This is a genomic window from Rhizobium sp. F40D2 (assembly GCF_051810745.2).
Lineage (GTDB): Bacteria > Pseudomonadota > Alphaproteobacteria > Rhizobiales > Rhizobiaceae > Rhizobium.
Map to the genome: position 1 here is coordinate 734,660 of NZ_JBPWQX020000004.1, position 57,671 is coordinate 792,330.

Annotated in this window: 46 protein-coding genes and 1 pseudogene (2 of these 47 running past the window's edge); 28 read left to right on the top strand and 19 right to left on the bottom strand. The window is 61.7% G+C overall.

The window, feature by feature from the left end:
• The 4 genes in view from ACS4RS_RS32185 to ACS4RS_RS32200 are tightly spaced (at most 15 nt apart) and all read right to left on the bottom strand, a layout consistent with a single transcriptional unit that may run on beyond the window.
• A protein-coding gene (locus ACS4RS_RS32185; RefSeq protein ID WP_439012255.1) for a sn-glycerol-3-phosphate ABC transporter ATP-binding protein UgpC crosses the window boundary here: on the bottom strand, positions 1–917 show its 5' portion. It extends 193 nt beyond the left edge of the window; 917 of the gene's 1,110 nt are visible here — the first part of the coding sequence; its start codon is at positions 915–917; its stop codon lies beyond the left edge, outside the window.
• A 15-nt stretch (positions 918–932) separates the two neighbouring features.
• Complete coding sequence (locus ACS4RS_RS32190; protein ID WP_439012256.1) at positions 933–2,105, bottom strand: glycoside hydrolase family 88 protein; 1,173 nt, start codon at positions 2,103–2,105, stop codon at positions 933–935.
• A gap of 3 nt (positions 2,106–2,108) precedes the next feature.
• The gene (locus ACS4RS_RS32195) at positions 2,109–2,945 is read right to left on the bottom strand and encodes an ABC transporter permease subunit (RefSeq protein WP_439012257.1); all 837 of its coding nucleotides are present in this window, start codon (positions 2,943–2,945) and stop codon (positions 2,109–2,111) included.
• A complete protein-coding gene (locus ACS4RS_RS32200; protein ID WP_439012258.1) occupies positions 2,942–3,922 on the bottom strand; it encodes an ABC transporter permease subunit in 981 nt (326 codons plus the stop codon). Before ACS4RS_RS32200 ends, ACS4RS_RS32195 begins: the two co-directional genes overlap by 4 nt.
• Positions 3,923–4,143: 221 nt before the next feature.
• On the opposite strand from ACS4RS_RS32200, the gene ACS4RS_RS32205 reads away from it, so the two are divergent.
• The 4 genes from ACS4RS_RS32205 to ACS4RS_RS32220 are packed head-to-tail and all read left to right on the top strand — an operon-like array spanning position 4,144 to position 8,912.
• Positions 4,144–5,937 (top strand): heparinase II/III domain-containing protein, encoded by a 1,794-nt coding sequence (locus ACS4RS_RS32205; RefSeq protein WP_439012259.1) that lies wholly within the window; start codon positions 4,144–4,146, stop codon positions 5,935–5,937.
• Between the two features lie 17 nt (positions 5,938–5,954).
• Positions 5,955–6,800 carry a carbohydrate-binding protein gene (locus ACS4RS_RS32210; RefSeq protein WP_439012260.1) on the top strand — a complete coding sequence of 282 codons (846 nt, stop codon included), beginning with the start codon at positions 5,955–5,957 and terminating at the stop codon, positions 6,798–6,800.
• Positions 6,801–6,853: 53 nt separating this feature from the next.
• Positions 6,854–7,522 (top strand): response regulator, encoded by a 669-nt coding sequence (locus ACS4RS_RS32215; protein ID WP_003591180.1) that lies wholly within the window; start codon positions 6,854–6,856, stop codon positions 7,520–7,522.
• Positions 7,512–8,912 (top strand): sensor histidine kinase N-terminal domain-containing protein, encoded by a 1,401-nt coding sequence (locus tag ACS4RS_RS32220; RefSeq protein WP_439012261.1) that lies wholly within the window; start codon positions 7,512–7,514, stop codon positions 8,910–8,912. Before ACS4RS_RS32215 ends, ACS4RS_RS32220 begins: the two co-directional genes overlap by 11 nt.
• A gap of 82 nt (positions 8,913–8,994) precedes the next feature.
• Here ACS4RS_RS32220 and ACS4RS_RS32225 read toward each other — a convergent pair whose 3' ends face one another.
• The 5 genes from ACS4RS_RS32225 to ACS4RS_RS32245 all read right to left on the bottom strand — a co-directional run bounded on the left by ACS4RS_RS32225 (position 8,995) and on the right by ACS4RS_RS32245 (position 14,165).
• A complete protein-coding gene (locus ACS4RS_RS32225; RefSeq protein ID WP_439012262.1) occupies positions 8,995–9,876 on the bottom strand; it encodes an ABC transporter permease subunit in 882 nt (293 codons plus the stop codon).
• A 12-nt stretch (positions 9,877–9,888) separates the two neighbouring features.
• Positions 9,889–10,707, bottom strand: coding sequence for an ABC transporter ATP-binding protein (locus tag ACS4RS_RS32230; RefSeq protein ID WP_116408530.1), 819 nt, complete (start codon positions 10,705–10,707; stop codon positions 9,889–9,891).
• A 95-nt stretch (positions 10,708–10,802) separates the two neighbouring features.
• Positions 10,803–11,816 carry an ABC transporter substrate-binding protein gene (locus ACS4RS_RS32235; protein WP_439012263.1) on the bottom strand — a complete coding sequence of 338 codons (1,014 nt, stop codon included), beginning with the start codon at positions 11,814–11,816 and terminating at the stop codon, positions 10,803–10,805.
• Between the two features lie 290 nt (positions 11,817–12,106).
• Positions 12,107–12,835 (bottom strand): GntR family transcriptional regulator, encoded by a 729-nt coding sequence (locus ACS4RS_RS32240; RefSeq protein ID WP_439012595.1) that lies wholly within the window; start codon positions 12,833–12,835, stop codon positions 12,107–12,109.
• Positions 12,836–13,157: 322 nt separating this feature from the next.
• Entirely contained in the window at positions 13,158–14,165 is a 1,008-nt protein-coding gene (locus ACS4RS_RS32245) for a substrate-binding domain-containing protein (protein WP_439012264.1), read from the bottom strand.
• Positions 14,166–14,369: 204 nt separating this feature from the next.
• Here ACS4RS_RS32245 and ACS4RS_RS32250 point away from each other — a divergent pair, with 204 nt between their 5' ends.
• From ACS4RS_RS32250 to ACS4RS_RS32275, 6 genes are all read left to right on the top strand, one after another.
• Entirely contained in the window at positions 14,370–15,692 is a 1,323-nt protein-coding gene (locus ACS4RS_RS32250; RefSeq protein ID WP_449314112.1) for an alpha-L-fucosidase, read from the top strand.
• Positions 15,693–15,741: 49 nt separating this feature from the next.
• Complete coding sequence (locus ACS4RS_RS32255; RefSeq protein WP_449314113.1) at positions 15,742–16,962, top strand: ABC transporter substrate-binding protein; 1,221 nt, start codon at positions 15,742–15,744, stop codon at positions 16,960–16,962.
• A 91-nt stretch (positions 16,963–17,053) separates the two neighbouring features.
• The gene (locus ACS4RS_RS32260) at positions 17,054–17,980 is read left to right on the top strand and encodes an ABC transporter permease subunit (protein ID WP_439012266.1); all 927 of its coding nucleotides are present in this window, start codon (positions 17,054–17,056) and stop codon (positions 17,978–17,980) included.
• Positions 17,970–18,854, top strand: a complete 885-nt coding sequence (locus ACS4RS_RS32265) for an ABC transporter permease subunit (RefSeq protein WP_439012267.1) — start codon at positions 17,970–17,972, stop codon at positions 18,852–18,854. The genes ACS4RS_RS32260 and ACS4RS_RS32265 overlap by 11 nt, the downstream gene beginning before the upstream one ends.
• A 200-nt stretch (positions 18,855–19,054) precedes the next feature.
• Positions 19,055–19,984, top strand: a complete 930-nt coding sequence (locus tag ACS4RS_RS32270) for a substrate-binding domain-containing protein (protein ID WP_439012268.1) — start codon at positions 19,055–19,057, stop codon at positions 19,982–19,984.
• Between the two features lie 16 nt (positions 19,985–20,000).
• Positions 20,001–22,145: a methyl-accepting chemotaxis protein gene (locus ACS4RS_RS32275; RefSeq protein ID WP_439012269.1), complete on the top strand. Its 2,145-nt coding sequence runs from the start codon at positions 20,001–20,003 to the stop codon at positions 22,143–22,145.
• A 60-nt stretch (positions 22,146–22,205) separates the two neighbouring features.
• On the opposite strand, the gene ACS4RS_RS32280 is transcribed toward ACS4RS_RS32275, so the two are convergent.
• From ACS4RS_RS32280 to ACS4RS_RS32290, 3 genes are all read right to left on the bottom strand, one after another.
• Positions 22,206–23,468, bottom strand: a complete 1,263-nt coding sequence (locus ACS4RS_RS32280) for a DUF3422 domain-containing protein (RefSeq protein ID WP_439012270.1) — start codon at positions 23,466–23,468, stop codon at positions 22,206–22,208.
• Between the two features lie 170 nt (positions 23,469–23,638).
• Positions 23,639–23,782, bottom strand: coding sequence for a hypothetical protein (locus ACS4RS_RS32285; RefSeq protein ID WP_439012271.1), 144 nt, complete (start codon positions 23,780–23,782; stop codon positions 23,639–23,641).
• A gap of 464 nt (positions 23,783–24,246) precedes the next feature.
• Positions 24,247–25,533 carry an extracellular solute-binding protein gene (locus tag ACS4RS_RS32290; protein WP_439012272.1) on the bottom strand — a complete coding sequence of 429 codons (1,287 nt, stop codon included), beginning with the start codon at positions 25,531–25,533 and terminating at the stop codon, positions 24,247–24,249.
• 191 nt (positions 25,534–25,724) lie between these two features.
• On the opposite strand from ACS4RS_RS32290, the gene ACS4RS_RS32295 reads away from it, so the two are divergent.
• Genes ACS4RS_RS32295 through ACS4RS_RS32320 form a run of 6 tightly spaced genes read left to right on the top strand, consistent with a single transcriptional unit; the run spans position 25,725 to position 33,865 of the window.
• Positions 25,725–28,247: a hypothetical protein gene (locus ACS4RS_RS32295; RefSeq protein WP_439012273.1), complete on the top strand. Its 2,523-nt coding sequence runs from the start codon at positions 25,725–25,727 to the stop codon at positions 28,245–28,247.
• A gap of 16 nt (positions 28,248–28,263) precedes the next feature.
• Positions 28,264–29,358 carry a beta-galactosidase BglB gene (gene bglB, locus ACS4RS_RS32300; RefSeq protein ID WP_439012274.1) on the top strand — a complete coding sequence of 365 codons (1,095 nt, stop codon included), beginning with the start codon at positions 28,264–28,266 and terminating at the stop codon, positions 29,356–29,358.
• Complete coding sequence (gene pglB / locus ACS4RS_RS32305; protein ID WP_449314114.1) at positions 29,355–30,719, top strand: polygalacturonase PglB; 1,365 nt, start codon at positions 29,355–29,357, stop codon at positions 30,717–30,719. Before bglB ends, pglB begins: the two co-directional genes overlap by 4 nt.
• Positions 30,707–31,813: a sn-glycerol-3-phosphate ABC transporter ATP-binding protein UgpC gene (locus tag ACS4RS_RS32310; protein ID WP_439012275.1), complete on the top strand. Its 1,107-nt coding sequence runs from the start codon at positions 30,707–30,709 to the stop codon at positions 31,811–31,813. The genes pglB and ACS4RS_RS32310 overlap by 13 nt, the downstream gene beginning before the upstream one ends.
• A gap of 2 nt (positions 31,814–31,815) precedes the next feature.
• Complete coding sequence (locus ACS4RS_RS32315) at positions 31,816–32,805, top strand: ABC transporter permease subunit (protein WP_439012276.1); 990 nt, start codon at positions 31,816–31,818, stop codon at positions 32,803–32,805.
• Between the two features lie 13 nt (positions 32,806–32,818).
• Positions 32,819–33,865, top strand: a complete 1,047-nt coding sequence (locus tag ACS4RS_RS32320; protein WP_439012596.1) for an ABC transporter permease subunit — start codon at positions 32,819–32,821, stop codon at positions 33,863–33,865.
• Between the two features lie 216 nt (positions 33,866–34,081).
• Here ACS4RS_RS32320 and ACS4RS_RS32325 read toward each other — a convergent pair whose 3' ends face one another.
• Positions 34,082–35,233, bottom strand: coding sequence for an ROK family protein (locus tag ACS4RS_RS32325; RefSeq protein ID WP_439012277.1), 1,152 nt, complete (start codon positions 35,231–35,233; stop codon positions 34,082–34,084).
• 266 nt (positions 35,234–35,499) lie between these two features.
• Between ACS4RS_RS32325 and ACS4RS_RS32330 the strand changes: the two genes are divergently transcribed.
• Entirely contained in the window at positions 35,500–36,519 is a 1,020-nt protein-coding gene (locus tag ACS4RS_RS32330; RefSeq protein ID WP_439012278.1) for a helix-turn-helix domain-containing protein, read from the top strand.
• Between the two features lie 46 nt (positions 36,520–36,565).
• On the opposite strand, the gene ACS4RS_RS32335 is transcribed toward ACS4RS_RS32330, so the two are convergent.
• Together ACS4RS_RS32335 and ACS4RS_RS32340 are read right to left on the bottom strand one after the other, a co-directional pair.
• Positions 36,566–37,603, bottom strand: a complete 1,038-nt coding sequence (locus ACS4RS_RS32335) for a LacI family DNA-binding transcriptional regulator (protein WP_449314115.1) — start codon at positions 37,601–37,603, stop codon at positions 36,566–36,568.
• 178 nt (positions 37,604–37,781) lie between these two features.
• Positions 37,782–38,414, bottom strand: a complete 633-nt coding sequence (locus ACS4RS_RS32340) for a TetR family transcriptional regulator (RefSeq protein ID WP_439012280.1) — start codon at positions 38,412–38,414, stop codon at positions 37,782–37,784.
• 111 nt (positions 38,415–38,525) lie between these two features.
• Between ACS4RS_RS32340 and ACS4RS_RS32345 the strand changes: the two genes are divergently transcribed.
• The 5 genes from ACS4RS_RS32345 (at position 38,526) to ACS4RS_RS32365 (ending at position 46,563) form a co-directional block, all read left to right on the top strand.
• Positions 38,526–39,599 carry an efflux RND transporter periplasmic adaptor subunit gene (locus ACS4RS_RS32345; RefSeq protein WP_439012281.1) on the top strand — a complete coding sequence of 358 codons (1,074 nt, stop codon included), beginning with the start codon at positions 38,526–38,528 and terminating at the stop codon, positions 39,597–39,599.
• Positions 39,596–40,684, top strand: coding sequence for an efflux RND transporter periplasmic adaptor subunit (locus ACS4RS_RS32350; protein ID WP_439012282.1), 1,089 nt, complete (start codon positions 39,596–39,598; stop codon positions 40,682–40,684). The genes ACS4RS_RS32345 and ACS4RS_RS32350 overlap by 4 nt, the downstream gene beginning before the upstream one ends.
• Entirely contained in the window at positions 40,681–43,752 is a 3,072-nt protein-coding gene (locus ACS4RS_RS32355; protein WP_439012283.1) for an efflux RND transporter permease subunit, read from the top strand. Before ACS4RS_RS32350 ends, ACS4RS_RS32355 begins: the two co-directional genes overlap by 4 nt.
• Positions 43,753–43,824: 72 nt before the next feature.
• Positions 43,825–44,967, top strand: coding sequence for an alpha/beta fold hydrolase (locus tag ACS4RS_RS32360; protein ID WP_439012284.1), 1,143 nt, complete (start codon positions 43,825–43,827; stop codon positions 44,965–44,967).
• Positions 44,968–45,111: 144 nt separating this feature from the next.
• On the top strand, positions 45,112–46,563 hold the full coding sequence (locus tag ACS4RS_RS32365) for an NCS1 family nucleobase:cation symporter-1 (RefSeq protein ID WP_439012285.1): 1,452 nt from the start codon (positions 45,112–45,114) through the stop codon (positions 46,561–46,563).
• 114 nt (positions 46,564–46,677) lie between these two features.
• Here the strand turns inward: ACS4RS_RS32365 and ACS4RS_RS32370 are convergent, their stop codons facing one another.
• Positions 46,678–48,561 carry a methyl-accepting chemotaxis protein gene (locus ACS4RS_RS32370; protein WP_439012286.1) on the bottom strand — a complete coding sequence of 628 codons (1,884 nt, stop codon included), beginning with the start codon at positions 48,559–48,561 and terminating at the stop codon, positions 46,678–46,680.
• A gap of 290 nt (positions 48,562–48,851) precedes the next feature.
• Here ACS4RS_RS32370 and ACS4RS_RS32375 point away from each other — a divergent pair.
• The 4 genes and pseudogenes from ACS4RS_RS32375 to ACS4RS_RS32390 all read left to right on the top strand — a co-directional run bounded on the left by ACS4RS_RS32375 (position 48,852) and on the right by ACS4RS_RS32390 (position 51,558).
• Positions 48,852–49,435 (top strand): annotated as a pseudogene (locus tag ACS4RS_RS32375) (DUF4272 domain-containing protein).
• 98 nt (positions 49,436–49,533) lie between these two features.
• Positions 49,534–49,818 carry a type II toxin -antitoxin system TacA 1-like antitoxin gene (locus ACS4RS_RS32380; protein WP_439012287.1) on the top strand — a complete coding sequence of 95 codons (285 nt, stop codon included), beginning with the start codon at positions 49,534–49,536 and terminating at the stop codon, positions 49,816–49,818.
• Positions 49,819–49,821: 3 nt separating this feature from the next.
• A complete protein-coding gene (locus ACS4RS_RS32385) occupies positions 49,822–50,331 on the top strand; it encodes a GNAT family N-acetyltransferase (protein WP_449314116.1) in 510 nt (169 codons plus the stop codon).
• 183 nt (positions 50,332–50,514) lie between these two features.
• On the top strand, positions 50,515–51,558 hold the full coding sequence (locus ACS4RS_RS32390) for a magnesium and cobalt transport protein CorA (RefSeq protein WP_439012288.1): 1,044 nt from the start codon (positions 50,515–50,517) through the stop codon (positions 51,556–51,558).
• Here the strand turns inward: ACS4RS_RS32390 and ACS4RS_RS32395 are convergent, their stop codons facing one another.
• The 3 genes from ACS4RS_RS32395 to ACS4RS_RS32405 all read right to left on the bottom strand — a co-directional run bounded on the left by ACS4RS_RS32395 (position 51,559) and on the right by ACS4RS_RS32405 (position 53,665).
• Complete coding sequence (locus ACS4RS_RS32395) at positions 51,559–52,356, bottom strand: phosphotransferase (protein ID WP_439012289.1); 798 nt, start codon at positions 52,354–52,356, stop codon at positions 51,559–51,561.
• A complete protein-coding gene (locus ACS4RS_RS32400; protein ID WP_439012290.1) occupies positions 52,357–53,238 on the bottom strand; it encodes an MBL fold metallo-hydrolase in 882 nt (293 codons plus the stop codon).
• A gap of 64 nt (positions 53,239–53,302) precedes the next feature.
• Positions 53,303–53,665, bottom strand: coding sequence for a hypothetical protein (locus ACS4RS_RS32405; RefSeq protein WP_439012598.1), 363 nt, complete (start codon positions 53,663–53,665; stop codon positions 53,303–53,305).
• Between the two features lie 242 nt (positions 53,666–53,907).
• Here ACS4RS_RS32405 and ACS4RS_RS32410 point away from each other — a divergent pair, with 242 nt between their 5' ends.
• The gene (locus tag ACS4RS_RS32410; protein ID WP_449314117.1) at positions 53,908–57,132 is read left to right on the top strand and encodes an alpha-1,4-glucan--maltose-1-phosphate maltosyltransferase; all 3,225 of its coding nucleotides are present in this window, start codon (positions 53,908–53,910) and stop codon (positions 57,130–57,132) included.
• Positions 57,133–57,671 carry the 5' end (the start) of a maltose alpha-D-glucosyltransferase gene (gene treS / locus ACS4RS_RS32415; RefSeq protein WP_439012292.1) on the top strand. 2,743 nt of this gene lie beyond the right edge of the window, so only the first 539 of its 3,282 coding nucleotides appear in the window; its start codon is at positions 57,133–57,135; its stop codon lies beyond the right edge, outside the window.

Consider the following 57,671-nt stretch of genomic DNA (forward strand, 5'->3'; position numbering starts at 1 on the left):
AGGGGTGCCAGGTTCTCGGCCGGGATGTCGGCCGGCGGCAGTTCGTGGAAATTCTCCGGACGAATGCCGAGCACCAGTTCGCGGCCCTCATAGGGCGCGATCTTGCTCTTGTCGAAATGATCGGGCAGCGGCAATTCCCGGCCGTCGAAGACGGCGACATAGCCATCGCCACGGCGCTGAATGGTCGAGGGCAGCATGTTCATCTGCGGCGCGCCGATGAAGCCGGCAACGAACATGTTGACGGGGCGGTCATAGAGATTCTGCGGCGTGTCGACCTGCTGGATGTGGCCGTCCTTCATGACGACGATCCGGTCGGCCATGGTCATGGCCTCCACCTGGTCGTGGGTGACGTAGATGAAGGTGGCGTTGAGGCGCTTGTGCAGCTTGGTGATTTCGGAGCGCATCGTGCCGCGCAGCTTGGCGTCGAGGTTGGAAAGCGGCTCGTCGAGGAGGAAAACGGCCGGATTGCGCACCATGGCGCGGCCGAGCGCCACGCGCTGGCGCTGACCGCCCGAAAGCGCCTTCGGCTTGCGGTTCAGGAGATGGGTGATGTCGAGAATCTTGGCGGCGTCCTGCACCTGGGCATCGATGAAGTCGCGCGACACCTTTCTGAGCTGCAACCCGAAGGCCATGTTCTTGTAGACGGTCATATGCGGATAGAGCGCATAGTTCTGGAAAACCATGGCGATATCCCGGTCCTTGGAGGGGACGTCGTTCATGACGTCGCCGCCGATCTTGAGTTCGCCGCCGGAGATCTCCTCGAGACCGGCGATCATCCTGAGCGTCGTCGACTTCCCGCAACCGGAGGGGCCGACCAGGATGATGAATTCCTTGTCGGCGATCTCAAGATCGATATCGTGGACGACGGTGAGCGCGCCGTAGGATTTGTTCAGCTCTTTAAGCGAAATGCTGGCCATCGGGTTCTCCTGAGGTCACCAATAGGAAGACCAGCGACGCGAAAGGCGCGTCAAAGCTTCCATGTAATAATAGTCTCCCCAGGAGACGCACTCATCGACGCCCTCGCCGCGGCAGGTGTTGAAGGGCGATTTCTTCGAATAGGTGGCGTGCAGCACCAGGCCGTTGGAAACGGTGGGATCCTTGACCGCATAGTGGTCGGCCAGGCTCTTGATCATGCGGCGCGCCAGCGTGCGATAGCGCTCGGCTTGTTCGGCTTCGACGAGCTCGGCCATTTCAAGCAGGCCGCAGGCGGTGATCGAGGCCGACGAACTGTCGCGCGGTTCGCCGTCGCCATCGGAAAAGACGAGGTCCCAATAGGGCACCATGTCGGCCGGCAGCCGGTTGAGATAGAAGGCGAGCAGTCTGTCGAAGGTTCGGTAATATTCCTCGATCCGCTCGTAGCGATAAGAGAGCGCCATGCCCGCGATTGCCCAGGCCTGTCCTCGCGCCCAGGCGCTGTCGTCCCGGTAGCCCTGCTTGGTGGCGCCGCGCACCGGCGCGCCGGTCACCGGGTCCATGTAGAAGGTGTGATAGGTGGAATCATCCGGCCGCACCGAGTTGGCGAGCGTGGTGCGGGCGTGGATAAGCGCGATTTCACGGTATTTCGGATCGCCGGTCTCTCGGCTTGCCCAGTAGAGCAGCGGCAGGTTCAGGAGGCAGTCGATGATATAGCGATATTCCTCCGCCTTTCCCTTGCGACCCCAGGCCTGGATAAACTGGCCGATCGGCTGGAAGCGCTCGATCAGCTGGTCGGCGGCCAGGATCGCGGCCCTGCGGCCATCCGCGTCTCCGACGAGCTTCCAGGCGGCGATGCACGAGGGCGAATAGAGAAAGCCCATATCGTGATGATCGGTCTCGATGCGATTGACGATCCGATGCAGGAACGATTGAACCTGGATCTGCGCAGCATCCCGGAAAGCCGCGTCGCCGCTGTGTTCGAAGGCGAGCCACAGTTCGCCGGGCCAGAAGCCTGCGGTCCACTGGTCGTTCGCCACCGGAGGATAAAAATTCTTGACGCTGGAATGGTTTTGCGCGGCGTGGGTGAATGAGGGGAGGTTGCGCCTGACCTGCTCGACAGCGATATCGAGCGCGGCTTTCACTTCCTCATCGGTGATCGGCTGCGGGGCGACTGAGGAAACGGCGTTCATGGCTTAACCCTTCAATCCAGTCGAGGCGATGCCCTCGACGAAGAAGCGCTGGAGAACAAGGAAGACGACGAGGACCGGAATGAGCGCGACGACGGAAGCCGCCATGATCAGCCCGTATTCGGCCGAATATTGCGAGATGAACATGCGCAGGCCGATCTGGACGGTCTTCAGCTCGGTCTTGGTGAGATAGATCATCGGTCCGAGGAAGTCGTTCCAGGTGGTGACGAAGGTGAAGATCGTCAGCGTCGAGAGCGCCGGCTTCGACAGCGGCAGCATGATGCGCGCCCAGATCTGATACTCGTTCATGCCGTCGATGCGGGCCGCTTCGCATAGCTCGGTCGGGATCGACATGTAGAACTGCCGCATCAGGAAGACACCGAAGGCGGTGAAGGCCTGCAGGCAGATCAGCGCCAGATGCGTGTTGTTGAGGCCGAATTCGCGCATCAGCAGGAACTGCGGCACCATATAGACCTGCCAGGGCATGGCGATGGTGGCGATATAGCCGAGGAACAGCGTGTTCTTGTAGGGAAAATTCAGCTTGGCGAAGGCGTAGGCGGCAAAGCTGGAGGTGAGGAGCTGCAGCAGCGTGACGATGATCGTCAGCTTCGACGTATTGTAGATGAACAGAGCGAGCGGGATCTTCGTCCAGATATCCACGTAGTTCTGCCATTGCGGCTGAGACGGTATCCACTCGATCGGGAAGGCAAAGACGTCGCGGCTGAGCTTCAGCGATGCCGAAAGCATCCAGGCGAATGGCATCAGCATGACCAGCGTGACGGCGATGACAATAGCATAGATCGCAACCGTCCCGATGGTCACTTTGCGTCCGGCGATCCTCATGCCTCGTCCTCCCTCTGGCGGCGGAACTGGAAGACCGTGACCGCGAGCACGAGGAAGAACAACACCAGCGAAATCATGCTGGAATAGCCGAGATCCCAGGAAATGAAGGCCTCGTTATAGATGTGGTAGACGAGGACGAGTGTCGAGGTGCCGGGGCCGCCCTGGGTGATCATGTAGATCTGGTCGAACACCTTGAAGGACTGGATCGTCAGCATGACGGTGACGAAGAAAGTCGTCGGCCCGAGCTGCGGCACCGTGACATGGATGAACTTCTGCCAGGAATTGGCGCCGTCGAGATCGGCGGCCTCATAGAGTTCGGCATTGATGCCCTGCAGGCCGGCTAGATAGATGACCATGTAATAGCCCATGTTCTTCCAGATGCCGAAGAGGATCACCGTCACCATCGCCCAGTGGCGATCGGCCGCCCATCCCGGCATGTTTTTCGGGTCGAGACCGAGCGTATAGAGGATCATGTTCACCGGTCCCATCTCGGGATTGAAGATCATGTTCCAGACGACGGCGACGGCCACCAGCGAGGCGACATAGGGGAAGAACATCGCCGTGCGGAAGAAATTCCGCCCCGCGATCTTTTGGTTGAGGAGAACGGCGAGGCCGAGTGCGCAAAGGAGCGTCGCCGGCACCGAGGCGACCGTATAGATGACCGTGTTCCAGAACGCCGCGATGAAGGCCTTGTCGTCGAAGAGCCGCCAGAAATTGTCGAGGCCTGCGAACGTAATCGCGTTCGAGCCGTCCCAATGCATGAAGGCAAGCGCGAAGGCGAACAGGATCGGGCCGAGGGTGAAGACGGCGAAGCCGAGGAAATTCGGCGCGATGAACGAATAGGCGACGAGCGCATTGCGGATCTTGCGCTGGCGCTTGGACAGGGCGGTGACCTTCCGGCGGGGAACTGCCGGAGCGCCATCCCTAGCGATGACCGAATTCGATATGGACACCGATGCTTCCTCCTGGGCGGGCATTCTGCAACTGGCGGCTTCCGGGATTCTCCAACTTAAATCCAGAGCCGTTTGGGCGGATGGGCGCCGCCTGTTCTTCCTCCTGCGAAGGACATAGCACATCTCCGGTATTGGTCAAACAAGTTCTGAATAGGTCATACAAATTATATGGCGAGCGCCGAAAACATATGATAGGTGAGCATTAGGCCAAGCGCCGTCGAGGCTTTTCCAATGCGGGGAGGGACATGTTCAGCGAGATTTCAGGGGAACTGCCGGACGTCCTCAGCGATTTCACGCCGGGATCTGCCTATGCCGATCGCGACAGATGGAGCGCGGTGCCGCGGGTTGTACGGGATGTGGTCGTGCGCGATGCCGAAGCCACATTTGCGCGCGCCTGGCCTCTCGTCACTGCCTCCGATTACCGGGAGTACACGGAGACCGGCAACCGCTCGCGCTTCGAGGCACTTTATTTCACCCGCCGGCGGATGCTCAATGATCTTGTGCTGGGCGAACTGGTGGAAGCGGGTGGGCGGTTCCTGCCGAAGATCGTCGACGGCATCTTCCTGATTGCCGAGGAGAGTGGCTGGCAGCTTCCTGCGCATAATGCCTATGGGCGCGGCGGCCCGCGTCTGCCGCTTCCCGACACTTCGCAGCCGGTCATCGATCTCTTCGCCGCCGAAACGGCGGCCCTTCTGGCGACGATCGTCGCCCTGCTCGGCGATGCGCTCGACGGCATCAGCCCGGAGGTTGCGACGCGTGTGAAACGCGAGATCGAGACCCGCATCCTGACGCCCTATCTCGGCCGGCATTTCTGGTGGATGGGCAGCGGCGAGGAGCGAATGAACAACTGGACGGCCTGGATTACCCAGAACGTTCTCTTATCCGCCTTCTCGCTGAAGACCGATCAGTCGACACGCCGCGCCGTGGTCGAAAGAGCGCTCGGCAGTCTCGATGCTTTCCTCAAGGATTATGCGGAAGACGGGGCCTGCGAGGAGGGCGTGGTCTATTATCGCCATGCCGCACTCTGCCTGAACGGCGCGCTGACCGTGCTCGATCGCGTAGCGCCCGGCCTGTTCGACGGGATCTGGCGGCAGCCGAAGATCCGCAACATGGCCGAATACATCGCCAACATGCATGTCGCCGGCCGCCATTATTTCAACTTCGCGGATTCCTCCGCGGTGGTCGAGCCTTGCAGCGCACGGGAATACCTGTTCGGCAAGTCTGTTGGTTCCGAAATGCTTTCGGCATTCGCCGCAGCCGACCGGGCGGCCGCCGAGAGCCCGCATCTGCCCGGCGAATGGAACCTCTGGTATCGCGTGCAGGAGCTGCTGGTCGGTCATACGATCCCAGCCGCCGAACTGCAGCCGGCATCCGGCCGGGATATCTTTTATCCCGGCATCGGCCTGTTCATCGCCCGCGACGGGCAATTTTCCCTAGCGGTCAAGGCCGGCAACAACGGCGAGGGCCACAATCACAACGATGTCGGCAGCGTCACGCTCTACAAGAACGGCCGTCCCTTCCTGATCGACGTCGGCGTCGAGACCTATACCGCAAAGACCTTTTCTCCGCGGCGCTACGAGATATGGACGATGCAATCGGCCTATCACAACCTGCCGACCTTCGGAGGCGTCATGCAGTCCGCCGGCGAAGCCTTCGGGGCCCGCGATGTCGAGGTCGAATTCGGCGACGGCGAAGCGCGTATATCTCTCGATATATCGGGCGCCTATCCACCGGAAGCGGATGTGCGCAGCTATCGGCGCGCGGTCTCCCTGCAACGGGGTCGCCATGTCGAAATCGTCGATACCTATGACGGCGGCAAGCCGGCGGTCCTGTCGCTGATGACCTGCGTGGCGCCGACCGTCGCCCCCGGCGGGATCGATCTCGCCGATCTCGGCAGCATTGTCGTCGACGGCGCCGGGTCCATCGAAATCGACGAGATCGAGGTTGATGACATCAGGCTGAGATCGGCCTGGCCCGAGAAGCTCTACCGGCTGCGCCTGCCGTTTGCCGGCAAGCTTCTGAGATTGCGGATCGTCTAGCCTTGAGGAGGGCGAGCATGGAATTGACGCTGAAGATCATGGATGCCGACGGCTTCGTGCTGGCAAGCGCCACGGGGCAGGACGAAACGTTTCTGGTCTATCGGCAGAGCTATCGCGAGGGCGACTGCGTCGTCGTGGAGGCTTCCGAACCCGGGCATATCCTCCTGGCATTGGACAGCGCGAATCAACCCGGCCCGGTCTATATGAAGGAATGCGATTATTGCCTCGCCGTGCCGTTCGGCGACAAGCGTAAACCCTATTCGCCGAACGCCTTTAGCGGCGATATGCATCGGCTTTCAGTCCGCAGCGCGCGGCCCGACGAGATTGCCCAGCGGCGCAATCTCGCCCTGAACCCCTGGGACGATCACGCCAATCGGACGCTGTTTCCGCATGCGCGCGCCAATGTCGAAACCCGGGGCGAAGCGGTCTTTGCCGCGCGCAACGCCATCGACGGTGAAAAGGCCAACGACGATCACGGCTTCTGGCCCTACACCAGCTGGGGCATCAATCGAGATCCGCAAGCCGCCCTGACGGTGGAGTTCGGCCGACCCGTCCGGATCGATGAGGTCGTCTTCTACCTCCGGGCGGATTTCCCGCATGATTCCTGGTGGGAGAAAGCCAGCCTCACCTTCTCTAACGGCAGCAGCTGCTCCTTTCCGCTGGTGAAATCGGGTGCTGCGCAAAGCTTTTCGATAGAGCCCTGCATCGTCGAATGGGTGGAGTTGCACGGCCTGATCAAGGCGCAGGACGGCTCGCCCTTTCCGGCGCTGACGCAGATCGAAATCTGGGGAACGGAGGTGCCGATGGCCGGAGACCGAGAGGTCGCAGCCGTTGCTGCCGGGGACGAGGCTGAAGACGCCTAGAGTCAACCGTGTCGCGCTTCCGCCAGACCATCTGCCCGTGCTAAGGGGGATGGATGAGACTGCTTGTAGTGGAGGACAACAAGGATCTGGCGGCCTGGCTGGGCAAAGCCCTGCGGCAGGCGCAATATGCTATCGATATCGCCCATGACGGCGAGGATGCCGAGCATATGCTCAAGGTGGCCGAGTATTCGGCGATGATCCTCGACCTTGCGCTACCCAAGCTTGACGGCTTGACGCTTTTGAAGCGGCTTAGACAATCGGGAAACAAGCTTCCGGTGATCATCCTGACCGCGAATGCAAGCCTGGACGGCCGGGTGGCGGGGCTCGACAGTGGCGCCGACGACTATCTCGCCAAGCCCTTCGAAATTGCCGAGCTCGAAGCGAGAATCCGCGCGGTGGTGCGCCGCGGACAGGATCGCGCCTCGTCCGAGATCACCGTCGGAAATCTGCGTTTTTCCGGCGGGACGCGGCAGTTTTTCGTCGCGGACGAACTGCTGCAGCTGACGCCGCGGGAATATGCCGTTCTCGAACAGCTCGTCATGAAGGTGGGCAACACGGTGTCGAAAGCCGCCCTTTCCGAAAGCGTGTTCGGTTTCGACGACGAGGCGGATCCGAGCGCCATCGAAATCTACGTCCACCGGCTCAGAAAGAAGCTCGAAAGCAGCTCGGTTCAGATCGCGACGCTGCGCGGGCTCGGTTATCTCCTCAGACATGTCGAATAGCGTCGTCACAAAGGCCGGCGCGACGATCGCGCGGCTCAGCCGGAGCCTGAGAGTCCAGTTGCTCTGCTGGGTGCTGCTGACCCTGCTCGGCGCGATCGGCTTCAATCTTTACGACAGCTTCTGGACGGCGGATGCGACGGCGAAGCTGGTGACGGATAGAACGCTTCTGGCCTCGGCTCGCGTCATTGCCGAGGCCGTCCGCGTCGACGAGGGCGGCAATGTTCAGGTGGACGTGCCGCCGGCTGCGCTCGAGATGTTCGATACGGGTTTCGGTGATCGGGTCTCCTATCAGGTGATCACCGCCTGGGGCAGCCTGGTCAGCGGCTTTCCCGACTTGCCGTTGCCGACCGTCCAGCGGGCAGGTGAGGATCGCGCATTCCATGGCGCCGATGTGCGCGTCCTGATGCTCGACCATCCCGTCGTCGGCCTTCCTGATGACGGCACCATCTCGGTGACCGTCGCCGTGACCCATCACAGCCAGTACGCGATGCGAAGGCAGCTGTGGCTTTCAGACTTTTCGAAGCAGTTTGTGCTCGTCTTCGTCGCAAGCCTGGTGACCATCCTCGGGCTCCAACGCGGCCTGGCGCCGGCCCTGAGATTGCGGGACGCCGTGCGCCAGCGCGGCCGCAACCGTCTTGATCCCTTACCGCCCGAGATGGTGCAGAGCGAATTGCAGCCGCTCGTTCATGCGCTCAACGACTACATGGAGCGTGTCCAGAACCAGATGGCCGCGCAGCGACGCTTCGTATCGAATGCCGCCCATCAACTGAGAACGCCTCTGGCGCTGATTTCGACTCAGGCAAGCGTGGCGGCCCGCGAAGCCGATGCGGCCCGCCGCGACGAGGCGCTTTTTGCCCTTCGCACCAGCACGCGGCAGATTTCGCGCCTCGCCAGCCAGCTTCTGACCTTGTCGCGGGCCGAGCCCGGAAGCCGGCGCCCGCGCAGCGACGCGGCCGACCTCAGCAAGGCCGCCCGCGAGATCCTGGAGGCCCATGCAGAAGAGGCGTTGAGGCGGAATATCGACGTCGGTTTGGAAACGGACGGACCCGTCATCGTCGAAGGCGACGGGACGATGTTGCGGGAGATGTTGGTCAACCTCATCGACAACGCGATCCGCTATACTCGGGCCAATGGACGGGTAACTGTTGCGGTGGGGCAGGCGGACGGCAACGCCGTTGTGACCGTCGAGGACAACGGACCCGGTATTCCTGAAAGCGAGCGCGAACAGGTCTTTGAACGGTTCTACCGGATTATGGGGACCGAAGCCGAGGGAAGTGGCTTGGGGCTGGCGATCGTCCGGGAGGTCGTCGAAGGGGCGGGAGGTTCGGTCTCGCTCGACGACGCGCAAGGCGGCGGTCTGGTCGTGACCGTGCGGCTGCCGCTCACATGAATCTGAAGTGCATCAAATGAATAAAGGCCGGGCATGGTGCCCGGCCTTCTCTTAGATCTGCCCTGGGAGGAGGTCTATCTGATTACTGCGTGTCGAGGTGCTGCTGCGGCCGCCATTTCGCCAGGCGGTTCTCGACCAGTGTCATGATGAATTCGGCAAACAGCGTGACGACCATGACGAGGAGAATCGCCGCGAACATGCCGGCCGCGTCAAACGTGCCCTTGGCGATTGAGATAAGCTGACCGATGCCGAAGCGGGCGCCGACGAATTCCCCGACGATGGCGCCGATGATCGCAAAGCCGAAGGAGACGTGCAGGCTGGCGAAGATCCAGCTCATCGCCGAGGGAATGACAACGGTGCGGGTTACCTGCCAGTCCGAAGCGCCGAGGATGCGGGCATTGGCGATCATGTTGCGGTCGGCCTCGCGCACGCCCTGGAAGGCGTTGGCGAAGACGACGAAGAACACCATGATAAAGGCGAGCGCGACCTTGGACGGCAGGCCGAGACCCATGATCATGATGAAGATCGGGGCAAGGACGACGCGGGGGATCGAGTTGATCGCCTTGATGTAGACTGAGAAGATGTCCGATAGGAAGCGGTTGCGGCCGAGGCCGATGCCGACGAAGACGCCGGTGATCGAGCCTGCGAAGAAGCCGATTAGCGCCTCCTCCATTGTCACCCACAGATTGTACCAGAGCGACCCTTCGGTGGTGCCCTCGGTCGCCCATTCGTAGAGGCGCTGAACGACGCCGCTCGGGCTTGAATAGAAGAACGGATCGATCCACTGCATGTTGGAGGAGAGTTCCCACATGCCGATCACGAAGACCAGAATGGCGATCTGCCAGAAACGCACCAGTAATTTGCGCCGATGCATCGCCTTCAGCGCCGACGCCTCGATTTCCGTGTCCGAGGTGCCCGGCCGAAACATGACGGCCGAATCGGCCTCTAGAGCGGTATGTGCCATGATGTCCTCCTCTCAAGCCGCTTCGCTTGCGCGGCGGTAGCTGGTCTCGACCTCCTCGCGGAGGTCCTCCCAGATCGTCTTGCAATAATCAATGAAGTTCTGCTCGTAGCGGATCTCCGACACCACGCGCGGGCGAGGGAGATCGATCGTGTAGACCGACTTGACCGTCGCGGGGCCGGCTGTGAGCACATAGACCTTGTCGGCAAGTGCCACGGCCTCTTCGAGGTCGTGGGTGACGAAGACCACCGAGGCTTTTCGCTCCGCCCACAACTTCAGGAGCTCTTCATGCATGACCGTGCGGGTCTGCACGTCCAGCGCCGAAAACGGCTCGTCCATCAGCAGGATTTCCGGTTCGTTGATGAAGGTCTGAGCCAGCGAGACGCGCTTGCGCATGCCGCCGGACAGCTGATGGGGATAGTGATGCAGAAATTTCGACAGGCCGACGCGCGCCAGCCAGTCGCGGGCCATCTTTTCCGCCTCGGCGCGTGACTTGCCGCGAAACAACGGCCCGGCCATGACGTTGTCGATCACGTTTTTCCAGGGAAACAGCGCGTCGGTCTGGAACGCGAAACCGACACGCGGATCGATACCGGTGATAGGCCCACCCATCAGCCGGACTTCGCCGGCGCTTGGCCGTGCGAGCCCCGTCACGAGGTTGAGGGTCGTTGACTTGCCGCAGCCGGTGGGACCGACAACGGCGACGAACTCGCCGCGGGCGACCGTCATGTTGAAATCGCGGAGCGCAGTCAGGGATTTCCCCGTCGGCGAGACGAAGCGCCGGCTGACATTGATCAGCTCGATCGCCGGGATCTGCTTATTGTCCTGTTGCATGGTGATACCCGAGGCGTGCTTTGCGGGCGCGCACGCAATGCCCATGATCGAACGGAGGCCGCTCCCGCTTGGGAGCCGGGAGCGGCGCGACTGACTTACTTGACGTTCTTGACGAATTCCGTCGTGTAGGTCTTGGAGAGGTCGATCTGCTTGCCCTTGACGTTCTTGGAGAATTCCGAAAGCACGGCAAGCACGGTCTTCGGGCCGTCTTCAGGCATGATGCCATCCGGCGTGAACATGCCCTTGCCCTCATCGAGAGCCTTGACGTAGCCGTCCTTGTCGCCGACGTAAAAATCCTTCGGCATCTTGTCCGCGATCTCGGCGGCGGAATGCGTATTGATGTAGCGCAGGGTCTTGACGAAGGCGTTGGCGAGCTTCTGCGCCTCGTCCTTGTGAGCGTCGACCCAAGCGGCTTCCATGTAGAGGGACGCCGCGGGGTAGGTGCCGCCGAGCGCCTGGCGGGTCGACTCGACCGTGCGCATGTCGACGAGCACGCTGGCTTCGCCTGTTTTGACCAAACGCGAGATCGTCGGCTCGGTCGTCATGCCGGCCTGGATCTGATCCTGCTGCATGGCGGCGATGAAGGTGCCGCCGGCGCCGACCGGAACCGTGACGACGTCGCCGGGCTTCAAGCCGGCCTTGGAGGCCATGAAGAGGGTCAGGAAGTTGGTGGACGAGCCGAGACCGGTGACGCCGAGGCTCTTGCCCTTGAAATCAGCCGGCGACTTGATGTCGGGATGTTTGCTCGAGACCATCTCGACTTCACCCGGCGCCTGGCTGAACTGGACGATGGATTCGACGAATTTTCCCTTGGCCTGCAGGTCCACGCAGTGGTCGTAGAAGCCGACAACACCCTGGACGGCGCCTGCCAAAAGCTGGTTTTCGGCATCGACGCCGGCAGCTTCGTTCAGGAGTTCGACGTCGAGGCCCTCGTCCTTGAAGTAACCGAGGGATTCGGCGAGCTTGGCGGGCAGATAGATCTGCTTCTCATAACCGCCGACCATGATGGTGATCTTGTCGGCTGCGTCAGCGGCGCTCGCACCGAAAGATGCTGCGGCGAAAAGCGTGGAAAAAGCGACAGTTTGAAAAAGGCTGCGCGAAGAACGCATGGAAATCTCCTCCTGGTGATTGGCTTGCATCGTCGTCTGGCCACCTTGACCGTGCTCCTCCACGATGCTGCCCCTTACCTATGACGTCGAAGCTTTCAACTAGCTTTCAGCCGCGGATGTTACCCTGCGCGTTCAAGCTATGCATCACGCCGACGCGCGCTGTAGATGCCCTCTTACAATACAAGCGGCTGCGCAAATCGCCAGGAAAGCGCTTTCCGGCGCCGATGTTGGAATAGGTTGGCTCGTGGCCGGTGAAAAGCTTGCCGTGCGGGCGGCGCTTCTCGTTGGACTCAGGTCGCAAAACTCCGCAAGTCTTTCAGCAGGTTGCGGTACCTGGTCTGGCTGCCGACCAGGTGCTCACGCATGGCGTTGCGGGCGGCCTGATCGTCCCTGTCGGAGATCGCCATGACGATCGCTTCGTGTTCCCGGTGGATCAGCTTTCGATAAGCAGTCTGCTCGGCTGTCCTCGTTTCCGGGACAAGCCGCGATTGCGGGATGATCGCCGCCCCCTGGGATTCCAGGAAATGTCTGAACAGCGGATTGTTCGTCGCCTCGGCGATCGCCACATGGAGCTCGAGATCCGCTTCGCGGACGGATCGATCTTGCTCGATGCACTGGAGGATCTTCCGGTGGCATTCGAAGATCGCCTCCTCCTGAGCCGGCGAGCGGCGAAGCGCGGCAAGTCCCGCCGCCTCGATTTCGACGGGGGTTCGGATCTCGAGCACTTCCAAGTCCGAGGCGACGCGGGCCTTGTCGACCTTTCGACCTGACAGCGTCGGGTCGGCGCCGATCACGAAAATGCCTGCGCCCTGGCGCACCTCGACCAGTCCATCGGAACGAAGAGCGGCCACGGCTTCGCGCACCACGGTGCGGCTGACGCTATGCGTCTCGGTCAGTTCATGCTCGCTCGGCAGCTTGTCGCCGGCAGAATATTGGCCGCTCAAGATGGCTTGCCGAAGGCTTTCGCCGACCTGCGAGACCAGCGACCCGGAGCCTCTGCTGCGATCCTTCACCTGCATAGCTGCGCCTCGCCCCCTCGCATCGGCTTCGATCCGCATGCGGCCATCTAGCGGCACGCAAAATCTCGATTCATCACACATGTATGACAAATCCTTCCATCTTTCAATGATGGACGGCACCGTGCTACCTGTTTTGCTGGGAGTGTCGCCGGGCGCAGAGCGTCTTGTGGGCCTTGGTGCGGCATCCTCCAACGCTCCTCATGCTGAGGTGCGCAGCCCGAAGGGCGAAGCCTCGAAGCACGCCGCAACGCTGCTTCTTCTTCTGTCTCAGCGCTTGGGGACCCGCCTCGTCCTTTGCCTGGTCAAGATCGAGGGAGGGAACTCAGAGTCGCCTGGTCGACTCGCCGCGCACGAATTTCGGCGTCAGGATAAAATCCCGCGGCGGCTCAGCGGCGGCCTCGGGGCTTGCGATTCTTGCCAGCAGGCGCTGCGCCGCGAGTTCCCCGAGCTTCTGCGCATCCTGCACGACCATAGTGATGCGGGGCGTGATGACGTTGCTCCAGGGTACGTCGTCAACCATCGCCAGCGATACGTCGTCGGGGCAGCGGAAGCCCATTTCCTGCATCACCTGCAGCGCCGCCAGACCCATCATGTTGTTGGCGCCGATGATGGCGGTCGGCCGGTCGCGGCGGGTGAGCAGCCGCATCGCCTGCGCATGGCCGCCGGTCCTGGTGTAGCCGCCTTCGACGACCAGCGACGGGTCGATCTCCGCGCCGGCGCCGGCCATCGTATCCATGAAACCTTTCAGGCGTTCGTCGGCGGTGTGCAGGCCGCTTGGGCCGGAGATGAAGCCTATGCGCCTGTGCCCGAGCTGCAGCAGATGCTCTGTCAGGATGGTCGTCGTCAGCGGATTGTCGGAGCCGATGAAATCGCGTTTCGCGCCCTCCACCTTCTGGTCGAACATCACGATCGGGGTCTTGAAGTCGCGCAGGAAGGTCGCGTATTCCTCGCCGCGCCCGTTTGCCGCCAAGGCGATGCCGGCGATCTTCTGCGCTTCCAGCCTCTCCAGCAGCGCCCGTTCGAGGTCGGCTCGGCCCGAGGAGTCGGCGATCAGGACGAAATAACCATGATCAAGCGCCTGATGTTCGATCTCGCGGCGGATGTCGCCGAAAAACATATTGCCGAGATTGGCAGAAACGAAGCCGATCAGCGAGCTGCGCCCGCGCGCCAGCGTCTGAGCGACGGGGTCGATGCGGTAACCGGTCGATTTTATCGCCTGCTGGATGCGGTCGAGCGTCTCGACGCCGACCCGCTTCGGGCTGTTGAGCGCGAGCGAGACGGTCGAGATCGAAACCCCCGCAAGGCGCGCTACATCTCGTATGGTGGTCATATTTTCGAACCGGTTCTATTAACGCATAGTGCCAGATTCCATAACCCGGTGCAACATGTTGCCGGGTAGTGGCGCCAATCGGTGAATATTCAATCGCATTTTTGCTGGTTGATTTCAGCTTGACAGGCGAGGAACCGGGGTGAATGATCAGCCTACCGAACCGGTTCGATGATGTGATGGGCCGGAAACAGGGAGGAGAAACCTGTGACGATTGCAGCACGTCAGCTGGAAAATCCGGCATCGGGAGAGGCGGGCAAGCACGCCTGGTTCAGCCATGATCGCCTGGGTATGTTCATCCATTGGGGTCTCTATGCTCTCGGAGCCCGGCACGAATGGTTGAAGAACCGCGAAGAGCTGACCGACGAGCATTACCAGCGCTATTTCGACAATTTCGATCCCGATCTCTACGATCCCAAAGAGTGGGCCCGCCGGGCGCGTCTCGCCGGCATGAAATATGTCGTCGTGACGACCAAGCATCACGAGGGCTTCTGCCTTTGGGACAGCAAGGTCACCGATTACAAGGCGACGAACACGCCCAGCGGCAGGGATCTGCTGACGCCGCTGGTCGAGGCGTTTCGCGCCGAGGGGCTGAAGATCGGCTTTTATTATTCGCTGCTCGACTGGCACCATCCCGACTTTCCGATCGACGTCCACCATCCCTTACGCAACCATGCCGACGCCAAGGCGCTGAATGCCGGCCGCAACATCGCCAATTACGCCGCCTATATGCGCGAACAGGTGCGCGAGCTCCTGACCGGCTTCGGCCGTATCGACATCATCTGGTTCGATTTCAGCTATCCCGGCCGCGAATATCACGGCCTGCCCGGCAAGGGCCGCTCCGACTGGGAAAGCGAGCGGCTGATCGAGCTGGTGCGCGAGCTGCAGCCCGAAATCATCGTCAACAACCGCCTCGATCTGCCGCCGGGCAAGCTGCCCGACGTGACGACGCCGGAGCAATATACGCCGCGCGTGGCGCCTGCCATCGCCAGCCAGGGGGTGCTCTGGGAAGCCTGCCACACCTTCAGCGGCTCCTGGGGCTATCACCGCGACGAGGATAGCTGGAAGAGCCCCGACCAGATCATTCAGCTGCTCATCGATCCCGTTGCGCTCGGCGGCAATCTCTTGATGAATGTCGGCCCGACCGGCCGTGGCACCTTCGACGCACGCGCCATCGATGCGCTTGAGGTCTACCAGAACTGGATGGCCGTCAACGGCCGCTCCATCTATGGGGCCGGCCCGTCCGATTTGCCGGTTCCGGCCGGGTGCCGCTACACCCAGCGCGGCAACCGTCTCTACCTGCATGTCTATAACTGGCCTTACCGCCACATCCATATCGAGGGCCTCGCCGACAGGATCGCCTATGCGCAGTTCCTGCACGACGCCAGCGAAGTGCGCTGGCTCAGCCAGACGAAGGAAGTGGATTCCAATATCGGCGTGATGGTGCCGGAAGGCATGATCACGCTCGAACTGCCGGTCCGGCGGCCTGACGTTACCGTCCCGGTGATCGAGATCGTCCTCAAGGCGTGAGCTCGGTCGCACTCGCGTGTTCATTGCGTCATGGAGGGAGGAGAAACCCATGAATGTTCTGAAGAAAGCGCTTTTGCTCGCCACAGTCGGCGGCAGTCTTTTTGCCTCAGCCGCATCGGCCGAGCAGGTCAACCTGACCTGGCAGATGTGGACCGGTTCCGATGCCGACACCAAGAGCTGGCAGCACCTGGCGGATATGGTCACCGCCAAATATCCCGATATCAAGGTGACATTGACGACGACCGGCTGGGTCGATTACTGGACGAGGCTGCCGGTGCTGGCGGCGTCGGGACAGCTTGCCGACATCGTTTCCATGCAGTCGCTGCGCATGCCGAATTTCTATTCGCTGCTCGAGCCCCTGAATGACCGGATCGCTGCCGACAAATTCGATGTCGGCGCTTTCACCCCCTCGATCATCGGCGGCATGTCCGTCGACAAGCAGCTTTACGGCCTGCCTTACGATGTCGGTCCGTGGGTCATCTATTATAACCAGGATGCGCTCGAAGCCGCCCGCGTTCCGCTGCCGAAGCCGGGCTGGACGCTTGCCGAATTCACCGATGCCGCCAAGAAGCTGACCAAGGACGGCAAATACGGCTTCGGCATCACCCCGCAGAACTATTCGGTCCTGGCGGCTGCCTGGGGCGATAAATATGTCGATGATGCAGGAGCGCTCGACCTTACGAATCCGAGCGCCGTTGCCGCGGCCGAGAGGGTGATCGGCTTTGCCGCCAAGGACAAGGTGGCGCCGCTGGTGCCGTCGAGCGCCGATGCCGGCACGGTCATCCAGGGCCGGTTCTACTCGGGCAATGTCGCCATGTATGTCGACGGTCCATGGTCGATCATCGGCATGAAAGACAAGGTCAAGTTCAAGATTGGTTCCACCTCCCTGCCGCGCGGAGACAGCGAGCTTACCGCCGTCACGGCGGGCTCGGGTTTCGGTATCGCCACGACGAGCAAGAACAAGGATGCGGCCTGGAAGGCGATCCAGGTGCTGACCAGCCCGGAGGCGCTGCAATATCTCGCCGAACAGGGTCGTGCGCTGCCAGCGCGCACGGCGTCGCAATCCTCCTGGTACAAGGTGGCAGCCAAGGACATCACCAATGGCGGCGAGGCCATCGACTATTCTCTGGCGCATTCCGTGCCCTACGTGATCACCAACAACTGGGCGGCGGTCGAAAACCTGTTCAACCAGTATTTCCCGCCGGCCTTCGGCGGCACCGCCGACGCCAAGCAGACGATGGAGTCGATCCAGAGCCTCGCGCAGCAATAGAGCGCGTCGCGTACGCGGCGTTGCGATGATGACATGCGTGAAAACATGAGGTTAAAGCGCGGCGGCAGGATTGCCGCGCACGGAGGAAGACATGTCGCAAAGCGCCGTCGCCGAAATTCCCCTGCAGCCCGGTCGGCCGCGGCGCCTTCTGAGACCTGAGACGCAGACAGCCATGCTGTTCCTGCTACCGAGCTTCCTCGGCTTCATGATCTTCATGGCCCTGCCGATCCTGGCGTCGCTGGCGCTCTCATTCACAAACTGGCAGCTGATCTCGACGCCGTCCTTCGTCGGTCTTCAGAATTATATCAAGCTCTTCACCGTCGATCCGGCCTTCTACACCATCCTCAGAAACACGCTGTTCTTCGCCGTCGAGTATCTGGCTGTGAACATCATCGTCTCACTGATGCTGGCGGTTTGGATATCCAGCCTGAAGCGCGGCAAGGCGATCTTCCGGGTGATTTTCTTCCTGCCGACCTTCACCCCGACGATTGCCGCTTCGGTGGTGTGGCTGCTGATCTTCACGCCGGACGGTCTGGCCGACACCGTCATCCGTTCGCTCGGCCTCGGTCTGCCGAATTTCCTGCTGAACCCGACCTGGGCGATGCAGGCGGTCGTGATCGTCACCCTTTGGGCGAATGTCGGCTATAACGTCGTGATGTTCAACGCCGCGCTCGATCTGGTGCCGAAACACTATCTCGAGGCGGCGACGATCGACGGCGCCAATGCCTGGCAGCGCTTTTGGCGCATCCGTCTGCCGCTGATCTCGCCCACCGTCTTCTTCGCCACCGTGATGACGGCGATCACCTCGCTGCAGGTCTTCGACGAAATCTTTGCGATGACGCGCGGCGGCCCGGGCTCGGCGACGGCAACGCTTGGCTTTGCCATCTACCAGAAGGGCTTCACCAATTTCCAGATGGGCTATGCCTCCGCTCTCGCCTGGGTGATGTTCGTCATGATCATGGCGCTCACCATCCTGCAGTTCCACATGCAGCGCAAATGGGTGCACTATGACGACTGACCGGACCTCACGGCATCCGCATTCCGTCTCCGCGGATCGCCGCCGTCTCCTGCGGCGCATCGGCACCTTCTTCAGTTACGCCGGTCTTTCGCTGGTCGCGCTGCTTTTCCTCTTCCCCTTCTTCTGGATGGTGTCGAACGCGGTGCGCTCGAATGCGGAGGTGATGGCCGTGCCGGTCCGAATCTTCCCCGAGGAATATCATTGGGGCACCTTCGTCGAAGCGCTGGTGGCCCTGCCGTTCGGAACCTTCCTGCTGAATTCCCTCGTGGTCGCCTGCGGAGTCACGGCGATCGTGATCGCGGTATCCTGCCTTTCCGCCTATGCTTTCGCGCGGCTGCGGTTTCCCGGCCGTGAGGGGCTGCTGCTCACCTATCTCAGCACGCTGATGATCCCGCAGGTGATGCTGGTGATCCCGCTTTTTCTCCTGGTCAGCAAGCTCGGCTGGATCAATACCTATCATGGCATGATCCTGCCGGTCGCCTTCTCTTCCTTCGGCACGTTTCTGCTGCGGCAGTTCATCCTCGGCATTCCCAAGGATCTCGACGAGGCGGCGATGGTGGACGGCGCTTCGCGCCTGCGCATCCTGGTCACCGTCATCGTGCCGCTCGCCATGCCGGCGATCGGCCTGCTCGCGCTTTTCACCTTCATCGCCCAGTGGAAGAGCTTCCTGTGGCCGCTGATCGCCACCAGCGGGGTGGAAAAAGCCACGCTGCCGCTCGGGCTCACGTTGTTCCAGACACAGCAGGGCACCGCCTGGAATTACATCATGGCGGGCGCGACGATCTCGATGCTGCCGGGTGTTATCCTGGCCATCGTGCTGCAGCGGGTGATCTACAGGGGCATCACCGTCAGCTCCGGCTTCGGCGGAAGATAATTTCAGTTAAACAGCGACTTGAAGCCGCAGCATCAAGTTCGGTGCGATGCGCGTCGAGTTTCAATGGTTGCCGCCGAGAAGGCGTTTGCCCCGCGGCAAGATCATATCGCCATTTGATACTTTCTGCCTTTCGGATGAAAGGTAAAATTTAACCAAGATTTGAAATAACGCAATTCCATCCGAATTGCGCAGAGGAATTCATGAAAACGGCCACGCTTGCATCCATCGCCCTGGCGATATCGATCTCTGCTGCCCATGCCCAGACGATCGGGGTTTCGATGTCCGATCTCGATAAATTCAGGACGGCGCTCCTGAATGGCGTCGTCTCACACGGACAGACCATCTCCGGCCTCAAGCTCGTCACCGAGAATGCCAAGGGCGACAATGAACTACAGAAGCAGCAGGTTCAGAAGCTCATTGCCGACAAGGTCGACGCCATTATCCTTGCCGTCTCCGATGGCGATCTCGGGCCGCAAATGACCAAGATGGCGGCGGATGCGGGCATTCCGCTGATCTATATCAACAACGTTCCTTCCAACTTGCTCGATCTGCCCGACAATCAGGTGGTGGTGGCCTCCAACGAGAAAGAGTCCGGAACGCTCGAGACCAAGCAGGTCTGCGCGCTCCTCAAAGGCAAGGGCCGCGTCGTCGTGCTGATGGGCGAACCCTTCCATGCGGCCGCCCGCGCCCGCACCCAGGACATCGCCGAAGTCATCGCCACGCCGGACTGCAAAGGCCTTGAGATCGTCGAGCGGCAAGCGGCCTACTGGTCGCGCGATTATGCCGATCAGCAGATGCAGGAATGGCTTTCGGCCGGCGTCAAGTTCGACGCGGTGATCGCTAATAATGACGAGATGGCCCTCGGCGCGATCGGCGCCATGAAGAAGGCCGGCATGCCGATGAAGGACGTCGTCGTCGCCGGCGTCGATGCCACCGACGATGCGCTTGCCGCGATGGTGGCCGGCGATCTCGACGTGACCATTCTTCAGAGTGCGGTCGGGCAGGGGGCGGCGGCCGTCGACGCTGCCGTGAAGCTCGTCAACAAGGAGAAGGTGCCGCGCGAAAACAACGTCCCCTTCGAACTCGTCACACCCGAGAACATTGCCCAATACCTGCCGAAGAGCCAGTGAGCATAAGAGGCCTATCATGTTGCATTTCTGGAATAAATTCGGCATTCGCGCGCAGATCACTTCGGGCTTCGTGCCGTTGATCCTGTTGATGAGCCTGCTCACCGTTAGCGCAATATCCGGCATGAACGGTCTTGCCGCCATCTTTGCGTCCTACCGCGTCACGGCCGGCCAGAGCCTCGCCATCTCCGACTACAGCGACCAGCTGCACGAAATCCAGATGTCGGCGGAAGCCTTCCGCTCGACGCCGACGCAGGCTGTCGTCGACAGCTTCCGCGCCGGCGTGAAGGCCTTCGAGGCCGACGATCCGCGTTTTGCCGGCAACAAGGACTTGCAGTCCGGCCTTGCTGTGATCCGCCAGGATATCGCCGCCTACGGCAAGGCCTTCGAGCAGATCGTTTCCCTGCAGGCCCGACGCGACATGTTGATCTCCAAGGTCACCGAATTCGGCCCCTGGACGAGCATCGCGCTCAACGACGTGGTGCGCAGCGCCTGGCGCCAGAACGACGTCGCCCTGCTGCAGATGACGGCAGCGACGCTGGAGGCCCTGAACCGCAGCCTCTATTTCTCCGAACGCTTCGTGCATTCCAATGATTTCGCGGCTTACGACACGGCGCAGGCGGCTCTTGCCGAAGCCGTCGCGCTCAATGACGCTGCTGCAAAGGCTGCAAAGAACGAACTGCAGAAGAAGCGCCTGATGGGTGCCGGCCAGCTCATGCAGAACTACACCGCCCGTCTCGGCGACATGAAGGAGGTGCTTCGGGCCTCGGGCAATATTCGCCAGACGCAGCTTGGTGTGCTGGCGCCAAAAATATCGGGCGAATTTACGGATTTGCAGGCGACTGTGACAGGTGCCCAGAAGGCCCTGGATGGTTCCGTGGAGGCGACGGTTGCCTCCGCAACCAGCACGACTCTCGTCATCAGTGGGCTGCTGATCGTCATCGGCCTCGTACTTTCCTATTTCGTCGGCCGGCTGATTTCCTCGGCGGTGCGCAAGATGGCCCAGTCCATGGAGCAGCTTGCCCGCGGCGAGGAGAAGATCGCGATAACGGGCGTCGAGCACCGCCACGAGCTGGGGGCCATGGCGCGTTCGCTGAAGGTTTTCCAGGAGACGGGCCGCGCCAAGCTGATCGCCGAAGCCAATGCCGAGCGGGCTCGCCTCGCTGCCGAAGAAGAGCGGCTGCGCCAGGAGGCCGAGCGGCTTTCCGATGCTCAGGTGATGGAACATGCCTTCCGTCAGATTTCCGTCGGCCTCGACGCGCTCTCCAAGGGCGATCTCACCGTCCGCGTCGGCGAAGTCGACCATCGCTACGTCAGGATCCGCGATCATTTCAACAACTCGGTCGCAAGCCTCGAGGAAGCGGTCGACTCCGTCATCCGCGCGGTCGCCACCATCCGCTCCGGTCTGTCGGAAATCTCTACCGCTTCCAACGATCTCGCCCGACGCACCGAGCAGCAGGCAGCCTCGCTGGAAGAAACGGTCGCAGCACTCGGCGACGTGACCCGCGGCGTCAACGGCACGGCCGAGGGCGCAGGCCGCGCCCAGGCCGTCGTGGCAACAGCCCGCACCAATGCCGAAAAGGGCGGCGAAATCGTCGCCCGGGCCATCGACGCGATGACGGAAATTCAGAATTCGTCGTCGAAGATCGGCAACATCATCAGCGTCATCGACGAGATCGCCTTCCAGACCAACCTCTTGGCGCTGAATGCCGGCGTCGAAGCGGCGCGCGCCGGTGAGGCGGGCAAGGGCTTTGCCGTCGTCGCCCAGGAAGTCCGCGAACTCGCCCAGCGCTCCGCCAACGCTGCGCGGGAAATCAAGCAACTGATTTCCACCTCCTCGGCGCAGGTGAAGACCGGCGTCCAGTTGGTCGGCGAATCAGGCCTGTCGCTGGAACAGATCGTCGAGCAGGTCACCGCCATGAATGCAACCGTCGCCGAGATCGCCGTGGCCGCCCGCGAACAGGCGACGAGCCTGCGCGAGGTCTCGGCCGCCGGCGACCAGATGGACAAGGTGACCCAGCAAAACGCCGCGATGGTCGAAGAAACCACGGCGGCCGCCCAGAGCCTGACTCAGGAAACCGAAAGCCTTGCCGATTTGCTGCGGCGGTTCAAAACGGGAAGCCGCCAGCCACGAGACCATCGCCCCTACGCAATGGCATCGTGACGTTCTGCCAATTCTGAAAACCGAACACCGCCGCTCCGAAAGGGCGGCGGTGAGCGCGCGTCAGTGGCTTCCGGATGGAGGGCCGTGCGGCACACCGGCAATGCTTTGGCGCACATGACGGACGGCCGTCCAGACGGCGAAGAGCACAAGCGGGATTGCGCCGAGAACGGCGAGTTTTGCCACGTGCGGATCTACGCCCAGTGCGGAAATGCTTTCCAGGCAGATCTTCGCCAGGCCGACGGTATAGTAGGTAATGGCAATGACCGAAAAACCTTCGACCGCCTGCTGGATATGCACCTGGATGCGCGCCCGCTCTTCCATCGAGGTCAGCAGCGAGGCATTCTGATCCTCCAGCTGAACCTGCACGGTGGTTCTGAGCAGGTCTCCGGCCAGGCTGACACGTTCGGCCAATTCGTCGAGGCGCCGCTCTGCCGCATAGACCGATCGCACAGCCGGTTGGAAGCGTCGGTCGATGAACGTCCCCAGTCGTTGCCTTCCCTCGACCCGCTCTTCGCGAAGCTCGGATAGCCGACTGGCGACGATATCGGCATAGGCTTTCGTCGCACCGAAACGGTGGCGAGCGAGCGCCGAGAAGTTGAGCACATCGGACGAGAGCCTGGTCACCTCGGACAGCAGCGCCTTGTCCACCTTGACGGCGCTCTGCATATGCGTGATCAGCAGATCGAGGCGCTGGTCGAAGGCCGAAAGCTTGGACACCGTCTCGCGCGCCTTCGGCAGCGCCAAAAGCGCCATCATCCGGTAGGTTTCGATTTCCAGGAAACGCCGGACCATGCGGCCGGTGCGATAGGCGTTGAGGTCGCGGTTGAAGAACAGGAATTCGACGAACCCGCTATCGGTCAGGCGGAAGTTCGAATGCACTTCCGCACCGCCGCCGCCGACCTGAGAGGCGACATAGTCGAGCTTTGGTTTTTCCAGACGCTGTCCATCCTTCTCGTCGCGCACCACCACACGGACGGCCGCCATGACCTTGCCTTCGATCTGACGGTAACAGGCCTGAAAGGCTTCCGGCGGATTGCTGCCGGGTTCGGACGATGCGGGAACGACGAAGGTAAGGGTCAGGAACTCGGTATGCGCCTCCCACTTAAGCCGGCCGTCGCCGACGCGGCCAATCCCGTGGTTGCCCTCGTGGGTCGTGGTGATATCTTCCAACCCGGGCAGGGAACTCGGAAACGGAGGCGCGGCATTATCGCCGACGATAGCGACATGCCAGACATCGGTGTCGCCATCGAAATAAAGCGATGGCCGGGCATGCAACTCGTTGTGAAGCTCCCTACGCAGCGGATGCTCGGAACCCATCGGCATGGACATGCACCTCTATACGGTAGACCGTCGCTGGATAGCCGGCGGAACGACCGGGTGCCGGCGCTTGATAATTTGATATGCCGCCTGAGGCTGGCTCAGGCTGACAACGCCTATAGCCTCTCTCGGGGCTCGTGTCACGACGCCTTCGCATCACTCGCCCAGCCGCGCGTTCAGAGTGAGCGCCAGGCAAGGATGATCCCGAGCAACTGCGCGGTGTCGCCGGCCCACATCGCGACGATGAAGCCGGTTTCGGCTTCTCCGAGGAAAGCGAAATTCGCCCCGAGCAGGGCGACGCCTATCGTCGCGCCTACCATGCGGGCAAGGTTTATCTGGGCGCTTGCCGTGCCGGAACGATCGGCGGTGACGGTTGAAACCGCGACCGCCGTCAGGGGCCTGTCGCCATGCCCATGCCGACGCAGGTCAGCAGCAGTCCGATCTCTTCAGCAACGAACCCGTCAGGCCAGGAAGGATGCGCCGAGCAGGAGATTGCCCACGCCTATCAGCGCTAACCCTGCCGCTATGGTGCGCTTTCTCCCTAGGTGTTCCGAGACGTGCCGGAGGAGGGGGAGATCGCGATGAAGCTGAGCGCCATCGGCCACAGCAACAGTCTTGCTTCAAAGAAGGCCAGGCGGCCGAGGCTGAGAGAGACGTGGGGAGGGAGAAATGACGCGTCATTTCGAGGCGTCGATACAAGCAAGGCGGAAAAACAATCAGCCACGGCCTGTTGCAAGGCCGTGGCTGATGCAGCGCGCAATCTGTGGGAGACAGGCGCGGCCGGCTACTTGTTGGCGGCCAGCGCGACGTTGACCTTCTCGACGTCTGCGCTCATCGCCTTGAAGGTGTCCTCAAGAGAAAGCTCGCCGACGATCAGCTGGCTCATACGCTGGACGATGAGCTGATAGATGGCGGAGGATCCCTTCAGGCGTTCGAGATCGCGAGCCGCCTTCGGCGCGCTGTTGCGGCTTGCGAGGAAGACGGCCATGGCGTCCTTGGCGTTCTTGCTGTCGAGCTTGTACTGCGGATCCTTGATGTCGGCGCCGGTCAGGATGACGTAGTTTTCGGCGATTTCACGCTGGACCTTTTCAGAGCCGAGGAACTCGATGAAGGAGGCAACGGCCTGCGGGTACTTGGTGCGCTTGAAGCCGACGATTGCGGTGCCGCCGGGCATCGCATAGCAACCGGCATCGCCGCAGGGCGCGCTGATCGCCGTCCAGTCGAAGGCGTCGCCGATCTTCTTCTGGAACGGATTGACCATCCAGTTGCCGGCAAGATAGGTCACGACATTGCCGTTGACGAACTCGTCACCCATGTTCTTGTATTGGGTTCCGCCGGCAGCACCCCACATTTCCTTCGGGAAAGAGCCGTCCTTCGTCCAGTTGTAGAGATCGGTGATGTAGTGCTTGGCGGCATCGTCAGGGAAGGCGAACTTGCCGTCCTTGACGTAGTTCGAGCCGTAGGAGAAGGCAGCACCCGAGAAGCGGTGGCCCGAGCGGTCCATCGTGAAGGGGATCTGGGCGCCGGTCGCCTTGGCGACGCGGGCCGAGGCTTCGACGATGTCCTTCAGCGTGGCGGTCGGCTGCGGAAGCGGCTCTCTCGCCTGTTCGAACAGCGTCTTGTTGACGAAGGGCAGGTTGAAGGTCTGCGACGCGACGTAGCCGTTGATCGAGTTCGGATCGTTGACGCCGGGGAAGCGAAGCGTGTTCAGGCTGTCGCCGTGCAGCTTGGCGAAGCCATCCGGATCCTTCATCAGCGGCCGCATGTCGAGGTAGTAGGGCGCCAGCTGCCAGTCGGTGATCTTGGCGACATCAGGACCTTCGCCGATGGCAAGCTGCACGGGCAGCTGCTTGGCGACGGCATCATAGCCCGACGAGACGAAATTCACCTTGATGTCGGGATGCGCCGTCTCGAATTCCTTGCTCAGCGCTTCCATCCGCTCGACATAAGCCTGGTCGTCGTCGGTGAAGAGAAAGGTGATCGTCTGGGTTTCCGCCATGGCCACGCTGGACCATGCGAAAGAAACGGTGGCAAGCGCCAGTGCGAAAGCCCCTGAAAGATACGTTTTCATTTTCATCCTCCCATGAAAACATTTTCATCGATCGCGGCATCAGCCATCGATAAGTGAATTTCATATACTTGACATTCGTTCCGTCAAGCTATTTTCTGTGCGAATAGCGATGTTTTTGAGCAATTTTCAAAAATCACGCACTCAAATGACCTAATGAAAATATTTTCATAGGATTGCAGAGGAGGCGATCTGTGAAAACGGAAAGCATCAAGCAGCCGGACGACATGGCGCCAGCCTATAGCGTGGCCGAGGGGCAGACGGTGACGGCATGGGCCGTTTCCGGCCTCATCGAGAACTATTTTCCAGGCGAGCCGGCACTTGCCGAAGATCGCGTGAACTACCGCTTCATCAACGGTTTCGTCGATGTCGGCGATCTGCCGTGCCGCAAGGCCTTCTGGTCCACCATGGTCGGGCGGGCGCTGGCGCCGGACACGTCCTGGCCGGCGGAAAGCCTCTATCTTCCCGGCTCGAACCGCCGCGTCGAGTTTACCAGCTTCTGGCATGTGCCCACACATGTCAGGCGATGGCTGAAGGGCACGTTCAGGACGGAAGCCCCCCGCACGCTCAACTTCGCGCTGAAGACCTGCGGCGGTGTCCGCATCTGGGTCAACGGGCAGGAAGCGGTGCGCTTCGAGCCATTCAAGCGCAACGTCGAGAGCGCAACCGAGATAATGCTGACGCTCGAAGCCGGCGACAACGAGATCCTCGTCCACACCGAAGACCTTGCCGAGCGCGACACGACCTGGTTCTTCGAACTCGAAATGCTGGACAAGCAGCCGCTCTGCGTGCTGCTGCCGGTATCGTTGGATCAGGGCGAAGTGCGCGAGCTGGAAGCCCTTTCGCGCGGCGTGCGCCCGGCCCGCGACGTCTTCGTCAATCAGCCGCTGGGGATCATTTTCGACACGGCGCCGGAGCGCGACCTGCCCGTCGAGCTCAAGGTGGTCGGCCATGGCCATGAACGGCCGGTTCTCGCCAATTCGAAACTGACGCTGCGCGCCGGTGAGAGCCGTCTGCTCGCCGAAGATGTCTGCGCCATTGCGGACGGTTATCACAGCATCCACATGACGATCGGCGCCGGGCCGGGTTCGGTCACCCGCGTCATCGATGCCGCCTTCATGAGCAGTCTTTCGCCATCGCCGGCCGAGACCTCGCTTTCTGCACGCAAGCGCCACGCGCTGGAATACAGCGCCCGCTTCGGCGCCAACCGGGCCGGGCGCCTCATCGCGATGATGGAAACCGGTCATCACGACCCGGAAAGTTTCGACCGCATCGTCGATGCGACGCTCGCCTCGATCGATGCGCGCGAGGATTGCTCGGACTTTATCATGGTGCCGCTGTTGTGGCTGCTCGGCGCCTATGGCGACCGGATGCCCGAGGCGACGGTCGAGCGCATCCGCCGTTCGGTTCTTTCCTACCGTTACTGGGTCGACGAGCCGGGCAATGACGCGATGTGGTTCTGGAGCGAGAACCATGTGCTCTGCTTCCATACCAGCCAGTTGCTGGCCGGACTGCTTCTGCCCGAGGCGGTGTTTTCGGCCTCAGGGCGGACCGGACGGCAGCAGGCGGAACTCGCCGTCGAGCGCCTTGGGCGCTGGTTCGACAGCGTCGAGGCCCATGGCCTGGCGGAATGGAATTCGGCCGCCTATTACCCGATCGATTTCATTGGTCTCTTGGCGCTGGAGCGCTGGGCGACAAGCGGGATCGCCGATCGCGCCCGCGGCCAGATCAACCTCATCTTCCGCATGATCGCGCTTCATACGCTGGCCGGCGTTCCGGCCGGCTCGCAAGGCCGCGCTTACGACAAGGAACTGCGCGCCGGCCCGCTGACCGAGCTTGCCCCCTTTGCCCAGGTCGCCTTCGGCACCGGCTGGCTCAACAACGGCGTGGCGGCATTGACGATGTTCTGCGCTGGCGGCTACGAGCCGCCCGCCGATCTGACCGCGCTAGCCGCCCTTTCCAGGGGCAGAAGCGTCGAGGCGCGCTATAGCCAGGGGCTGGAGAGCGGAAAGCTGGTGTTGTTCAAGAACGAGGCGGCGCAGCTTTCGACGGTGGTCGATCACAAGACCGGCGGGAAAGGCCACCAGCAGCACGTCCTCGATGTCAGGCTGGCCGGCCATCCGATGGCGAGGCTGTGGGTCAATCATCCCGGCGAGGATGATCCCTGGGGCAATCAAAGGCCGTCCTATTGGGCCGGCAACGGCATCCTGCCACGCGTCGCCCAGCATCTCGACGTCGCGCTCCTGATCGAGGATACCGGCGACGCACGGCATGCATGGACGCATGCCTATATCGGCCGCGATGGCCTCGATGATCTCATTGTCGAAGGCAAGTGGCTGATCGCGCGGTCGGGCCGGGGATTTGCCGCCCTCTGGGCCTCCAACGGTCTGGAACTGATCACCGATGGGCCGACCGCCGGCCGCGAGGCGCGCTCCCACGGCTCGCTCTGCGGCTGGGCGGCTATCATTGGATGCGGCAATGGCGACGCCTTCAAGACCTTCCTCGAGCGCTTGTGCCAGACGACGGTTTCCTTCGATCCTGCGCTTCGGCATCTCTCATTGACGCCGCCGGGCGGCCCCGCGCTCTCGCTTTCCTATGCCGACGGTCTTTCGATCGCTGGCAAGCCCCGGCCATTCACACATGATCAGCCGCAGCCGATTCTCACCCACGACAGTGCCGCGTCCCAAGCCGGTACTGACGGACCGTTCTACTCGTAAAACGTAGGTCCCCAGCATGAACATAACATCTGTCGATAACGCCGCGCTCCTGACGACGATCGATCGCGTGGCGACGGCTTTCAGCCGGCTCAGAGGCATCAAGGAAGGTCTCGTGACCGGAAGCTCCACCTCCGGGATCCAGTTCGACGAATGGGACTGGGAAGTCGGCGTCGGCCTCTACGGATTCTTGCGACGCGCGATTTCCACCAATGATCAGAAAGCGCTGCAGGAGCTCGTCGCCTGGTATGCCGGCCAAATCGAACGCGGCCTGCCGCCGCGCCAGATCAACAGCACGGCGCCGATGCTGCCGCTGGCAATCCTCGTCCAGCATGTCGACCGACCCGATTTCCGCGCGCTCGTCGAGGACTGGGCCGAATGGCTCGTCAAAGAATTGCCGAAGACGGAGGAGGGCGGCTTCCAGCACGTCGTCAAGGAACGCCTCAACGACGGCGAATTGTGGGACGACACGCTGTTCATGGCCTGCCTGTTCCTCGCCCGGGCCGGTGTGCTCTGCGAGCGCAGCGACTGGGTCGACGAGGCCGTCTATCAGTTCGTCATCCACACCCGCTATCTCTCCGATCCGGTCAGCGGGCTCTGGTATCACGGCTGGACCTTCAACGGCCGGCACAATTTCGCCAATGCCTTCTGGGCGCGCGGCAACGCCTGGATCACCGTCGCCATTCCCGAACTCTTCGATCTCGTCCCGACGCTCGGCGAGAAGGACCGACGTTTCCTTTCGAATGTTCTCGTCAGCCAGGTGCGCTCGCTGAAGGCATATCAGAGGCCGGACGGGATGTTCACCACCCTTCTGGACGATCCGTCCTCGCCGCTCGAAACCTCGGCCACAGCCGGCATCGCCTACGGCATGTTGCGCGCCATCGATGCCGGCATTCTGGACGAGAGCGACAGGCCCCATGCCGAGCGCGCGCTCGCGGCGGTGCTGGCGCAGATCGACGAGGAGGGCGTCGTCCACGGCGTCTCGGATGGCACGCCCATGGGGCACGATCTCGATTTCTACCGGCGCATCCCGAACCTGCCGACGCCTTACGGCCAGGCGCTGACCATGCTGCTGCTGACAGAAGTCTTTCTCGAAGGCGGTCAGCGTCAATGAGTGCCACCTCCCTCGTTTCGATCGAGGCGCTCGACGGCGACAATACCCCGCGCCTGCAGGTGGCGATCGACGATCTCTCGGCTTCCGGCGGCGGACGCCTGGAGCTCCTGGCGGGCATCCACATCTGCCGGGGGCTCCGGTTGCGCTCGGGCGTCGATCTGCATCTTACCGCCGGCGCGATCCTGCGGCCGGTTCCGGACTACGCAGCCTATGCGCACACGACTGTTTCGGTGATCGCCGAGAAGTCGGACCGCGGCATGATCGTCGCCAAGGGCGCGCGGCGGATCGGCCTGACGGGCCCGGGTCGTATCGAAGCCGGCTGCGAGAGCTTCATCATCGGAGATGACGAGACGGTGGGGACCTTCATTCCGGCCGAATTCCGCCCCCGCGTCATCGTCTTCGAGAGCTGCGACGAGGTCGAGATCAGCGCGGTGCATATCAGCCGTTCGCCGATGTGGACGCTGCACTTCGTCGACTGCACCGATGTCGCGGTCCGCAACGTCACCATCGAAAATGACCGCCGCCTTCCCAATACGGATGGTATCGTGCTCGATGCCTGCCGCGGCGCCGTCATCGAGGATTGCACCATATCGACGGCCGATGACGGCATATGCCTGAAGACCAGCATCGGCCCGCAGGGTGTCGCCATCGGGCGATGCGAGAATATTCTTATCCGCCGCTGCTCGGTGCAAAGCCTCAGCTGCGCGTTGAAGATCGGCACGGAAACGCATGGCGACGTCACCAATGTCGTCTTCGAGGATTGCAGCGTCTCATCTTCCAACCGGGCGCTCGGTATCTTCTCACGCGACGGCGGCCGGATCTCGAACGTCAGATTTTCGCGGATTGCTGTCGAGTGCCGGGAAACGCTCGATGGTTTCTGGGGCTCGGGGGAGGCGCTGACGGTCAATGTCGTCGACCGTGTTGCTGAGCGCCCGGCAGGCGCCATCGAAAACCTCATCGTCGAGGACATTACCGGGCGCATGGAAGGGGCGATCACCGTCATTTCGGCCTCGTCCGCCGGCATCCGCAATGCATCGCTGGCGCGCATCGGCATAGACCAGCGGCCGGGCGAACTCGGCACCGCGCAGTCCTACGACCTTCGTCCGACAAACGCGGACCTTGCGCCGAAGGCGGACGGCGGCGGCCGCGCCAATGCCTGGACGCGCGGGGCGGACGGGCGGGTGATCGGCCTGCGGGACTATCCGGGCGGAATGCCCGCCGTCTACGTGGCGGGGGTCACCGGGATATTGATGAACGAGGTGCGGATCACGAGACCGACACCGCTGCCGCAAGGCTGGAACGCAATCGACGTCGTCTTCGAGACGGCGGCACCCGATGGGAGTGGGGCATGGCAGAACTGAAACTTTCCACCGTCAACAAGTCGTATGGCTCCGTCAAAGTGCTGCATGACGTCGAACTCGATATCAAGGACGGTGAATTCGTCGTCTTCGTCGGCCCGTCGGGATGCGGCAAGTCGACCCTGCTGCGCGTCATTGCCGGCCTGGAAGAGGTTACGTCGGGCGGCATTGCCATCGGCGGCCGCGACGTCAGCGCGCTTTCTCCGGCCGAGCGCAAGATCGCCATGGTCTTTCAGTCCTACGCGCTTTATCCGCATATGAGCGTTCGCAAGAACCTTGCTTTCGGCCTGGAGAATCTGAAGTTCAAGCGCGCCGAGATCGAGGCGCGGATTGCCGAAGCAGCCAGGATGCTGGCGATCGAACCCTATCTCGATCGGCGCCCGAAGCAGCTTTCCGGCGGCCAGCGCCAGCGCGTGGCGATCGGCCGCGCCATCGTGCGAGAACCTGATATTTTCCTCTTCGACGAGCCGCTGTCCAACCTGGACGCGGCGCTGCGCGTTCAGACGCGGGCCGAGATCACCAAGCTCCACCGCGAGATCAAGACGACGATGATCTATGTCACGCACGACCAGGTCGAGGCGATGACGATGGCCGACAAGATCGTCGTGCTGCGCGCCGGGCGCGTCGAGCAGGTCGGCGCACCGCTCGAACTCTTCGATCATCCGCGCAATCTCTTCGTCGCCGGCTTCCTCGGCTCGCCGCGCATGAACATCATCAAGGGCAAGGTGTCGGGCATCGGCGAGAGCGGTGTCGCCATCGATGTCGCGGGCGGCGGCAGCATCGTCAGTGACGTCGATCCCAAGGGCATTGCGGTCGGGCAGCATGTGCTTGCCGGCATAAGGCCCGCGCATTTTTCCCGCTCCAGCGAAAAGGGCCTGCCGTTCATCGTCCAGTATCATGAGGGTCTCGGCACCGAGACCTATGTCTACGGCAATCTTGCCGGCCAGGACGAGCAGATCATCATTCATGAGGCCGGCCATTTCGCGCCTGTACAGGGCGACCGGATCATGATCGATGCCGATCCGGCACGGGTTCATCTGTTCGATCCCGAAAGCGGCCTGGCCTTTGCCCGCCGATCAGGACAGGGGAGGCGCTGACCATGGCTGCTGCTGGTGCATTGCTCTCCCAGGCGGGCGACATGGCAATGAGGGTGGTCGAGGCTCCGATGAATGCGGTCGAGCGCATCTTCGGCCGCAAGCGCATGCCCTGGCTGTTCCTGGCGCCGAACCTCGTTCTGTTCGCCATCTTCACATTCCTTCCGATCGCGATCGCGGTCGGTTACGCCTTTACCGGCGGCACCAATCTCTTCGTCTCGGAGCGGCCCTTCGTCGGTTTCGACAATTTCCGCGCCCTGCTTTCCTGCGGCAATTATCTGCAGCCGGGAACCTGCCAGGAATCGCTGTTCTGGACGGCGGTTTGGAACACGCTCTGGTTCGTCGCCTTGAACGTCACCGCCACATTGCTGGTGGCGCTGATTACGGCGCTGATCCTCAATCGGGCGATCTTAGCGCGCGGCTTCTTCCGGGCGATGTTCTTCTATCCCGTCTTGCTGTCGCCTGTTGTTATCGGCCTCATCTGGAAATGGTTCCTCGATCGCAACGGCCTGCTGAACGCCTTCTTCCAGATGATTGGCGTGCCGCCTGAGATTTTCCTGCTGGATGTCGGCTGGTCGCGTTTCTTCGTCGTCGTGGTGTCGGTCTGGTTCCACATGGGCTTCTACACCCTCATTCTGCTCGCCGGCCTCCAGGCGATCCCCAAGGAACTCTACGAGGCTGCCTCCATCGACGCCGCTTCGCCGCGCCGCACCCTCTTCAGGATCACGCTGCCTCTGCTTGCGCCGAACCTGCTCGTCGTCTTCATCCTTTTGATGATCAAATCCGTGCAGATCTTCGACGAAGCCTGGGTTCTGACGAATGGCGGCGGCCCCGGCACGGCCAACAGCTTCATCGTCCAGTATATCTACCAGATGGCCTTCAGCAGCGATCTCCGTCTCTTCGGACTTGCCTCGGCCGCCTCGGTTCTGATGGGACTGGTGCTTCTGGTTCTCACCCTCATACAGCTGCGCCTCGGCAAGCGAATGGAGTCCTGAGATGAACAGCTCTATGAACCCGATCCGCTTCATGACGCGCACGCGCCGGGCTGGACGCGTTGACATCACCGATATTCTGTCATGGGTCTGGCTGATCGGCGGAACGCTGGCGGTGCTCGTTCCCGTCGTCTGGGCGGGACTCTCCTCGCTGAAGCCGGCGGCCGAAATCACCCGCTTTCCGCCGACGCTGCTTCCGCGCGCCGCCGTGGAGCAGACCGTGCCCGGCTTCGACAAGCCGCTCAGCCTCTGGCTGGTCACTGTCGACGGGAAGCCACGTGAGATGGCCATGGTACGGCGCATCGGCCTCAAGGCCCAGATGGTCGATCCCGCAAATCCGGGACAGCCGGTCAGCGTCGATGTGAAGGGGATCACGCCGGTACAGCATCTGACCGTCGCCACCGAGAATTACACCGACCCGCTGACGCGCTTCAGCTTCCTGACCTTCCTGAAGAATTCGGTGTTCGTCACCGTGGTCGCGACGCTTTTGACGCTGATTGTCAACGCCATGGCGGCCTTTGCGCTGTCGAAATACAAGTTTCGCGGCGACACGACGGTCTTTGTCATCATCATCTCGACCCTGATGATCCCGCTCGCCGTCGTCATGGTGCCGGCCTATCTCGTCATTGTCGGGGTCGGGCTTGCCGACAATCTCTGGGGCGTCATCCTGCCGACGATCGCCTCCCCGACGGCCGTCTTCCTGCTGCGGCAATATATGCTGACCATTCCGGACGAACTGATCGAGGCGGCGCGCGTCGATGCGGCAAGCGAATTCTGCATCTTCTGGCGCATCATTCTGCCGCTGACGGCGCCGGCCCTTGCGGTGCTGGCGATCTTTTCGGTGCTCTGGCGCTGGAACGACTTTCTCTGGCCGCTCATCGTCCTTAATAGCCGCGAGAATTTCACGTTGCAGGTCGGCCTGAACGCCTTCCAGGGAGAGTTCTCGGTGCAGTGGCACTATATTCTGGCGATGACCTTCCTCAGCCTGCTGCCCGTCACCGTCGTCTTCCTGTTCCTGCAGAAATACATCACGACAGGCATTGCCGGTACGGGCATGAAGTGATGATCCTAGCGCGTCGCCCGTTCTGGGCTGAGATCTGGAGACTTCTCCCAAGCAGTGCGGGCTGCTTCCAATCTCGTCGCGCCGGCTGAAGCGCACCACACCTTCGTCCTGCGGCGCGCTTCAGTCCTTCGCATTAGCGACGGCTGTCACGCATTCTTGCGTGCCTCGGCACGAGGGAATGCAGGGTTGGAAGCACGGGCTGGACTGCTCGAGCCTTCACAAAACGGTTTCGAAGAGTGGGATCAAGGCCGCGCCGATCGCGCCGGGGGCATCGATGATTTCTGCCACTGCAAGCTGCGGAACGTCGCGCAATACGCCGTGCCGAGGCAGATTGTTGAATTCGGTCCGCTCGATAAGCTTTCTTGCAAGGGAATGCGGAAGCTCGCCGCCAAGGACGATGAGCGCCGGATCGAAGATCGCGCAGATCGCATTGATGGCGCGATTGTGGGCCGGCATGACGCGGTTGATCCACTCCTCGACGCCATCCCAATCCACCAGATCTTCATTCTTCAGGTCGTTCAGGGTCAGGCACGGGCGCCCTTTGGCGCGAAGATGTTCGAGCAACTGGTTGAGTGCGGGGCGGTCGTCATAGTCCTCGCGTCCGAAGAGAACGGAGAATTCGCCGGCGTTGCCGAAACTGCCGCGAAACGGCATGCCCCCGGAAACCAGGCCGCCGCCGTAGCCGTGCAAATGGGCGATATAAGCGAAATCCGCCGCATCTCGGCCAACGCCGAAGATCGCTTCCGCCAAAGCTGCGGTCCTGGCGACATTGTCCGCCCAGACCGGCAAGGCAAGCTGCTTCCCAAGCAAAGGCGCCAGGTCGATCAGTGACCAATGAGCAAGCGGCAGAGGACAATTGAAGGCCGTCTCCAGCATGCGGTGGCCGGCGACCGCCAGACCGACGCCGAGAATGTCTCGGCGTTTGGCGCCCCGCCGGGCAAGAATCTCTTCGACCGCCGCTTCGATCCGTTCCAGCTCCACCGACAGCGATGAGCCTGCCTGGGGGATCTCCATATTCTCCAGAGGCTCGCCGAAACCCATGAGACAGAGGCCGATCGAGCCGACGTTGACGGCGATTCCGAGCGTCAGACACCAGTCTTTTCGAAGGGTCAGCTCCGGGCTGGGCGGACCCGCCCGCCGGGCTTCGGCATGCGAAAAGACGATCATTCCCCGTTCATGAAGCCGCGCGACGATCCTGTGCAGGGATTGCTGGGTGAGGTCGAGCGGCTCGGTCAGGTCGGAGCGCTCAATCCCTGGGGATTTCCAGATCAGCCGCAAGAGATCCCGCTCGTTGCGGGACGCCACCCGAGCCGGTTGTGCATCGCGCAAAAAATGCGTGGCAACATGTTCTAGCGGATCATACTTCATTTGCAGATCGTTTTGATTTACACTGTGAGTGTGAAGCACATTGAAGGGGCGTGTTGCTTCTGTCAAATGAGGGGATTCGGTCCCTCGTTTGCCGAACTTGCTTACCTCATCAAGATTGGCCAAGCCAGCCGAGATGAGCGCATTTCAGGGACTCGAAGAATGGGTCCGTGCGTTTGGAGGAACCCATTCGCCATCACTGCAAGCCTGAGCGAGATGGAACGTTCGGCCATGCGGGAGGCGGGTGCTGAAAGGGAGGATCGAGCTGCATGAGGTACGAGAACACGGCGCGCGCTCCTGAGCGCGAGGATTATGAGTTCGCACCGACGCATCAAGGCCACGACTTCGAGTCGATGGTTAAAACATTGTCGACCGGTTATGGGGTTTTTGCCGCACAGCCGCTAGGCAACGATCGAAACTTCCGCTGGGCGGCGGACTTGAGAAGAGGCGATGGGTTTACGGTCCTTCACTCCGTCTTTCGAAGTTCCTGGACAGTTCGAACGCTCAATGAGACGCCGCAACACCTTGCCTTCTACCTGCCGCAGACTGGGTCCTTTCGAGTGTCCATCGGGAAAAGGGCGGTTGAAAGTGGAGCGGGTTATCTTCTCATGGCCAATAACCATGAGGCCGGTGATCGTTTCGTCCTGGGCCCGCACACTTCGGATGTCCTCTTCCTCGACTGGAAAATCGTGAAACGTGTGCTCATTTCACTTGCTGAAACGCCGCTTTCCGAGTCACTCGACCTTGAGCCCATCCTGGATCTTTCGACACAGTCGGGCCAGCTCATCGGCAACCTGGTGCAGACGATCGTGCAGGGCATGCGCAACAGCGGTCCGCTTCTGTCTTCCCCTCTCGCCATGGCGACGATGGGCGAAACGCTTGCTCATCTTGTCATCCGATTTGGCCACCACCGCCTGTCCGGCCATCTGGAAAAAAGGAAGGTGTCGTTGGTTGCGCCTTGGCATGTCCGGCGTGCCATCGACTATATGCATGCCAATATCGCCGAGCCTCTCACCATGACGATGGTTGCGGAGGATGTTGGGGTTTCGCTTCGCGCCCTGCAGACGGGCTTCAAAGCCTTCAGAGGAACCTCGCCGGCTGGTTACCTGCGCACGATCCGGCTGCAGGCGGCCCGTGAGCAACTGCGGGATCCAACGAACCAGCGGTCCGTCCGCGAAATCTGCGCGATATGGGGGTTCGCACATGCGGGCAGGTTCTCGATCATCTACCGCAGCACCTTTGGCGAAAGCCCGCGGGATACGCGCCTGCGGGCGGAGCGCTTGCGTTAATTTAGCTTGGGGTCCTATGGCGGTTTTGACGCCTTCGGACGATTTTTTAGCGCGGCGGCGCGATGCTACCGCGCAGGACGAGGTGGCATCCGAGTTCCAGGCGATGGGCCGGCCGCTGCGGGTCGTTGGCGATCAGCCTCTGTTCGATGAGCGCCAAGGCGGCAGCGCCGAGCTTATCGGTGGGAACGCTGACCGTCGAAAGCGGCGGGCGGCTAAACTCGCCGGGGACGATGTCATCGAAGCCGAGGACGGAGATCGCTTCCGGCACCCGTATGTCGCGATCGGCCAATGCCTTCAAGCAGCCGAGTGCCAGATTGTCGGCGGCACAGAAGACGGCGGTGGCACCTTTCATCGTCGGATCGCGATCGAGCAGCGCATTGATGGCAGCCTCGCCGTGACGAGGCTCATATCCTTCGGCCTCGACGATCATGTCTTCGGGCACGGGAAGCTGCGCGGCGAAATAGGCATCGGAAAAGCCGTCATATCGGCGCTGGATCGTCGTGCGACCCTTCCAGGTCAGGTGCAGGATGCGGCGATGTCCGAGCCCCAGCAGGTGCTCGATGCCAAGCCGCGCCCCGAAGCGATTTTCCGGCGTCACCGTATCGACCAGCATGGCCGGATCCTCGCCGTTGACGATGACAACAGGCATATCGGGGGAGGAGAGACTGCGGATGAGTTCCGGCTGGTCGTCGTTGAGGACGACGATGCCGTCGGCGCGTTCCGATAGCGCGATCTGTCTGACCGCAGCGCCGTCGATGCGCCGGCCGGTGCTGACGAAAGGCACGATCCGGATGCCGCGACGCTCGCACTCCTTCCTGAGGCCGTTGAGGATCGTCCAGCTCACCAGATTGAGGTCGCTCTCCGGCGCCGCATCGCCAGGAATGGCGAGAAGCAGGACGCGCAGCGCCGCGATCGTCGCCTTCTTCCTGCGACGGTCGAGATAACCTAGGCGTTTGGCCGAATCCAGGACCCTTTCGCGCACTTCGACCGTCAGCGGCGCGGTTCCGTTCAGCGCGTGCGAGGCGGTGCTCAGCGATACATCAGCGTCGCGCGCGACATCCTTGAGATTGACTTTGCGTTCCACTTTATTCCGTCGCGAATTGAGGTCGTGCTTTTAATGGCACAGGCTAACTCGATGTTTTCACATAAAGACTTCAAAAAAGCTATGTGCACCGGAGCCTGTTTTTCCGTTTTCGGTGAAAACTGGCCGCAGCGCTGCCGCAAACGGGCGATGTTTCGCGGGCGCTCGGAGCCATTGGCCATCAGTGAGGCTTGGCGAGCAGGCCGTTGAACAGCAGGTCGAAATAGGTCCTCAGGAAGGCCTCCTTGTTGGGAGTGGGCACGCGGCGGTCGTCGAAGATCAGCCGCAGAACTGTGGTCGTCAGGATGGGCGCGACCACGATGTCGGAAAATTCCACCGGAATTGGACGAAACTCGCCCGAGGCCACGCCCTCCAGGATGAGGGCGTCGATCTTGGCGATGATCGGCGCAATGAACTGATCGTGGTGGCGATCGATCAGGTCGGGGAAACGCTGTCCCTCCGAAATGACCAGCCGCGTCAATTCCCGCGTCGCGCGGTCCTCGGGAATTTGCTCGTAGAAGAGGCCGAGAATGGAAATCAGCCTATCGGTAGCGCTGCCGCTCAGCCGATCGGCGATCGCGACCAGTTCCTGAAACGGCACGGAGAAGTGGTTGATCATGGCTTCGAAAAGCTTCTCCTTCGTTTCGAAGTAGACGTAGACCGTGCCTTTGGTGACGCCGACCCTGTCGGCGATGTCTTCGACGCGTGTTCCGGAAAAGCCGCATTTGACGAATTCCTCGAAGGCGGCATCCAGAATTTGGATGGGCCGCAGCGCCTTCTGTTCCGCGCGTGTGAGCTTCTTCTGAGTTGCCATTTCCTGCCTCCCCCGTTGTTGCGTGCGCCCACGTTCCTGCGACATAAACTTTCGTTGACTAATGCGTCAGTCAATTATATAGCAGCTGCCGTTGAGAGCAAGAGGTCAACTATGAGAACCATTCTGATCGCCACCGCGATCGTATGCGCCGTCGGTCTCGGATCATGCAGCGATTCGAACGGGCCGACCGAACCCGTCCCGCGGCAGGTCGGCGTCGTCGTGGTCAAATCCGAGCGGCTGGCCCAGGGCGGCGCGATCACCGGGGAAGTCCGGGCCCGCATCCAGACCGATCTGTCCTTCCGTGTCAGCGGCAAGATCGTCGAGCGGCTGGCGGAGGTCGGGCAGTCCGTGAAGGCGGGGCAGGTCCTGGCGCGCATCGATCCGGAAGAGCAGAAAGCCGACCTGGACGTGGCGGCCGCCAACCTTCAGTCGGCGCAAGCGCAGCAAACCCAGGCGCAGCTCGCATTCGACCGGCAGCAGAGCCTGTTTCGAACGCAGGTGACGACGCGTGCAGCACTCGATCAGGCGCAGGAAGCGCTTTTGACAGCGCAGGCATCGGCGAAATCGGCGCAGGCGCTGTTGGAAACTGCTCAGGACACCCTCTCTTACACGGAGCTGAAGGCGGACGCCGATGGGGTGATCACCGCCCGCAACGCCGAGGTCGGGCAGGTGGCGCAGGCGGCGCAGGTCGTCTTCACCCTTGCCCATGACGGCGACCGGGACGCCGTCTTCGAAGTGGTCGAAAGCGCCTTCCTGCACCCGATCGAAGGCAACGGCACCGTGACCCTTCTGTCTGACCCTTCGCAGAAGATCACCGCCAGGGTTCGCGAGATTTCGCCGACGATCGATTCCTCCACCGGTACGATCAAGGTCAAGGTTGCGATCTCGAGCGACACTCCCATTCCGCTGGGTGCTCCCGTCGTTGGACGCTTCAATTACGTCGCGCAGGAGGTCATCCAGCTGCCCTGGTCGGCAATGACCTCCAAGGACGGTAAGCCGGCCGTCTGGATCGTCGATCCCGCATCGTCGGCGGTTTCGGTCAGGGCGATTGAAGTTGCCGGTTACGAGACCGGCAGCTTCATCGTCAAATCAGGCGTCTCGGCAGGAGAAACCGTGGTGATGGACGGAACCAAGTTCCTCAGGCCGGGTGAAATCGTGTCTTATGTCAAGGAAGCTTCCAAGTGAGTATTCGCCTCAAGATAGTTGCACTGATGGTGGGCACGGCCCTCATATCCTCTTGCACGCCGAAGGAAGAAGAGAGCGGGGAGGAGGCGCCACGTCCGGTGCTGTCGATCACCGTCAAGCAGACGCCCGCCTCGAGCCTGAGCCTGACCGGCACGATCGAGCCGACGATCGAGACCGAACTCGGCTTCCGGATTCTCGGGCGGATGATCGCCCGCAACGTCAATGTCGGCGATGTCGTCAAGAAGGATGACGTCGTGGCCGCCATCGATCCGCTGGCGCTGGAGCTTGCCGTGCGCAACGCCCAGTCCGACGTGGAAAACAGCGACGCCCAGTTGAGAAACGCGGTGACCACCGAGCAGCGCCAGCGCGCGCTGGTGGAGTCGCGCTCCGGCACTGAGGCCGCGCTTGAGGAGGCCGAGCAAGCGAGACGAACGGCCGCGGCTGCCGTCGCCAAGGCGCAGGCCAATCTCGACAAGGCCAAGGAGCAGCTCGGCTATGCCCAGCTTCGGGCGGAATTCGACGGGGTGGTGACGGCGACCTCGGCCGAGGTCGGGCAGGTCGTCTCGGCCGGCCAGACCGTCGTCACCATCGCACGGCCGGACAAGCGCGACGCCGTGGTCGACGTGCCGCAGGGCGCCGCCCAGAAACTGAAGATCGGCGCGCCCTTCGAGGTGACGCTGCAGCTGGATCCGACGATCCGTACATCCGGTGTCGTGCGGGAGATCGCGCCGGAGGCGGAGACGGCGACGCGGACGAGCCGGACCAAGATCGCGCTCGCCGATCCGCCTGAAACCTTCCGGCTCGGCTCCGTCATCACAGCCTCGGCCACCATCGCCGCCGATCCTGAGATCATGCTGCCGTCTTCGGCAATCCTTGCCGCCACCGACGGCCCGAACGTCTGGATCGTCGATGTGCCAGGCAAGAAAGTCTCGCGCCGCCGCGTGAAGATCGACGGCGACGTCGTCGATGGCGGCACTGTCCGCGTCACGGAAGGGCTTGCCCCCGGAGACAGGGTGGTCGTGGCAGGCGTGCATAAACTTGAAGATGGCCAGGCCATCAGGATCGACCAGGAGATCAGCCAGTGAAGTCCTTCAATCTCTCCGACTGGGCGCTCGAACACCGTTCGCTCGTCTGGTACTTCATGATCGTCTTCATTCTCGCCGGCGCCTTCTCCTACCTGAATCTCGGCCGCGAGGAAGACCCGAACTTCACCATCAAAACGATGGTGATCACTGCGCAGTGGCCCGGCGCCTCCGCCGACGAGGTGACCCGGCAGGTGACCGACCGGATCGAGAAGAAGCTCCAGGAACTGGAATCGCTCGACTACACCAAGAGCGAGACCGTCGCCGGCCAGACGACCGTTTTCGTCGAGCTGCTGCCGACCACCAAGGCAAGGGATGTCGCGCCGACCTGGCTGCGCATCCGCAACATGATCGCCGACATCAAGGGCGATTTCCCGACCGGCGTCGTCGGTCCCTTCTTCAACGATCGCTTCGGCGACGTGTTCGGAAACATCTACGCCTTCACCAGCGACGGGCTGACCCAGCGCCAGCTTCGTGATCTCGTGGAAGACGCCCGCTCAGAGGTTCTGACCGTGCCCAATGTCGGCAAGGTCGACGTGGTCGGCGCGCAGGACGAGGCGATCTATCTCGAATTCTCCACCCGCCAGATCGCGGCCCTCGGCATCGACCAGCAGTCGGTCATCCAGACCCTGCAGGCGCAGAATGCCGTGACGCAATCCGGCTTCGTCGATGCCGGGCCGGAGCGTATTGCCTTGCGGGTGAGCGGACAGTTCACCTCCGAGGAAAGCCTGCGGTCGATCAACCTTCGCATCAACGACCGCTTCTTCCCACTGACCGATGTCGCGACGATCAAGCGCGGCTATGTGGACCCGCCCTCGGCGCTGTTCCGGTTCGACGGCCAGCCGGCGATCGGGCTTGCCATCGGCATGAAGCAGGGCGCCAATCTGCTGCAGTTCGGCGAGGCACTCGATGCGCAGATGAAACGCGTCGTCGCCGATCTTCCGATCGGTGTGGACGTTCACCGTGTTTCCGACCAGCCGCATGTCGTCGATGAAGCGGTTTCGGGCTTTACCCGTGCGCTCTTCGAAGCGATCGTCATCGTGCTCATCATAAGCTTCATCAGCCTCGGTCTTCGCGCCGGCATGGTGGTGGCGATTTCCATTCCCCTTGTGCTCGCCATTACCTTCGTGGTGATGGAATATTCCGGCATCTCGCTGCAGCGCATCTCGCTCGGCGCGCTCATCATCGCACTAGGGCTGCTCGTTGACGACGCCATGATCGCCGTCGAGATGATGGTGGCTCGTCTGGAGGCGGGCGACGATCTGAGGAAGGCGGCAACCTATGTCTATACGTCGACCGCCTTTCCGATGCTGACGGGAACGCTCGTCACCGTCGCGGGCTTCATTCCCGTCGGTCTCAACAACAGCGCCGCCGGCGAATTCACGTTCACGCTTTTCGTGGTCATCGCGGTTTCGCTGGTCGTTTCCTGGATCGTGGCGGTGCTGTTCACGCCGCTTCTCGGCGTCACCATTCTGCCGAAGACCATGAAGTCGCATCATGAGAAGAAGGGCCGCTTTGCCGCCGTCTTCTCCTGGCTCCTCAGCCTGGCGATGCGCTTTCGCTGGATCACCATCATCCTCACGGTCGGTGTCTTCGGTCTCTCGATCGGCGGCATGGGGCTGGTGCAGCAGCAGTTCTTCCCCAATTCCGACAGGCCCGAGCTGATCGTCGACTGGAACTTGCCGCATAACAGTTCGATTGCCGAGACCAACAGGCAGATGGCGAGGTTCGAGAAGGAGATACTGGCCGGTAACAAGGATATCGACCACTGGACGACTTATGTCGGCCAGGGCGCCCCGCGCTTTATCCTTTCCTTCGACGTGCAGACGCCCGACGTTTCGTTCGGACAGACGGTGATCGTCACCAAAGGCCTCGACGTGCGCGACAAGGTGCGGGCCGAACTGCAGGACTATCTGACGAAAACCTTCCCGGGCACCGACGCTTTCGTGAAGCTTCTCGATATCGGCCCGCCTGTGGGAAAACCGGTCCAGTACCGAATCAGCGGCCCTGATATCCAGAAGGTCCGGGATGTCTCCCAGCAATTTGCCGGCGTCGTCGGCACGCATCCGCTGCTGTCGAACATGGTGCTGGACTGGAACGAGCCCTCGCGTGTGGTCAAGGTCGATGTGCTGCAGGACAAGGCCCGCCAGCTCGGCGTCTCCTCGGAGGATATCGCCACCGCCCTCAACGGCATCGTCGAAGGCTCGACCGCCACACAGATCCGCGACGATATCTATCTGGTCAACGTCATCGGCCGCGCCAGGGCCTCCGAGCGGGACTCCATTCAGACACTTGAGAATCTGCAGCTTTCGACCTCCAACGGCAAGGTCGTGCCGCTCTCGGCGGTCGCGAACTTCCGTTACGAGCTCGAGCAGCCGACGATCTGGCGTCGTGACCGGCAACCCACAATCACCCTCAAGGCGGCCGTCATCGGTTCGACCCAGCCGGCCACGATCGTCGACCAGCTGAAGCCGAAGGTTGAGGCGTTCCAGAAAAACCTGCCCGTGGGATACAAGGTGGAAGTGGGCGGGGCAGTCGAATCCAGCGCCGAAGCGCAGGGGCCGATCGCGGCGGTGGCTCCGCTGATGCTGTTCATCATGGCGACGATCCTGATGATCCAGCTGCAGAGTTTCAGCCGCCTCTTCCTGGTCTTCGCGGTCGCCCCGACGGCGCTGATTGGCGTAGTAGCGGCGCTGCTGCTGAGCAATGCCCCTATGGGCTTCGTGGCGATCCTCGGCGTGCTGGCGCTGATCGGCATCCTGATCCGCAACTCGGTCATCCTGGTCGTACAGATCGAACATCTGCGCGCCGAAGGTGTTGCTGCCTGGCAGGCGGTCATCGAGGCGACCGAGCACCGTATGCGGCCGATCATGCTGACGGCTGCGGCGGCCACCCTGGCGCTGATCCCGATCTCGCGCGAGATCTTCTGGGGGCCGATGGCCTACGCCATGATGGGCGGCATTGTTGTGGGAACCGCGCTCACCCTGCTGTTCCTGCCGGCGCTCTACGTCGCATGGTTCAGGATCCCGAGAGACGAAGCCGTCAAGACCGATGTCCCGGCAGAGGCATGAGGACGAGTCCGTCAGCCATCGCAGCGGCCCGAAGCGGCCGCTGCACGCCTTGACCTGCGAAGGGACAGCTCTATGGAGCAACGACGTTTGAAAGGGCTTGCGAGGATTGCTCCGGCCGTGCTGGTCGCGCTCGGCCTGGTGACGCTGACGGCCTGCGTATCGAGGCCGTCGCCCGGTGTCTTGAAGCCGGTGCATCTGCAGGCTCGTGTCGATGAGACCGAGGTTGGCGTGCTGACTGCGACGAACAGGACCCCCGATACCGTGCGAGGCGGGTTTGGGAGTGCATGGGCTAACAGCCTGACCTATGAGCAATACGAATTTTCTGTCCCTCCGGACAGAAGGGGTACCACGATCGCATACCCAACCTCGACACTGGATCCCGAACGGCAATTTGCCGTCATCGGGCGCAAGCAGCTTGCAAAGAACGCCTTCGTTGAGGAGGCGCTGCGGTCGGTGCAGCCGGACGGCACCATCGGCATCTTCGTGCATGGCTATAATTACAGCTACCAGGAGGCGCTCTATCGCACGGCGCAGATCGCCGCGGATGCGAAAATGCCGGGCGCTCCGATCCTGTTTTCCTGGCCTTCGGCTGCAGCCGTTGCCGGCTATGTCGCAGACCGGGATGCGGCGCTCGCCTCGCGCAGCGCGCTCGATTCCCTCGTCACTTCGCTTTCGGCCGCCGGCAAGGTGAAACGCATCGTCCTGTTCGGACACAGCATGGGCGGGTTCCTGGTCATGGAAACGGTTCGCCAGCTCAAGCTGCAGCATCGCGACGATGTCGTCGGCAAACTGGCGGTGATCCTCGCTGCTCCCGACATCGACGTTGATGTCTTCCGATCTCAGCTGAAGGATATCGGGCGGATGCCGATCCCTATCTCTCTCCTTGTCTCGAAGGACGATCGGGCGCTCGTGGCCTCGAGCTTCATCGCAGCAGAGCGGCCGCGCGTCGGCCGTCTCGATATCAACGATCCCCTCATCGAGGACGCCGCCGTGAAGGAAAGGCTCCGGGTCATCGACATCAGCTCGATCCAGGCGTCCGACGGGCTGGGACATGATCGTTATGCCTCACTCGCCAAGTTCGGCGCGCAGCTTGTCTCCTTCGAAAGCGGCCGGCGTTCAACCGCCGACGACGTCGGCGCCTATGTCTTCGATGCAGCCGGCGCTGCAGTGGCCAGCCCGTTTCGGCTGGCCGGACGGGTCATCGGTGCGCACTGACCAGCCCGAGGGCGCTTCGCAGGATCTATACAGCGCGGCCACCGACATTGTGTACAATATGACTATTAAATTGTCAGATGCCTAAATGAGGCGCAAACTTCCGTTCGGGGTCGAGTCGGCCTCAGGGGATATGGGAGGGCATTCATGAGCATTCGAAATCCGTCTCCCTCGTTATATAACGAGGATCTTGCACCCGCCGAGGAGCGCAAATGGGGTGCATTCAGTATCTTTAACGTCTGGACGTCCGACGTCCACAGCTTGTGGGGCTATTATCTGGCGGCGAGCCTGTTCCTGCTGTGCGGCAGCTTCGTGAATTTCGTCATCGCCATCGGTATCGGCTCCCTGGTCATCTTCCTGCTGATGAGCATGGTCGGCAATGCCGGTGTGCGCACCGGCGTACCCTTTCCGGTTCTGGCGCGCGCCTCCTTCGGCACGTTCGGCGCCAACGTTCCGGCCCTGGTCCGGGCGGTGGTCGCCTGCTTCTGGTACGGCGCGCAGACTGCCGCGGCATCCGGCGCGATCGTCGCTCTCCTGATCCGCAACGAGAGCCTGCTCGCCTTCCACCAGAATAGCCATATGCTCGGCCACTCGACCCTCGAACTCATCTGCTACGTCATCGTCTGGGCGCTGCAGCTACTGATCATCCAGCGGGGCATGGAGACGGTTCGCAAGTTCCAGGATTGGGCAGGTCCGGCCGTCTGGATCATGATGCTGATCCTCGCCGTCTACCTGGTCGTCAAGTCGGGCACCTTCTCCTTCGGTTCGGAGATCCCGCGCGATGTGCTGATCGAGAAGACCAAGGATGCCGGCGTGCCGGGCGAGCCCGGCTCGTTTGCGGCGCTTGCCGCAGTGGCCGCCACCTGGATCACCTATTTCGCAGCGCTTTATCTGAACTTCTGCGATTTCTCGCGTTACGCGACAAGCGAAAAGGCGCTGCGCAAGGGCAATCTCTGGGGTCTGCCGATCAACCTTCTGGCCTTCTGCCTTGTCGCAGGCGTCACGACCACGGCGGCCTTCACCGTATATGGCGAGGTTCTGCTGCATCCGGAAATGATATCGGCGAAATTCGAAAGCTGGTTCCTGGCGTTGCTTGCGGCACTGACATTCGCGATCGCCACGCTCGGCATCAACGTTGTGGCGAACTTCGTCTCGCCGGCCTTCGACTTCGCCAATGTCTTCCCGCGCCAGATCAACTTCAAACGCGGTGGGTACATCGCTGCATTCATCGCCCTCGTGCTTTATCCGTTTGCTCCCTGGGAGACCGGTGCGGCGCATTTCGTCAATTTCATCGGGTCGACGATGGGGCCGATCTTCGGCATCATGATGGTGGACTACTATCTCATCCGGAAGAGCCAGTTGAACGTCGAGGCGCTCTATCACGAGAATGGCGAGTTCCGCTTCCAGAACGGCTGGCACGGCAATGCCTTCATCGCATTTGCGGTCGGCGCGCTGTTCTCCTCGATCCTGCCGACCTTCACCAGCATCCTGCCGGATTGGTGGGGCACCTATGGCTGGTTCTTCGGCGTCGGAATCGGCGGGGCGATCTATTTCGTGCTGAGAATGGGCGCCCGGCGTAATCCAGCCTTCGCGGCATGATAAGATGAAAGGCGCCCGGCATTGCCGGGCGCCTTCATATCTGGTCTGTCCAGGCGGTCAGGGCGAGGACGAGGGGTTGCCGCAAAACCGCTGCACACTTTTGCGCGACATGCTTTAGCGGCGAGCGGCAACCGCATGGATCGCGGCGCGGGCTGTCGGCTGCGCCATCGTTCTCGCCGTCGAGCGAAGGGCTGACGACTGGTTGGACGTCGTATCGCCGAGCCTGAACTGGGCGATAAGCTCGCGAAGTGTCTGGGCTTGCTGCGCGAGTGAATCGGATGCCGCCGTCGACTCCTGCACCATGGTCGCGTTCTGCTGCGTGGTCTGGTCCATCCGGTTGACCGCAACATTGACTTCGCTGAGTCCGATCGACTGCTCTTTTGCAGAAGTGGCGATCGAGTCCATATGGTGATTGATCTGGGTGATGAAGCCGCCGATGGTCTTCAGGGCCTGGCCGGTGTCGCGGACGAGCTTGACGCCGCTTTCAACTTCCTTCGAAGAGTTCTGGATCAGGCCCTTGATTTCCTTGGCTGCACTTGCCGAGCGCTGGGCGAGTTCGCGCACTTCCTGGGCGACGACGGCAAAGCCCTTGCCGGCCTCGCCGGCACGGGCGGCTTCCACGCCGGCATTGAGCGCAAGAAGATTGGTCTGGAACGCGATTTCGTCGATGACGCTGATGATGTTGGAGATCTGCTGAGACGAGGTCTCGATGCGTTCCATTGCCTCTTCGGCGTGGGAAACGACTTCCGCGGAGATGCCGGCGCTGCGGTTTGCCTCGGTGGCCACCGTGCGCGTCTCCTCGGTGCGCTTGCTGGAGTTCGCAACGTTTGCGGTGATCTCTTCCAGTGCGGCTGCCGTCTCTTCGAGCGAGGCCGCCTGCTGCTCCGTGCGCTTCGACAGATCGCTCGCACCGGAAGAGATCTCCCGGGTTCCTTCGTCGATCGTGCCGATGCTGTCGGAGATCGCCCGGAGCGTCGCGCCAAGCTGGGTGACAGACTGGTTGAAGTCGTGGCGCAGCGCCTCGAAGTCGGGCGCGAAGGCCTCGTTGAGTTGGAAGGCGAGGTCACCTGCGGCCAGCCGCTTCAAACCGGCGGCGAGACCCGAGGTGGCGATGCGCAACCGCTCCGATGCGTCGGCTTCCGCCAGCTTCTGGGTGTCAACGCGGTCAGCCTCCGCCCGGATGCGGTTTTCCTCGGCCTCTGTCGCCATCCGCTTGTTCGCGATGGCGGCCTGGCGGAAGATCTCGACCGCCCCTGCCATGGATCCGATTTCGTCGGCGCGGTCGGCAAATGGGATCTGCGAACTTGTGTCTCCCTCAGCGAGCCGGCGCATCGAGGCGGTGATGCCGGTGATCGGATTGGCGATAGACTTCAGCACGAAAGCGACAGCACCGAGAACGAGCAACCCAGCGACGGCGATCGTTGCAAGCAGGTAGAATTCTATAGAGGCGAAGGTCTCCGCGCTGAGGTCGGCGGCCTTCTTGCTGCCGGTGACGTTCAGTTCGACCAGGGCCGCCGTGGCTTCCTTGAGCTTGTCGGAATAAGAGCGCATTCCCCCGCCGAGATATTGCCCGGCTTCCTCGGTCTTGTTGGCGCGGGAAAGGACGAGGAGTTGCGAACTGCTGGAGATGTAACCTTCAACGCTCTCCTTGATCGTCTTGATCAGCTCGCGCTCGCGATCGGACGACGCCAGCGGAAGATAGACGTCGACCGATTTGTGTACCGCATCCTCGGCAACCTTGATCGCCTCTTCGCGTGTCTTCTTTTCCGCCTCCGACTGCGCGATGATGTGATCGCGGTAAGTGAGGCGCAAATTCGTCATTGCGAGGTTGATTGCCTGCGACGCCTGCACGCTTGGCAGCCAGTCGGTGGCAATTTCCTCGGTCGAGCCGTTCGTCTTGCGAAGACCGTCGACCGCGAGATAGGCGACAAGACCGAAAAGAAGAGCTACACCGCTGAAAATCAACAGCAAACTCGATTTAATGTTTGGACGACGCATAGAAAGTCCTCGATCGAACGGTCCGGCCTCATACCGGCTTGGCTAGGGACTTTTGTATCGAAAAAAATTTAACGATTTGCTCAATATATAAAATGCCGTTTACCACCCTTCAGGAAACCGACGTCGCTTTTGCGCAAAACATATCCCGATAGCGCTGAGCCATACGTGATGAAGCGCTTATTTTCTGCCCTTCTGCATTGATCCTTCCGGTTCAGGCAACTGTCTCGCAACCCGCCGATGAGACAGGCGCGCGCAAAGCCCGGTCGATCGCTCAGCTTCAATCGGAAGGCGTGCCGACGATCGATCATCTGCCGACCGTCGAGCCGGAGAGCGAGAGCACCCGCCGAAATACCAAGGCGGTCGTGCAACGCACGGTCGCGCTTGCGATCGTTGCCGTGAAGGGCGAGACCGGCGACCATGCCATGGGGCAGGCTCTCATCCGGCAGTTCGACGCAGCAAGTTTTTTCACCCCGAAAGAGCAGGCCTCCATGGACGATCCCGATCCCTCCGATCAGGATCGCGCAAACTTCGCCCGGCGTTACGAAGGCGTGCACGTGATGTTGTGGGCGCTCGGGATTTCGCCGGAGCCCGAACGTCCCGACCATATTTGCGATGTCCCGTTCATCGCGAAAACACTTCGCGAATTGGGAACGGACGGGCTGATGCGCCGCGCCAGGCTGCGTCCGCCAAAAGACCTGCTCGACGCCGCCGACCTGATCTACCGCTATGATTGGGCGGCCCTGAACGCAAGGCTGAAGGGCGAAGAGCCGCCGGGCGGATTGGACGGGGCGTGGTCTACGAAAGGCACTACGCCCTCAATTGGCTGATCGGCTACATGGATCAGGATTGGGATGATATTTCTACGGACACGTGATGTCGGCTGCCGCCTCAATGTGGTGATGGCACTTCCTTCGTATTGCATTCCGCGTTACATTGGTTTGTATGCTTGTCTAATACCTCGTGAGGAAAATCATGGCTAACACTGCTCCCCGCAAGGAAATACCGGTATCGATGCGTTTTCGCGATGATGATCTGGCAATCATTGACCGCGGTGCCGCGCTTACTGGTCTTTCCCGTACGGAGTTTATGCGCCGTGCTGCTGTACATGAGGCGCAGACTGCGATCTTGAATGAAAGTGTTATCCGCCTGTCTCCCGATGCCTTCGATGCCTTTGTTGCGGCAATCGAGGCTGCACCTTCCGCGCCGCCGCCCAAGGTCGCAGAGCGCTTGCAGCGCAAGGCGCCGTGGGAGAACTGATCGGTGGTGCTGTCGAATGTCGAACTTCTCGCGGGACGTCATGGACTAGAGGGGTTCACTTCCGGCAAGCCGCCTTTGGATTTCTGGCTGCAGAACTTTGCAGCGTCGAACCAGCAGCGTGGATTTACCCGCACTTTTGTCGTTTGTGACGACGACAAGGTGGTCGGCTATTACGGCCTCGCCCCGACCGTCATCGAGCCCAATGCCGTGCCTCGCAGAATTAGAACCGGTCGCCCGCCGGATCCAATTCCCTGTCTCTTGATTGGGCAATTGGCCGTGGATAGCCGCTACAAGGGCAAGGGCATAGGATCGGCACTCGTGAAGGACGCCTTTCTTCGCTGCGTCGCGGGAGCGGATATCGTCGGCGGACGCGCCATCATCGTCCGAGCGATCGATGAAGAGGCCGAACAGTTTTGGCAGAGTTGGGGTTTCATACCGTCGCGTGATAATTCTTCGATCCTCATTCGCTCCTTGGAGGATATCCGAGCATGGCTATCAGGTCGTGGCGGATAAGTAGGGGAGACCACGGCCTTCGGCCGCGCGTTCTGCGGTTTTGCTGGGCAGAGGCGAAGCTCCGTCAGTCCTCACGCTGAGACAGATGCATGTTTTACGAAATAGCATTATGATCGACGTGACGCCTGGCCGGGCGTTGGTGGCGGATGTGTGATCCGTGCGGGAGTGGGAGGACGGCAGGATTTGGAACGGCTGAAGGATCTGGACGATATTTCCGCGCCGGTCGGCGGCGGTTCGGCATCGCTGCCCTATGAACGGCCTGGCGTCGTGGCTGCCGCCGTGTATCAGCATGGGCAGCGCATTCGCGACATCAGGATAGAAGAAGCGGGCGAGTGGCGCAGCCGGGAGAATGCCATCGTCTGGATCGGTCTGCACGAGCCGGATGAAGTGCTGCTGCATCAGGTCCAGGCCGAGTTCAATCTCCATGCCTTGGCAATCGAGGACGCGGCACAGCCCCACCAGCGCCCGAAGCTGGAGATTTATGGGGACGCGATGTTCATCGTCGCCCGGACCGCCCATATGAAGAATGACGAAATCATCTTCGGCGAAACGCATTTGTTCGTCGGTCGCGGCTATGTCGTCTCCGTTCGTCACGGGGACTCGTCGTCTTACCTGTCGGTGCGGCAACGGTGCGAGGCCACACCGACGGCGCTCGCTCACGGTGAAAATTACATTCTCTATTCCATCCTCGATTTCATTGTCGACAACTATATGCCGGTGATCGAGGTCGTGCAGGAAGAGGTCGAGAAGCTCGAGGATCTGGTGCTGCGCGAACAGCTGGGGAAGTCCGATATCGAGCGGCTTTATCTGCTGCGGCGCAAGCTCTTGCGGCTGCGCAATGCCGTTGTGCCGCTGGTCGACGTCTGCCGGCGATATGAGCACATCGATCTTCCCGGTATGGATCCGACGCTTCAGTCGCTGTTTCGCGATGTGACCGATCACGTGCGCCGGGTTCAGGAAGATATCGACGCTTTGCGCGAGGTGCTGGCCTTCGCCTTCGAGGCCAGCGTGATGATCGGCCAGACGGAGCAAACGGCGATTGCCCGCAAGCTCGCCGCCTGGGCGGCAATTCTCGCCGTTCCCACCGCAATCGCCGGCATTTACGGGATGAACTTCAGCGACATGCCGGAACTGAAAACCCAGTATGGCTATTTCGTCGTGCTCGGCGTCATCGGCGTCTTGTGTCTTGGTCTGTTCGGTTTCTTCCGCCGGAAGAAGTGGCTCTAGTTATCGGAGCGCTTTCATCAGTTGCTCTCGATGCTGATCGATATAGTCGATGTCGCCGAGATACAGCCGGGCGTCCCCTGCGGCCACGTGCTCCACGAAGGTCTCGTCTCCGACCGCAGCCCTTGCCTGCATGAAATTGACAAGCGCCTGGAGCCGCCTGCAGATCGTCTCCGGGAGCTGTTGTCGTTCTCCTGCCGTTGCCCCGTAGGCCGTACAGAAGATTTCCGCTCGCCGCAGCTGTTCATCGAGGCTTGATCTCACACCGGGATGGGAGGGATCGGAGAAGGGCGCCCAGCGATAGACCGCATAAGCCAGATCCCATAGGCGCGGTGCGGGATGCGCGGTGTCGAAATCGATGATCCCGATCGCCTCATGCTGCGCCGTGGCGACGTTGTAAGGCGCGTAATCTCCATGGCAGACGATTTCGCGCGGTTCCTGTGATGGCAGCATCCACGCCTGGGTCTCGCCATCCCTCTCCAGAAATCCTTGAGATGCCGTGTGAAAATCGCGCAGAAGCCTGGCCGCGGAAAGCAGCATGTGCTCCGATCCGACAAACGGGTCACCCAAATCTTCGCAGACGCGCCCGGCGACGAAGCTGACGATCTCCCGGTTTTCCCCTGTGATGTCGATCGGCTCCGGCGCCGCCAGGAAGCCTCGGCTCCGGATATGGCGCAAAAACCGGTGCACCGTCGGCGTCCATGCGCCCGATGGTCTGACGACGGTATCGCCGTCGCGCCAGATCTGCCCGGTTCGCCCGCCTTCCAACGGTTTTAGGTCATTCTCCCCCGTCAGATCCATCTACGCGGATTTCCGTTTTTCCATATGGGCCTGAACGGTGGCGCCAAGGTTGGTCTCGTGGCAATTGCGGTAGAACGTCACCGTATCCGCAGGCATCCCGGCGGGGATGGCGACGAAATCTTCAAGCCGAAAACCGCTTGAGCGGCTGAGCTGCCCATCCGCCAACTGGCTTTCGCCCAACCCGCCGACACATTCGGCCAGGGCTTCGAAATAGGCAAGGTTCGCCTTCACAGTCGAAGGGGAAGATGTCTGGCCATGCGCGGGGATGACCAGCCTCGCGTCGAGATCACGGATCCCCTCCAGCGAGGAACGGATCAGGCGAAGGTCTTCGGCACTTTTACTCCAGACTTCGGGGATAGGATATTCCACTGCGTCGACGGCCAGGTAGATGCGAAGCTCGGGAATCCAGACGGCGATATGGTCGGGCGTGTGTCCGGGCGTATGGATGAGTTCGAGCGTCAGATCGCCGCCGTTGAGTACCATCGAGCCGGAGAAGGTGATATCGGGGCCGATAAGCTCGACATTGCGAAACCGCGATTCCTGGCTCGCCTTGTCTTTCAGAACCTGTCGCGCGGAGGGATCACGCAAGCGGTCGAGTGCTGCGGCATGCGCGATAATCGGAGCGCGGCCCACGACAGCTGCATTTCCCCAGAAGTGATCCCAATCCATATGCGAATTGATGACCATCAGCGGGCGAGCCGCAGTCTTTTCTTCAAGCAGATCCAGCCCCATCCGACATAGTTCGGGCGTTCCGAGCGTATCGATCAGGACGTTGAATCTCTCGGTCCGGACAAACACGGCATCGACTTCATCCCCCGCCCGGACGATCACGATCCGATCATCAAGTTCGGGATAGGTGCACAATTCTACCGGTGCGTTCACGGCTGGTCGCCTCTGTTCATCGATTTCTCATTCAGTATACTAAATCGGCTCGGGCGCTCGCCGTTTAAGGACGGTGCGTCTTCCACTCTACTGGGACATGTACATCCCATCGTTTCATCACGGCATTCGGCACCGCGGCTGGGCACACCACCATCACGCTGGGTTTTGAGCGGCCGAGGCTCTTCGGCGCCCACTGTGTCTGAAGCGGGATCGCGCATCGGGGGACCAGCACCTTCGCGTTGGGTTCCAGCACGTCCCACTGTTGCTGCCCTTTGATGTTCTCCTGCGCGATGAAGCGCCTAGCCTGCTCGCGGATTTCGAACAGGCCGTGTTTGTACTCTGTCGAACGACCGGTCTCGATGCTCCAGGCGCTGAGGCACAGGATGCAGGCCGACAGGGTTCCGGCGAAGAGGATCGATCGAAGCATGGATGCGCTCTCAACGTCCAAATGACTCACCCTCCCTGGACGACGGAAGAGTACCCGGATGCGGCTGGAATCCTCAAGGTCTCTTCATCCACTGGGAGGGCTTTGATGTTCGAACGAAATGCGTCCCCTCGATCCGGCGCCGACGCGGCTGATGATTTCGTACAGCCGCGAATTGGCCGTGCCGGTGGAACAACAACCGCCAAAGGTAGTTTGCCTGAAAAAGCAACTCGAGGCGGCGGCTGATGTTATTTTCTGCGAACAGGGGTGTGTTGAGCACCCCACCCCGGATCTATTATGTCAATCCGCTCCTTCTCCAGGGGATCGATACGTGGCGCGAGGTTTTCGACCATGCGGCGGACACCGGTTTTGATCATGTGCTGACGGCGCCCCTCTTTCACCGGGGCGGGGAGCGCAGCGTCTTTGCCTCCCGGGACTTCGACCGTCTCGATCCTGAACTGTCGCTCGGAGGCGATGTCGGGGATGGGGTGGCGCGCCTGGCGGAGGCTGGCCGCAAAAGCGGCGTCGCCTTGATGATGGACCTGATGCTCGATGGCAGGGCAAGGGATCCCGAGGCGGGCTTTCGCCCCGTCGATCCGAGGCGCTCGCCACTGGACCCGGCGGAGCCGATGACGGCGATGGGGGCGGAACGGCAATCGCAGCTGTTGGCGGAATGGACGGAACGGTTGCAGCGGCTGTCCGACGCCGGCCTCGCCGGCTATCGGGTGCTCGGGATAGATCGCGCGGCGCCGGCGTTTTTCAAATCGCTGTTTGCGGCGGCGCGGGAAAAGGCCGAGGCGCAATTCCTCGCCTGGACGCCCGGCACCGATTTTGCGGTGAGGGACGGGATCAAGGGGGCAGGTTTCAACGGTTGTTTTTCGTCGATGGCCTGGTGGGATTTCGACGAGAGATGGTTCATCGACGAGCATCGTGTGCAGCAGCCGCTCGGCTGGCAGATCGCGTTTCCCGAGCCGCCTTTCGCACGGCGTATCGCGCACGGAACCGAGAGCCGCGAGATCCTCGAACGGCGCGCCGTGCGAGCCCTGCGCCTTGCCGCTTCGCTTGGCAGTGGTCTGATGGTTCCGATGGGTTTCGAATATGGCGCAGCCACGCCGCTCGATCCGACGCATGGGAACAGGTCGGGCCTTCGGGGACTGCGGCACGACCTGGCTTTCGATCTTTCTTCCGAAATCCGGCGTGCGAACACTGAAATCGGCAACATCAATCATGTGCCCGCCTCGTCGCTGCGGCTGATCCGCAACGCCAATGGGCCGGTCTCGGCAGTTCTGCAATCCGAGGTGCAGGATCTGCGCAGCGCCGACAATGTGCGCTTCATCTTGCTGAACAGGGACCTTCGGCGAAGCGCGCCTGCGCCGGTGACGGCACTTCGTGAAGCGGCCTCCGGTTTTCTTCCCGTCGCAGACGGTGGGGTTCTGCGCCTGCGGGCAGGGGAGGCGCTGGTCATCCAAGGCAAGGCGCCAACGCCGATTACCTCCAGGCCCGCCCTGGAGGTCGTGGAGGCGACGGCGTCGCCGCGGCTTGCCATCGAAAACATCATGCCGCGTGTCGATGATGGGCGTTTCCCGGTTAAGCGGGTGGTCGGCGACATCGTGACGGTCGAGGCTGACATCTTCGCCGACGGCCACGACCCGATCGCCGCCGTCCTGCTCTGGCGGCCGCTCGATGCCGTGCCGGACTGGAACGAGACGGAGATGCATCTGGTCGAAAACGACCGATGGCGCGCCGAATTCCTGCTGGAACGCATCGGCCGCTACGAGTTCGCTGTCGAGGCGTGGAAAAACCCGTTCGCGATCTTCCGCTACGAGCTGACCAAGAAGAACGATGCGAGGCTTGACCTGAAGCTCGAACTGCAGGAGGGGATGAACCTTGTCCGCGCCGCACAGGCTGGGGCGCCGGCAGCGCTCAGCCCCGAACTGCAGGCCCTGAGCGACAGTCTCGAAAACGCTTCGGATGCCGAGCGGACGGCGATCCTGCTCGATCCCCAGACATCCGAACTGATGAACAAAGCTGACAGGCGGCCGTTTCGGCTCCGCTCCACGACAAGCGCCGTCGATGCCGAACGCAAGCAAGCGGCCTTTGCCAGCTGGTACCAGATCTTCCCGCGCTCGCAGAGCGGCGATCCCAACCGGCACGGCACCTTCGATGACGTCATCCCGAGGCTGGCCGATATCCGCGGCATGGGCTTCGACGTCCTCTACTTCCCGCCCATTCACCCGATCGGCTCGACCAACCGGAAGGGTCGCAACAACAGCCTGAAGGCCGCTCCCGGCGATCCCGGCAGCCCCTATGCGATCGGTTCCGAGGAGGGCGGCCACGATGCCATCCATCCCGAGCTCGGCGATTTCGAGGATTTCGGCCGGCTGGTCGAGGAGGCGGGCCGGCACGGGCTGGAGATCGCGCTCGACCTTGCGATCCAGGCGTCGCCGGATCACCCCTGGCTGAAGGAACATCCCGGCTGGTTCGACTGGCGTCCCGACGGCACGATCAAATATGCCGAGAACCCGCCGAAGAAATACGAGGACATCGTCAACGTCGACTTCTACACGAAGGACGCGCTGCCCTCGTTATGGGTGGAGCTGAGGGATGTCGTCCAGCTATGGGTCGATCAGGGCGTCAAGCTGTTTCGCGTCGACAATCCGCACACCAAGCCTTTTCCGTTCTGGGAATGGCTGATCGGCGATATCCGGGCGCGTCATCCCGATGTGGTTTTCCTGTCGGAGGCCTTCACCAAGCCGAAGGTCATGTACCGGCTGGCGAAGATCGGCTTTTCCCAGTCCTACACCTATTTCACGTGGCGCAATGCCAAATGGGAGCTCGAGCAATATATGCGCGAGCTGACGCAGACGGAGGCGAAGGAATTCTTCCGTCCGCACTTCTTCGTCAACACCCATGACATCAATCCGGACTTTCTGCAGAACGCACCGCGCCCGGCCTTCCTGATCCGTGCGGCGCTCGCCGCCACGCTTTCGGGATTGTGGGGCGTCTACAATGGTTTCGAGCTTTGCGAAGGGCGACCCGATGCCAAGCGCAAGGAATATGCCGACAGCGAGAAATACGAGATCCGCGCCTGGGACTATGACCGGCCGGGCAATATCGTCGGCGAAATCAGGATGCTCAACCGTATCAGGAACGAGAACACCGCGCTGCATTCGCATCTCGGGCTGACGCTGCTGAATGCCTGGAATGACAATATCCTGTTCTTCGAGAAGGCAAGCAAGGCCCGTGACAATGTCCTGCTGATCGCGATCAGCCTCGATCCCTACAATTTTCAGCAAAGCGATGTCGAACTGCCGCTCTGGCACTGGTCGCTCGGCGACGGCGGCGCGCTGGATGCCGAGGATCTCATCGGCGGGCATCGTTTCAAATGGACCGGCAAACGGCAGAGCGTCAGCCTGAACCCTGACATCCTGCCCTTTGCGATCTGGCGCGTTCGAGCAGCGGAGGCATGAATGGACACGATGAATCCCGATGGCACTGAGCAGCCTCTCTGGTACAAGGATGCGATCATCTACCAGCTGCACATCAAGTCGTTCTACGACGCCAATGGCGATGGCGTCGGCGACTTTGCCGGCCTGCACGCCAAGCTCGATCACATCGCAGCGCTCGGCGTCAATGCCATCTGGTTGCTGCCTTTCTTTCCCTCGCCGCGCCGCGACGACGGCTACGACATCGCCGACTACGGCAATGTCAGCCCCGATTACGGCACGTTGGAGGACTTCCGGGCCTTCGTCGACGCCGCCCACCAGCGCAATATCCGCGTCATCATCGAGCTCGTCATCAACCACACCTCCGATCAGCATCCCTGGTTCCAGCGCGCCCGTCAGGCGCCGGCGGGATCACCGGAGCGCGATTTTTACGTCTGGTCGGATACCGATCAGAAATTCCCGGAAACGCGCATCATTTTCATCGATACGGAAAAATCGAACTGGACATGGGATGCCGTGGCCGGCGCCTATTATTGGCATCGCTTTTATTCGCACCAGCCTGA

Coding starts and splice junctions, on each gene's coding strand:
- ACS4RS_RS32195 (WP_439012257.1), bottom strand. CDS start 2,945: ATGAGGATCGCCGGACGCAAAGTGACCATCGGGACGGTTGCGATCTAT.
- ACS4RS_RS32370 (WP_439012286.1), bottom strand. CDS start 48,561: ATGCGTCGTCCAAACATTAAATCGAGTTTGCTGTTGATTTTCAGCGGT.
- ACS4RS_RS32345 (WP_439012281.1), top strand. CDS start 38,526: ATGAGAACCATTCTGATCGCCACCGCGATCGTATGCGCCGTCGGTCTC.
- ACS4RS_RS32315 (WP_439012276.1), top strand. CDS start 31,816: ATGGCTGCTGCTGGTGCATTGCTCTCCCAGGCGGGCGACATGGCAATG.
- ACS4RS_RS32365 (WP_439012285.1), top strand. CDS start 45,112: ATGAGCATTCGAAATCCGTCTCCCTCGTTATATAACGAGGATCTTGCA.
- ACS4RS_RS32245 (WP_439012264.1), bottom strand. CDS start 14,165: ATGACCACCATACGAGATGTAGCGCGCCTTGCGGGGGTTTCGATCTCG.
- ACS4RS_RS32190 (WP_439012256.1), bottom strand. CDS start 2,105: ATGAACGCCGTTTCCTCAGTCGCCCCGCAGCCGATCACCGATGAGGAA.
- ACS4RS_RS32205 (WP_439012259.1), top strand. CDS start 4,144: ATGTTCAGCGAGATTTCAGGGGAACTGCCGGACGTCCTCAGCGATTTC.
- ACS4RS_RS32215 (WP_003591180.1), top strand. CDS start 6,854: ATGAGACTGCTTGTAGTGGAGGACAACAAGGATCTGGCGGCCTGGCTG.
- bglB (WP_439012274.1), top strand. CDS start 28,264: ATGAACATAACATCTGTCGATAACGCCGCGCTCCTGACGACGATCGAT.
- ACS4RS_RS32405 (WP_439012598.1), bottom strand. CDS start 53,665: ATGCTTCGATCGATCCTCTTCGCCGGAACCCTGTCGGCCTGCATCCTG.
- ACS4RS_RS32360 (WP_439012284.1), top strand. CDS start 43,825: ATGGAGCAACGACGTTTGAAAGGGCTTGCGAGGATTGCTCCGGCCGTG.
- ACS4RS_RS32290 (WP_439012272.1), bottom strand. CDS start 25,533: ATGAAAACGTATCTTTCAGGGGCTTTCGCACTGGCGCTTGCCACCGTT.
- ACS4RS_RS32275 (WP_439012269.1), top strand. CDS start 20,001: ATGTTGCATTTCTGGAATAAATTCGGCATTCGCGCGCAGATCACTTCG.
- ACS4RS_RS32330 (WP_439012278.1), top strand. CDS start 35,500: ATGAGGTACGAGAACACGGCGCGCGCTCCTGAGCGCGAGGATTATGAG.
- ACS4RS_RS32200 (WP_439012258.1), bottom strand. CDS start 3,922: ATGCCCGCCCAGGAGGAAGCATCGGTGTCCATATCGAATTCGGTCATC.
- ACS4RS_RS32410 (WP_449314117.1), top strand. CDS start 53,908: ATGTTATTTTCTGCGAACAGGGGTGTGTTGAGCACCCCACCCCGGATC.
- ACS4RS_RS32225 (WP_439012262.1), bottom strand. CDS start 9,876: ATGGCACATACCGCTCTAGAGGCCGATTCGGCCGTCATGTTTCGGCCG.
- ACS4RS_RS32255 (WP_449314113.1), top strand. CDS start 15,742: ATGAATGTTCTGAAGAAAGCGCTTTTGCTCGCCACAGTCGGCGGCAGT.
- ACS4RS_RS32240 (WP_439012595.1), bottom strand. CDS start 12,835: ATGCAGGTGAAGGATCGCAGCAGAGGCTCCGGGTCGCTGGTCTCGCAG.
- pglB (WP_449314114.1), top strand. CDS start 29,355: ATGAGTGCCACCTCCCTCGTTTCGATCGAGGCGCTCGACGGCGACAAT.
- ACS4RS_RS32265 (WP_439012267.1), top strand. CDS start 17,970: ATGACGACTGACCGGACCTCACGGCATCCGCATTCCGTCTCCGCGGAT.
- ACS4RS_RS32220 (WP_439012261.1), top strand. CDS start 7,512: ATGTCGAATAGCGTCGTCACAAAGGCCGGCGCGACGATCGCGCGGCTC.
- ACS4RS_RS32230 (WP_116408530.1), bottom strand. CDS start 10,707: ATGCAACAGGACAATAAGCAGATCCCGGCGATCGAGCTGATCAATGTC.
- ACS4RS_RS32285 (WP_439012271.1), bottom strand. CDS start 23,782: ATGGTAGGCGCGACGATAGGCGTCGCCCTGCTCGGGGCGAATTTCGCT.
- ACS4RS_RS32210 (WP_439012260.1), top strand. CDS start 5,955: ATGGAATTGACGCTGAAGATCATGGATGCCGACGGCTTCGTGCTGGCA.
- ACS4RS_RS32270 (WP_439012268.1), top strand. CDS start 19,055: ATGAAAACGGCCACGCTTGCATCCATCGCCCTGGCGATATCGATCTCT.
- ACS4RS_RS32320 (WP_439012596.1), top strand. CDS start 32,819: ATGAACCCGATCCGCTTCATGACGCGCACGCGCCGGGCTGGACGCGTT.
- ACS4RS_RS32235 (WP_439012263.1), bottom strand. CDS start 11,816: ATGCGTTCTTCGCGCAGCCTTTTTCAAACTGTCGCTTTTTCCACGCTT.
- ACS4RS_RS32380 (WP_439012287.1), top strand. CDS start 49,534: ATGGCTAACACTGCTCCCCGCAAGGAAATACCGGTATCGATGCGTTTT.
- ACS4RS_RS32260 (WP_439012266.1), top strand. CDS start 17,054: ATGTCGCAAAGCGCCGTCGCCGAAATTCCCCTGCAGCCCGGTCGGCCG.
- ACS4RS_RS32280 (WP_439012270.1), bottom strand. CDS start 23,468: ATGCCGATGGGTTCCGAGCATCCGCTGCGTAGGGAGCTTCACAACGAG.
- ACS4RS_RS32325 (WP_439012277.1), bottom strand. CDS start 35,233: ATGAAGTATGATCCGCTAGAACATGTTGCCACGCATTTTTTGCGCGAT.
- ACS4RS_RS32340 (WP_439012280.1), bottom strand. CDS start 38,414: ATGGCAACTCAGAAGAAGCTCACACGCGCGGAACAGAAGGCGCTGCGG.
- ACS4RS_RS32395 (WP_439012289.1), bottom strand. CDS start 52,356: ATGGATCTGACGGGGGAGAATGACCTAAAACCGTTGGAAGGCGGGCGA.
- ACS4RS_RS32310 (WP_439012275.1), top strand. CDS start 30,707: ATGGCAGAACTGAAACTTTCCACCGTCAACAAGTCGTATGGCTCCGTC.